This window comes from Nonomuraea bangladeshensis (assembly GCF_039529455.1).
Taxonomy (GTDB): Bacteria; Actinomycetota; Actinomycetes; order Streptosporangiales; family Streptosporangiaceae; genus Nonomuraea; species Nonomuraea bangladeshensis.
On sequence record NZ_BAAAMV010000013.1, the window covers coordinates 54,991 to 112,661 of the forward strand.

The window sequence follows — 57,671 nt, forward strand, 5'->3', positions numbered from 1 at the left end:
CGTCGCCGCCGTCGCGGAGCCGGACGGGTCCATCGCCGGCTTCACCGAGCTGGTCGTGCCGGGAGACGGCAGGGGCGACGCCCAGCACTACGGCACCGGCGTGCTGCCCGAGCATCGCGGGCACGGGCTTGCCCGCTGGATGAAGGCCGAGGCCATCCGGCAGGCACGCGAGCGCTACCCGGACCTTGAGGGCCTGCTGGCCGACACGGCCGACAGCAACCGCCACATGCGCGCCGTCAACGACGCGCTCGGCTACCTGCCGCCCCACAGGATGCTGACGCTGCAGCTCGACCTTTAGCGGCCCCGTGAACACGTCCGTGGTCACGGGGATGCCTCAGTCCTTGGTACGGGTGGGGCGGAGCAGGGCCTCGGCCAGGGCCAGCATGGTGTCCTCCAGCGCGCCCAGTCGCCTGGTGAGGTCGGTCGCGGCCGGCTCGACGATGCCGGTGACCGTACGGGCCAGCTCGTCGCGGTCGGGGCGTGAGCCCACCAGCTCGGTCAGCGCCTCGGCGGCGGCCGTCAGGCGGTCGGCCTGCTCGCCGGCCTGAGCGCCGAGCAGCTCCGGCAGCCCCAGGGACGCGGGCAGCCCGTCGACCCGGCGGCCGACCGCGTCGATGCGGCCGTCGATGGCGTCGAGGTGCCGGCCGGTCTGCCCGGCGCTGGCGGCCAGCCCGGTGAGGTGGGCGTCGAACCCGTCGAAGCGGCCGCCCAGGTGCTCCTCGGCCTCTCCCAGCCGCTCGTCGAGCGCGTCGAGCTGGGTGTCGAGCTTGTTGAAGCGGCCCTCGCTGCGGTTGGCGGTCTCGCCGATGCGCTGGTCGGCGGCGGCCACCCGGTCGTCGAGCGCCGTGAAGCGGGCGTCGAGTCGGGTGCCGAGCGCGTCGAAGCGGTCGTCGTGGCGGCTCAGGTGGCCGTCCACCGTGCCGAGGCGCTGGTCGAGCGCGCCGAGCTGGCCGTCCATGCGGGTGAGCCGCGTGTCGACACCGCCCATGCGGCCGTCGAGGCTGCCCATGCGGCCGTCGAGGCCGTCGAGGCGGGTGTCGATGTCGGCCAGGCACTCGTCGGTCGACTCCAGCCGCCCGTCGAACCCGGTGAGCCGGGTGTCCAGACCGGCCAGCCGGCCCTCGACCCGGCCGAGCCGGGCGTCCACGCCGGCGAGGCGGTCGGTCAGGCGCTGCTCGCTCTCGCCGAGCTGCACGGCCAGGTGCTGGTCGGTCTCGTCGAGGCGGGTCGTGAGGCGCTGCTCGATCGCGGCGAGGTGGCCGTCGAGGCGTTCGTCGGTCTCCCGCAGGCGGACGGTCACCCGCGCGTCGGTCTCCTCCAGGCGTGCGGTCAGCCGCCTGCCGGTCTCCTCGACGCCGGCGGCGGTCTCGTCGAGCTTGGCGCTGAGCCGCTGGTCGGTCTCGTCGAGCCGGGCGGACAGACTGCGGTCGGTCTCCTCCAGGCGGGCGGTGAGGGCGCGGTCGGTCTCCTCCAGACGTGTGGAGAGGGCGCGGTCGGTCTCGTCCAGGCGGGCGGTGAGGTTGCGGTCGGTGTCGCCGAGGCGGGCGGACAGGTTGCGGTCGGTCTCCTCCAGGCGGGCCGTCAGCCGCTGGTCCGTCTCCTTGAGGCGGGTGGTGAGTCGCTGGTCGGTGGCGTCGAGGCGGGCGGTGAGCTGCTTGCCGGTCTCCTCCAGGCGGGCCGCGCCGTCGTCGAGGCGCGCGGTGAGGCGCTGCTCGACGGCCTCGACCTGGACGGAGAGCCGCTCGGCCGTGCCGGCCAGCCGGTCGTTGACGCCCTCGGACAGCTCGCCGACGACCGCCTCGACCTGCTCGGTGCGGGAGCTCAGCTCGGCCACCGACCTGTCGAGCCTGGTGAAGCGGCCCGCCGCGGCCTCCATGCCGGCGTGAAGATTGGCCAGCATGCCGGCGAAGTCGGACATCCCCTTGGTGATGCCGTCGGTGGTCTCCAGCACGGACTGCAGGCGCTTGAGCGCCTCGTCGACGTTCTCGCCCACGGTGCCGAGATCGGCCCAGAGGCTCGGCAGCTCGGACACCGGGGCGACGCGGGCGTCCACGTGGCCCACCCGGTCGCCGACGGCGTCCACGTGGTCGCGTACGGCCTCGACGTGCTGTGCCAGCCCCTCCGCCCACATCGGCGGCTTGGCGGAGATGTCCTCCAGCCGCCCGTTGACCGACTCCAGAGCGCCGCTGAGGCCGCCCAGCTCGCGCTCGCGCACCTCCCGCAGCAGCCACTCCATGCCTTCGAGCCGCTGGCGGATCTCGTCGAGGACGGCCCCCTGCGTGCGCTGCTCGTAGACGTGGTCCTGTGACGCGCGGTTGAGCAGGTCTCGCATCCTCTCGGAGACGTTCGTGTAGCCCCCTGCCGTGAGAAGGGTCGTGTGGTTGGAATTGTCCACCGAAAGGCTCCTTCGCTCGCCGGCGGTCTGTTGCGCAGCGGTGGGATAGGTCCGGTTTGCACGTGAAATGGCGAGAACGCGACAACCGCATCAGGGGGAGAACTCCCGCCCGCCAACCTTAGCCCCTCGATCAAGGTCCGGAAGCGCCGAATGGAAAGATCGTGGTTGGCGAGAGATCGACCGTTATCCGTGGTCAGGCACTCGGGGAGGTGTCGCAGATAAAGGCATATGGGCGTTCCATAATGCGAGTCAGGATGATTACCGCTGACTTTTCCCCATTGAGTCGCAAGTCGGCTCGGAGCCGTTCGATGTCGAGAGCGGAGCCGCGCTTCTTGATGGTGACATTTCCGATTTGTCGCTCACGCAGCGCCGCCCGGAGTTTCTTCAGCGAGAACGTCATCACCTCGTCCACGGCATAACGCGCGGCCCACGGGGTGTCGATCGGCTCGTCGGCGGCGATGTAGGCGATCTGCTGGTCGAGCAGCCGCCCGCCGACCAGGCCGGCCACCTCGCGCACCAGGTGCGCCCTGATCGCGGCGCCGTCGGGCTCGTAGACGTAGCGGCCCAGCGCGCCGACCGGCGCCAGGCTCTCGGGGCCGGTGGCGGCCAGGGTGTGCCCGCCGGGCAGCAGGGTGGCGCGGCGCATCGAGCGGCTGCCGGGGCCGGTCCAGATGGCCGCCTCCTTGACCTCCCCCTTGTACGAGACCCACTCGGCCTCGGCGGACTCGGGGATGTAGGAGTAGGGGATGCCCGGGGCGACCTTGACGCAGGCACGGTCCGCCCGCGCCACCAGGTCGAGCACCGTCGGCCACGGCGGAGAGTACGCCAGAGGGTCGAACGTGCGGCCCCGCCCCGTCCGCCTGGCCGGGTCGGCGAAGAGCGCGTCGTAGTCCTCGGGCCGCACCGCCCCCGCGTTGCCCACGACCACGCTCACCCGGTCGGCGACGCCGAGCGCCTCGGCGTTCGCCCTGGCCACGGCGACGGTCAGCGGGTCGATGTCCACGGCGGTCACGGTGCAGCCCGCCCGCGCCAGGGCGAGGAGGTCGCCGCCGACGCCGCAGCAGACGTCGATCACGCGCGCTCCTGCGAGGCGGCGGGCGCGGTGCTCGGCCACCTCCTTGCGGGTGGACTGCTCCAGGCCGTGCGGGGTGAAGAACATCACCTCGGCGTCCTCGCCGAACTTCGCCCGCGCCCGTTCGCGGAGCGCCGCCTGGGTGAGCGCGGCCGAGGTGAGCGCGGCGTCGTACGTGCGGCGCAGCCTGGTGGCGGCGGCGACGGGATCGGCCCCCGTGGCGGTCAGCTCCACGGCCTCGGCGAGCGCCTGCCGGCCGCGGGAGGTCAGGAGCTGTCGGAAGGCGTCGAGGTCCACGTTGCCCGACGTTATCGCGTCGCGGAACCCCTCGTGACGCCGCTCGTGACGGTCTCCGTAGTGGTCGCGGCGGCGTCCCCGGCGGCGCACGAGACGGCGGGGGTGTCGCCCAGGGACAGCAGGAGCTTGCGGAGCAGGGCGGCCAGGGCCTCCTGGTCGTCCGCGGAGAGCCCGGACAGCAGGCGGGCCTCGTTGGCCGCGTGCCGTTCGAGCACGTCGTCGGCCACCCGCCGGCCCTCTTCGGTCAGCCCGACGAACGTCATCCGCCGGTTGCCCGGGGCCGGCCACCGATCGACGAGCCCGCGGTCGAGCAGGTGGTCGATGCGGTTGGTGAGCGCGCCGGGGCTCACCATGGCGGCGGCCGAGAGGTCCTTCATGCACATCCGGACGTCCTCGGCGCGCCGGAGCGTGGCGAGCACGTCGAACTCCCACGCCTCCAGCCCGTGCTCGGCCAGGAACTCCCTGGCGGCGCGGTCCAGCAGCCGGGAGGCGCGCGTGACCCTGCCGACCACGCCCGTGGGGGACACGTCGACGCCGGGCCGCGCCCGCGCCCACTGGCCGATGATCTCGTCGACCGCGTCGATCGCCTCGTCCATGCGCTCGATCCTACGACATTGAAATGTTCGACGCCTGGCGCTATCTTCGGCGTGGAAGACTTCAATGTCGAACTTTTTGAGGTGAGAGTGATGCGGGTTCTGGTGATCGGCGCGACCGGTTACATCGGGGCGGCCGTCGTGGAGCGGCTGGTCGCGGGGGGCCACGAGGTGATCGCGTACGTACGCCCGTCGGCCGACGGCGCGAGGCGGGTGCCGGCGGCGTCGGGCGAGCGGTACGGCGACCTGTCGGACCCTGCCGCGCTGCAGGCGGCACTGGAGCCGGGTGTCGAGGTCGTCGTGCACGCCGGGCAGCTCACCGGCGACCGTGAGACCGACCTCGCCGTCGCGGGTGTCCCGGCCGCCGCGGGGGCGCGGATGGTGTACCTGAGCGGCGTGTGGGTGCTCGGCGCGGTCGACGGGGGCGACGAGGACAGCCCGGCCCGGCCGATTCCGCTCGTGGCGTACCGGGACGAGGTGGAGCGGGTGGTGCTCGGCGGCGGCGGCTCCGTCGTACGGCCGGGCGTGGTGCACGGCAGGGGCTCCGGCATCCCCGCGCTCCTTCGCGGCCTGGCCGCCGAGCGCGGCACCGGCGTGTACGTCTCGGCCGACGGCACGGCGCCCACCTGGACGTTCGTGCACGTGGACGACCTCGCCGAGCTCGTCGCGGCGGTCGTGGAGCGCGGCGGGGCGGCGGTCTACCACGGCGTGAGCGAGGAGGCCGTGCCGCTCACGGACGTGGCCGAGGCGGCGGCCCGCGCGGCCGGCGTCAAGGAGGCCGCCGAGCCCTGGCCGCTGGAGGAGGCCGCGAAGGCGCTCGGGGCCGGATTCGCCGAGGCCCTGGCCCTCGGCCAGCGGGTCGGCGCGCCGCGCACCCGCCGCGAGCTCGGCTGGACCCCGACCCGGCCGGGGATCGTCGCCGAGCTCACCGAGGGCTCGTACGCCTGATCGACACCCGTTGTTCCGATCGCTGTCAGCAGACGCGGACGCGTTCGTGTTGACTGTCAAGGCCCTCTTGCATATGTTTCCTGTTGGCACTCTCCCCTTGAGAGTGCCAACGTGCGACGAGGCAGGTCTGACACCCGCGACGGCAGGCCCAGCTGGTCGCCTCTTCTGATCATTCACATCTGAAGGGGAGGTCCGATCGTGACGACCGCCACCAAGGTTCCCGTTAAGCCGCTCGGCGACCGCATTGTGGTTCAGCCGCTTGAGGCCGAGCAGACCACGGCTTCCGGCCTGGTCATCCCTGACACCGCCAAGGAGAAGCCGCAGGAGGGCCGAGTCCTCGCGGTGGGTCCGGGCAACTGGGACGAGGACGGCGAGAAGCGGATTCCGCTCGACGTCTCCGAGGGCGACATCGTCCTCTACAGCAAGTACGGCGGCACCGAGGTCAAGTACAACGGCGAGGAGTACCTCGTGCTCTCCGCCCGCGACGTTCTCGCGATCATCGAGAAGTAGGCCGGATGCGTCGAGCCCCGGGCGCTTTAGGGCGGCCGGGGCTTTCGACGCCAGGAGAGGACTTTCAGCATGGCGAAGATCCTGGAGTTCGACGAGAACGCGCGGCGCGCCCTGGAGCGCGGCGTCAACGCCCTCGCGGACGCCGTGAAGGTTACCCTCGGCCCGCGGGGCCGCAACGTCGTCATCGACAAGAAGTTCGGTGCGCCGACGATCACGAACGACGGCGTGACCATCGCTCGTGAGATCGAGCTGGAGGAGCGCTACGAGAACCTCGGCGCCCAGCTCGCCAAGGAAGTGGCCACCAAGACCAACGACATCGCGGGTGACGGCACCACCACCGCGACCGTCCTGGCCCAGGCCATGGTCCGCGAGGGCCTGCGCAACGTCGCCGCCGGCGCCTCGCCGCTGTCGCTGAAGCGCGGCATCGACAAGGCCGCCAAGGCGGTCAGCGACAAGCTGCTCTCGGTGGCCCGCGAGGTCGGCGACAAGAACGAGATCGCCAACGTCGCCACCATCTCCGCCCAGGACGCCAAGATCGGCGAGCTGATCGCCGAGGCGTTCGACAAGGTGGGCAAGGACGGTGTCCTCACCGTCGAAGAGTCCAACGCCATGGGCATGGAGCTCGAGTTCACCGAGGGCATGCAGTTCGACAAGGGTTACCTGTCGGCCTACATGGTGACCGACCCCGAGCGCATGGAGGCCGTCCTGGAGGACGCCTACATCCTGCTCACCCAGGGCAAGGTCTCCTCCATCGCGGACTTCCTGCCGCTGCTGGAGAAGATCGCCCAGACCAAGAAGCCGCTGCTCGTGGTCGCCGAGGACGTCGAGGGCGAGGCCCTGGCCGTCCTGGTCACCAACAAGATCCGCGGCACGTTCACCTCCGTCGCCGTCAAGGCCCCCGGCTTCGGCGACCGCCGCAAGGCGATGCTGCAGGACATGGCCATCCTCACCGGCGGCCAGGTCGTCAGCGAGGAGGTCGGCCTCAAGCTGGAGCACGTCGGCCTGGAGGTGCTCGGCACCGCCCGCCGCGTCGTGGTGACCAAGGACACCACGACCATCGTCGACGGCGCCGGTGACGCGCAGGCCATCGAGGACCGCGTCAAGGAGATCAAGCTCGCCATCGAGCAGTCCGACTCCGACTGGGACCGCGAGAAGCTGCAGGAGCGCCTGGCCAAGCTCGCCGGCGGCGTGTGCGTGCTGCGCGTCGGCGCGGCCACCGAGGTCGAGCTCAAGGAGAAGAAGCACCGCCTTGAGGACGCGATCTCCGCCACCCGCGCGGCGATCGAGGAGGGCATCGTCTCCGGCGGTGGCTCCGCGCTCATCCACGTCGGCAAGGAGCTCGACGACCTCGGCCTGAGCGGCGACGAGGCCACGGGCGTCGGCATCGTCCGCCGTTCGCTGGTCGAGCCGGCCCGCTGGATCGCCGAGAACGCCGGCCTTGAGGGCTACGTCGTGACGCACAAGATCGCCGAGCTGTCGGCGGGTCACGGCCTCAACGCCGCCACCGGCGAATACGGCGACCTCATCGGCCAGGGCGTCATCGACCCGGTCAAGGTCACCCGCTCGGCCGTCCAGAACGCCGCCTCGATCGCGGGCATGCTGCTCACCACCGAGGCGCTCGTCGTGGACAAGCCCGAGGAGGAGGCTCCGGCCGCCGGCCAGGGCCACGGTCACGGCCACGGCCACTGATCGGCCTTCTTTCCGCTTCACCTGTCACGGCCCGCGTCCCGCTGCCGCCTTCGGGCGGAGGGGGAGGCGGGCCGCGGCGGTTTCCGGGGCTCCGGTGTCCCAGCGGCTTTCGCGTCTCGGGGGCTTCGCGTCTCCGGGACCCTCGCGTCTCCGGGACCCTCGCGTCTCGGGCTTTCGGGGCTCCGGAGCACTCGTTCGCGTCTCCGGGCCCTTGCGTCTCCGGGTCTTCGCGTCTCGGGCGCTTCGCGTCTCCGGGCCTCCGGCGAGGGCCTGGGCTCGGCGGGTGCGTACGCTGGGCGGCGGGAGGTGGCGGGATGCAGTACCGGCGGGCGGTGCAGCGGCTGCGGCGGCTCGCCGAGACGTGCGACCAGACGCGCCGGGTGGCGGCGGCGGAGCCGTTCCTGCGGGCGGCGTACGTCTTCGGAGGGCTGCTGGAGGGAGCCGACCCGGTGGACGCCCTTGAGGTGGTCCTCGTGCTGAACCTGCCGCCCGAGGAGGTGACCTGGGGCTCCCAGCCGCCCGGGACGGCCTGGCTCGTGGACTTCCTGGAGCTGGACAAGGGCGGGATCGTCTACTGGTGGCGCTCCCGGAGGGACCCGGTGTGGAACCACCACATCAGGGAGCCGGTGCGGTTCTGGTCCGTGGAGGAGGGGACGGACCAGGACGTGCTCGACGCCCTCCGCGACCGCCGCACCGCCCTGCTGCGGCGCGAGACCCCGGGCAGCGCCCAGGACGTACGGGCACGCACCGCCGAGGAGCGGGAGGCGGCGCTCGAACACCTGCGTGAGGTGCACCGCTCCTACTGGGACCGCAAGTGGCGCCGTGACCACCGCGGCATCGGCCGCTACCCCGAACACCATCTGTGGGAGGCCGTCGAGGGCTACCTGGAGCTCCTGGACCTCGGCGGCGAGGACGCCGACGGCGGCGACGAGTCTCGTTAGAGGCCGAGGGCGGAGTTACGTTCGGTTGGGGAAGTGTCGGAAAAGGTGGACTAATGGCGTAAACCGGCAGTGCGTGATAAGCGTCGGTCTCTGACAATTGTCGCGCATTTCGGCTTATCAGGTGAAACATTATGCCAGCCTAAAGGCTTAGTGTGATCAGTCGATTACTCCCCGTTATCGTCGCGTCAATGTGACCAATCCGTAGCCGTTCGCCATGACGACAGGCCGGATCAGTGAGGGCATCATGCCTATCGTGAGCGAGGGAAGCGTCGCCGACGCCAAAATTGGGGTAAGGCTCGCGTCGAGACTTCCGGCACGGACGGATGACTCCGACCTAAGGGAACTGACGAGCCTCGCCGTACAGGGGGATCGCAGCGCGATCGAATCCCTGCTCGGCGAGTTGCGTCCGATGGTGGTGCGCTATTGCCGCGCCAGGCTGGGCAGGGTTTCTGGGCAATATCACATTGCCGATGACGTGGCCCAGGAGGTCTGCATCGCGGTGTTGTCCGCGTTGCCGCGATACCGCGACATGGGGCGGCCGTTCGCCTCGTTCGTCTTCGGGATCGCCTCGCACAAGGTGGCCGACGCGCTGCGGAGCTCGGTGCGCTCCGCCGTGCCGACCCAGGACCTGCCGGACGGGCCGGACGAGGGCCCGGGGCCGGAGGAGACGGTGGTCCGCTACATCGAGGTCGAGCACGCCCGCCGGCTGCTCGCCCGGCTGCCCGAGAACCAGCGCGAGCTGCTGCTGCTGCGGGTGGTCTCCGGTCTGTCCGCCGAGGAGACCGGTAATGTACTCGGTATGTCACCAGGTGCCGTCCGCGTCGCCCAGCACCGGGCGCTGACCAGGCTGCGGCAGATGGCGGAGCTGGAGTCCGCTTGACGCCGGAGCACGAGACCGACGCGCTGTTCGATGTGCTCGGTCGTGGAGAGCTGCCCGGCCCCGGCTCGGGTCACGCCGGCGACCCCGCGGTGCGCCTGCTGGCCGCGCTGGTCGGTGACGTCCTCGACAGGGACGTTCCGGATCGGGACGGGCTGGGCGGGCTCTGTGCCCTGGGAGGACGGCCTCGGCTGTCCGAGGTCGGTGACGCGGGCCGGGGCCGCTCCTCAGAGTCTTCCGACGGTTCGCCTGATGATCTCGGTCAGCGACGCTCCTCCGTGTCGATGACGCCGTCGACGTAGCCCCTGGCGTATTCCCAGGTCACGTAGTCGGCGGGGTCGGGGTGGAAGGCCGGCTCATGCACCTGCGGCTGGCCTTTCTCGATCATCTGCCGGAGGTTGCCGCGCAGCAGCTCCCAGTCGAAGTAGTGCTGCTCACCGCATTCCGGGCAGTCGAGCACGAGACCCAGCACCCCCTGCGGTTCGAGCAGGGAGCGGAAGACCTCGACGTCGGCGAGGTCGGTGATGGCCTCGTCACGCTCGGCCGCGGTCAGTGGCTCCGCGTCGTCGAGCGCGCCCATCGCCGAGGAAGGGTCGTTCGGGTCGTCCGCGAACGGGTCGCGGGGGACGTCTTCCAGCACCTTCCCACCATATGACCGATGCGGCCCGCGCGGTGAGTATCTGACACCGGCGGTGAGTGTCCCGCACCGGTGACGGCCTTGATCCGGTCGTCCCACGGGCGGCGCGGAAAGGGCCCCCGCCCCTGGTCAGCTCAGCCAGCCGCGCCTGGTCGCCTCGACTCCCGCGTGGAAGCGCGTCTGGGTGCCCAGCTCGGACATGGCGTCGGCGAAGCGGGCGCGTACGGTGCGGACCGAGACGCCGAGCTGGCGGGCGATGGAGTCGTCGCACATGCCCTGGGCGGCCAGGCGCAGCACCTGCACCATCCCCTCGCCCTTGCGGCCCCAGGGGAGCGGCACCGCCCGTCCCCACAGCTCGTCGAACAGCGCGCGCAGCACGCCGACGACCACGGGGGTGCGGACCAGGTAGAAGTTGTAGGCGTGGTCGGGCAGGTTGCCGCCCCAGAACGGCGGCAGGCCCGCGACCTCCGCCCCGGCCGTCATGAACCAGCTCGGCACCCTGCGCAGGGTGCGCACCTGGCCGCCGGTCTCGATGAGCTCGGTGAGCTGGGCGCGGACGCCGGGCAGTGCGAGCGTGTCCACGGGAATGACCGCGTATACCGTGAGCAGTTTTCGTTTTTGCGCATCAATCCAGGGATCCGCAAATTTGCGAACAAAGTCAGTCATAGTGCGCTCATCGGGGATCGCCGTCACCAATTCCATCCCCGGCGACTGCACCGCGATGCCGACGACGCTTTCGTAGAGCACGTCCGCGCCGTTCGCGAGTTCGACCGTGAAGGATCCGCTCTGGTAGTCGCGGCCGGCGTCGTAATCGCGGATGAGGCCGCGGATCGAGCCGAAGGCGGAGTCGATCATCCGGCTCTCCTCGGCGAGCCGGTCGAGGCGCTGGGCGATCACCCGGCCGAGCGCGGCGGCGGGGTGCCGGGCGAAGTACTCCCCGGAGTGCTCGTCCACGACCCCGAGCTTGACCAGATCGTCGAGCTGGCGGCCGACCTTCTCCACGGGGTCGTCCATCGCCTGGGCGATGTCGGTGCGGGTGGCCCTGTGCAGGCGCAGGATCGCCGTGTAGAGCGCGCGCTGGGCCGCGTCCAGGCCCAGCGTCTCCAGCGGATCTGTCCGGGTGCGGGACTCGTTGCGCATGGTGGGCGGCTCCGTAGGGGGAACACGGCGTGCCGTGAGAATAACGCCGCTTGACGCCCTTGTCCGCTTCTTGCGACGACTGGCGGTTCCTCCGCGTCCACCGGGGCGCCCTCGTGCAGCTTCGTGCAACTGCACGTTTGGACATTGCGGCGCTGCCGGTGCGTAACGCAGGATTCACATAGCGTCGGCATCTCGTCAGAGTGCGGCAGCGCAGCCCATCAGGACGCGGAGGGGGGTTCGGTGGTGCGTGGCGCCGCGGCATTGGGTTGCCGGTGGCCGGGGGATGGGACGGATCACCGACCGTCCCATCCCCCGGCACTTTTTGTTGCGGTGGATGCCGGGAGTACGACGGGCCGTGGGGGTCATCGTCCTCCCGGCATTCGCATGTCCGGCGGGCGCGATGTGCGAGGTCGGCGGTGCGCGTTTGGCGGCAGGCCATAGACTGAGGCCCATCAACGGGAACGGCAGAGGGGGCCGCAGCATGTCCAAGTTCACCGAGACAGGACTGACCTTCGACGACGTGCTGCTGGTGCCAGCCTATTCAGACCTGCAGCCGGGCGAGGCCGACACGACCTCCCGCCTGTCGCGCGGCATCACGTTGTCCATCCCGCTCGTCTCGGCGGCCATGGACACCGTGACCGAGGCCCGCATGGCGGTCGCCATGGCCCGGCAGGGCGGCATCGGCATCCTGCACCGCAACCTCGCGGTCGAGGAGCAGGCGCAGCAGGTCGACCTGGTCAAACGGTCCGAGGCCGGCATGGTGACCAACCCCGTCACCTGCAGCCCCGACGACACGCTGGCCGACGTGGAGCGGCTCTGCGCGACCTACCGCATCTCGGGCGTGCCCGTGACGGATGTGTCGGGCGCGCTCGTGGGCATCGTCACCAACCGCGACATGCGCTTCGAGACCGACCAGTCGCGCCCGGTGCGCGAGGTCATGACGAAGATGCCGCTGGTCACCGCCCCGGTCGGGGTGTCGAGGGACGACGCGTTCGCCCTGCTGCGGCAGAACAAGATCGAGAAGCTGCCGCTGGTCGACCCGGACGGCCGGCTGCGCGGCCTGATCACGGTGAAGGACTTCACCAAGAGCGAGCAGTACCCGCTGTCCACCAAGGACGCCGACGGCCGGCTGCTCGTGGGCGCGGCCGTGGGCGTCGGCGGCGACGCCGAGCTGCGCGCCAAGGCGCTCATCGAGGCCGGGGTCGACGTCATCGTCGTGGACGTCGCCCACGGCCACTCCAGGGGCCTGGCCGACATGATCGCCAAGGTCAAGGCCAACAGCAAGGTCCAGGTCATCGGCGGCAACATCGCCACCAGGGCGGGCGCCCAGATGCTGGTCGACGCGGGCGCCGACGCGGTCAAGGTCGGGGTCGGCCCCGGCTCGATCTGCACCACCCGGGTGGTGGCCGGGGTGGGCGCGCCGCAGGTCACGGCCATCTACGAGGCGTCCAAGGCCGCCGCGCCCGCGGGCGTGCCGGTCATCGGCGACGGCGGACTCCAATACTCCGGCGACATCGTCAAGGCCATCGCGGCCGGCGCCGACACGGTCATGCTGGGCTCGCTGCTGGCCGGCTGCGAGGAGTCGCCGGGCGAGCTGATCTTCATCAACGGCAAGCAGTTCAAGTCGTACCGGGGCATGGGGTCGCTGGGCGCGGTGCGTAACCGCGAGCGCGGCGGCACCTCCTTCAGCAAGGACCGCTACGCCCAGGGCGACATCAGCGGCGAGGACAAGTTCATCCCCGAGGGCATCGAGGGCCAGGTGCCCTACCGCGGCCCGGTGGCGGCCGTCGCGCACCAGCTGGTCGGCGGGCTGCGCCAGGGCATGTGGTACGCGGGATGCCGCACGATCGAGCAGATGCACACCGACTGTGAGCTCATGCCGATCACCGCGGCGGGCCTCAAGGAGAGCCACCCCCACGACATCCAGATGACCGTGGAAGCTCCGAACTATCACAGAAGGTAAGTTCATGACTCAGCAGGTGGAGATCGGCCGGGGGAAGACCGGGCGGCGGGCGTACGCGCTGGACGAGATCGGTCTGGTGCCCTCGCGGCGGACCCGCGACCCGGAGGAGGTCTCGATCGCCTGGCAGATCGACGCCTACCGGTTCGAGCTGCCCGTTGTCGTCGCGCCCATGGACAGCGTCGTGTCGCCGGCCACCGCCATCGAGATCGGGCGGCTCGGCGGCCTGGCCCCGCTCGACCTCGAAGGGCTCTGGACGCGCTACGAGGACCCGCAGCCGCTGCTGGAGGAGTGCGCGGCGCTCGACGCCGAGGCGGCCACCAGGCGGCTGCAGGAGATCTACGCGGCGCCGATCAAGGAGGAGCTGATCGGCCGGCGCATCGAGGAGATCCGCGCCTCCGGGGTCACCACGGCGGTCCGGCTGTCGCCGCAGCGCACGGTCCAATACCACAAGGCCGTGATCGACGCGGGCGTCGACATCTTCGTCATCCGCGGCACCACCGTCTCGGCCGAGCACGTCTCGGGGCGCGCCGAGCCGCTCAACCTCAAGCAGTTCATCTACGAGCTGGACGTCCCGGTCATCGTGGGCGGCTGCGCCACCTACACCGCGGCCCTGCACCTCATGCGCACGGGCGCGGCCGGGGTGCTGGTCGGCTTCGGCGGCGGCGCCTCGCACACCACCCGCAACGTGCTGGGCGTGGCGGTGCCGATGGCCACGGCGATCTCCGACGTGGCGGCGGCGCGGCGCGACTACATGGACGAGTCGGGCGGCCGCTACGTCCACGTCATCGCCGACGGCGGCATGGGCACCTCCGGCGACATCGCCAAGGCCATCGCCTGCGGAGCCGACGCCGTCATGGTGGGCTCGCCGCTGGCCCGCGCGGCCGAGGCGCCCGGCCGGGGCTTCCACTGGGGCTCCGAGGCGCACCACCCCGACCTGCCCAGGGGGCGGCGGGTGGAGTTCGGCACCGTGGGGACGCTGGAGCAGATCCTGCACGGGCCCTCCAGCGTGGCCGACGGCTCGATGAACCTGATGGGCGCGCTCAAGCGCACGATGGCCTCCACGGGCTACTCCGACATCAAGGAGTTCCAGCGGGTCGAGGTCGTCGTCTCGCCGGTCCAGCGCTGACCGCCTCACGACCGCGACGGCCCGCCTCCCGCTCACCGGGAGGCGGGCCGTTTTTCATGCGTATGCTAACCTAGTGCTCCTAGGGAAGAAGCTAGAGGCATTAGGAGGACGGGTGGCGCGAGCGGGGCTGACGGCCGAGCGCATCACGCGGGCGGCGGCGGACCTGGCCGACGAGGTCGGCTTCGACAACCTCACGGTGTCGGCGCTGGCCCGGCACTTCGGCGTCAAGGACGCGAGCCTCTACTCGCACGTCAAGAACCTGCGCGACCTGCGCACCAGGGTGGCGGTGCTCGCCGCCGGCGAGATGGTGGACCTCATCGCGGCGGCCGTGGCCGGGCGGTCGGGCAAGGACGCCCTGGCCGCGTTCGCGGGCGCCTACCGCTCGTACGCCCTGCGCCACCCCGGCCGCTACGCCGCCACGCAGAGCAAGGTGGACCTCGCGCAGGTCGCCGACCTGGCGCCGTTCCTGCGCACCGGCGAGCTGACGTACGGGATGCTGCGCGCCTACGACCTGGCCGAGCCCGACCTCACCGACGCGGTGCGGCTGCTGCGCAGCACCTTCCACGGCTACACCAGCCTGGAGGCCGTGGGCGGCTTCCAGCACTCCCGGGACGTGGACGCGTCCTGGGACCAGGCGATCGAGGCCCTGCACGTGCTGCTGACGCACTGGCCCAGGGCGAACGAGGAGGAACGATGAAGACCGGCACGCTGCGCGTCCCCGGCGCCGAGCTGTTCCACGAGGTACGCGGCACGGGCCCGATGCTGCTGCTGGTGCCGGGCGGGGGCGGCGACGCGGGCACCTTCGACGGCATCGCCGACGTGCTCGCCCGCGACTTCACCGTGGTCGCCGCCGACCCGCGCGGCTACTCCCGCAGCCGGCTCGACAGCCCCGAGCCCGTGGACCAGCGGGTGGAGACGCAGAGCGAGGACTGCGCCCGGCTCATCGACCACCTGGGCGGCGGCAGCGCGTACGTCTTCGGCGGCAGCGACGGCGCGATCGTCGTGCTCGACCTGCTCGCCCGCCATCCCGGACGGGTGCGGCGGGCCGTGGTCCATGAGCCGCCGTGCGTGGCGGTGCTGCCGGACGCCGCCGAGCAGCTGGGGTTCTTCGGCAAGGTGTACGAGATCTACCGGGCCGAGGGGCTGGCCGCGGCGGGGGCGTACATGAGCGAGGGCATCGGCGGCACGCTCAGGCCGCTGCCGGACCCGGCGACGCTGTCGCCCCGGGCCGCCGAGCGGGTGGTGAGGACGGTGGCGAACATGCCGCGGTTCATGGAGCACGAGCTGCGGCAGTTCACCGCGTACGAGCCCGACCTGGAGGCGCTGGCGGCCGTCGCCGACCGGCTGGTCCTGGCGGCGGGGCGGGAGACGCGGGGGCATCTGCCGTACCGGCCGGCGGCGGAGCTGGCCCGGCGGCTCGGGCGCGAGCTGACCGAGTTCCCCGGCGGGCACGGCGGCTACACCGAGGCGCCCGAGGAGTTCGCCGAGCTGCTGGCACGGACGCTGCGGGGCTGAGCCGCCTGCCGTAGCATGCGCGGGATGGCCGATCTTCAGCACACCCACGAGGTGGCGTTCGACGGCGACGTCGTCACCAAGCGCTACCGCGCCGGCGGTCCGGGCTCGGCCGAGCGGGAGTGGCGGGCGCTCACCCTGCTGGCCGAGCACGCGCCGGGGCTCGCGCCTGAGCCGATCGCGTTCGAGGCGGGCGTGGTGCGGATGAGCCGCCTCGACGGGGAGCCGCTGCGCGGGCTGCCCGTGACCGACGAGCACCTGACGGCCCTGGTGGGGGCGCTGACCATGCTGCACGTCGCCGTTCCCCTGCCGGTGCTGCTTGACGTGCCCGTGCGGCCGTGGCAGCGCGAGGCGGTCCGCGACTGGCTGCGCGGGCAGGGAGCGCGGTGGCGCGCCCGCGACCCGCTCGCCGACCGGGCCGTGCGCGAAGGGCTGCGCTGGCTGGACGGGTGGCGGCCGGACGGGAGCGGGGTGCGGCCGGTGTTCGGGGGCGGTGACGGCAACCTGGCCAGCTTCCTGTGGGACGGCGGCCGGGTGCGGGTCGTCGACTTCGAGGACTCGGGGCGGAGCGATCTGGCGTACGAGCTGGCGGAGCTGGCCGAGCACGTGTCCATGTGGGTGGACGGTTGAGGCTCAGCCCGCCAGTACGCCCAGCAGGTGGCTGACCTCGCGGGTCACCGCGTCGCGGCCCGCCTTGACGTATTTGCGTGGATCGACCACCCGCTCGTCGTGGCCGAGGTAGTCGCGGATCGCGCCGGTGAACGCCTTGTTCAGGTGGGTGGCGATGTTGACCTTCTTCATGCCGTGCCGTACGGCGGCCCGCAGGGTGTCGTCCGGCACGCCCGACGAGCCGTGCAGCACCAGCGGCACCGGCACCGCCGCGCGCAGCTCGGCGATGAGGCCGAGGTCCAGCTCGGCGGACTTCGTGGTCATGGCGTGGGAGGTGCCGACGGCCACGGCGAGCGCGTCCACGCCGGTCCTCGCGACGTAGTCGACGGCCTCGTGCGGCTTGGTGCGCGCGCCGGGAGCGTGCACGCCGTCCTTGCCGCCGACCTCGCCCAGCTCGGCCTCGACCCACACGCCGCGTTCGTGGCACCAGGCCGCCACCTCGGCCGTGGTGCGGACGTTGTCCTCGTCGGGCAGGGCGGAGGCGTCGTACATGACCGAGCCGAGGCCCAGCTCCACCGCCTCCTCCACGAGCGCGCGGTCGGTGGCGTGGTCGAGGTGCACGGCGACCGGCACCGCGGCGCGCCGGGCCACCGCGAGCGCGCCCAGCGCGATCGGCTCCAGCGCCCCGTGGTAGCGGACGCAGTTCTCGCTGATCTGCAGCACGACCGGCAGGCCCAGGGACTCGGCCCCGGCGACGATGGCGGTGGCGTGCTCAAGCTGGATCACGTTGAAGGCACCCACCCCCGCGGGGGACTGACGGACGATGTCGCCGATGGCGGAGAGGGGCATGGTCGCTCCTTACGTGATGACGATCTGGGGAAGAATCGCGGCGTAGACGTCGCGGTCGAAGTCGCCGGCCACGGGGGCGGCCACCGCGGCCGCGCCGAGCGCCGCCGCCCGCCGCAGCCGGTCCGGCCACGGGGTCGCCTCGGCCAGGCCCAGTGCCAGCCCGGCGACCAGGGAGTCGCCCGCGCCGGTGGGGTTGCCGCGCACGGTGTAGGGCATCCGGGCCCGGAACGTTCCCTCGCCGGTGACGGCGAGCAGCCCGCCCGCGCCCAGCGACACCACGACCGACTCCGCCCCCCGCTCGCGCAGCGCCCGCGCGCCCTCCTCGGGGGCGCCGGGCACGGCCCTCGCCAGCTCCTCGGCGTTGGGCTTGACGATCGCGGGCCGGCCCTCGGGCGCGTGGCGCAGCGGGTCGCCGTCGGCGTCCACGATGACCGGCGCGGCGGTGAGGCCGCTGAGCGTGGCGTAGAAGTCCGCGGGTATGCCGCGCGGCAGGCTGCCCGAGAGCACCACCACCTCGGCGTCGGCGGCCAGCGCCGCGTAGTGCCGGGTGAAGGCCGCCAGCTCCTCGCCCGTGACCTCGGGGCCCGGCTCGTTGAACAGCGTCGTCGCCGGCCGCTCGCCGGTCTCGGAGACCGCGAGCGTGGTGCGGGAGTCGCCCGCGACGGCGAAGACCGCGCTCGGCAGCTCCGCCGCCCGCAGGTCGTGCTCGATCGCCTGCCCGGTCGGCCCGCCGGCCAGGCCGGTGACCAGCACCTCCCGGCCGAGCGCGGCCAGCACCCGTGCCACGTTGACGCCCTTGCCGCCCGCGCGCCTGTGCACCTCTCCGACCCGGTTGACGCCGTCCCATTCGACGGCGGGCACCTGGTAGGTCACGTCGAGCGCCATGTTGAGCGTCACCGTGAGGATCATCAGGGCTCCGTCGTCCAGACGCCGTCCTTCATGACCGCGTCCACCTCCAGGTCGGGGGAGAGCACGACCAGGTCGGCGGCCTTGCCGACGGCGATCGAGCCGATGCTCCCCGCCAGGCCGAGCACCCGCGCGGGCGTCAGCGAGGTCACCTGGACGGCGTCGGGCAGCGACAGGCCGAGCTCGCGCACGGCCCGGCGGAAGGCGACGTCCATGGTGAGGGTGGAGCCCGCGATGGAGCCGCCCTCGGCGAGCCTCGCCACGCCGTCGTCGACGCGTACGCGCATCGAGCCGAGCCGGTAGTCGCCGTCGCCGAGCCCGGCGGCCGACATGGCGTCGGTGACGAGCACCGTGCGGCCGGGCCCGGCCACCTCGTACGCCAGCCGCAGCATGGCCGGATGCACGTGCACGCCGTCGTTGATCAGCTCGACCGTCACCCGCTCGTCGTCGAGCAGGGCTGCGATGGGGCCGGGCGCGCGGTGCCCGAGCTGCGGCATCGCGTTGTAGAGATGGGTGGCGAGGCTCGCGCCCGCCTCGATGCCGGCGATGGTGAGGTCGTAGTCGGCCTCGGTGTGGCCGATCGCGGCGATCACGCCCTCGGCCACGGCCAGCCGGATCGTGTCGAGCGCCCGGGGCAGCTCGGGCGCGATGGTGAGCATGCGCACATGCCCGCGCCCGGCCTTGACCAGCTCGGCGAACTCCTGCGGCGACGGCTCGCGCAATGCCGCAGGGTCGTGCGCGCCGCACCGGCCGCGCGCGATGTAGGGGCCCTCGAAGTGGATGCCGGCCAGCAGCCCTTCCTCGCAGAGCTCGGCCAGCGCCGCCGCGGCCCGCGCCAGCACCTCGGGGGCGTCGCTGACCAGGCTCGCCATCGTGGTGGTGGTGCCGTGACGCCGGTGCAGCGCCACGGCGGTGCGCGCCTGGTCGAGGTCGCCGGTGGGGAAGGAGCCGCCGGCGCCCCCGTGGTTGTGCACGTCCACGAAGCCGGGCACGACGTGCCGGCCGCCCAGGGCGAGGCCGGGGCCGGGAGCGCTGCCCTGGCCGACGTGCGTGATCCGGCCGTCTTCGATGGTCAGCCACCCCTCGTGCACACCTTCGGTGGTCACGATCCGGGCGTCGGCGAGAGTAAGGCTCATGGAGAAAGGATCACAGATCGCGTGAGGTGCATGGGCTCGTCGGGGTTGAGCCCGGCGGCGAAGGCCCGGGCGACCGCCACGCGCTGGGCGCGGATCAGCTCGGCCATCGGGTCGAGTCCGCTCTCGACGAACGTCGCGCCGGTCCGTTCGACCTGCGCGCGCAGGCCCTCGGGGGCCTCGCCGAGCATCCAGGTGACGCGGCCGGGCGCGCCGATGCTGATCGGGCCGTGCCGGTATTCCATCGCCGGGTACGCCTCCGTCCACGACCGGGACGCCTCGCGCATCTTGAGCGCCGCCTCCTGCGCCAGCCCGACGGTCCAGCCCGCGCCGAGGAAGCTGAACTGCTCGGCCTCCACCAGCTCGGCGGGCAGGGGAGCGGCCACGGCCTCCTCGGCGTCGGCGACGGCCTGGGTCAGGTCCTCGCCGAGGCTCGCGCGCAGCAGCGCGAGCTGCGTGGTGGCGAACCTGGTCTGCACGACCGACCGCTCGTCGGCGTAGTCGAGCACGACGACGTCGCCGGCCGCCTCCATGATCGGCGTCTTGGGGTCGGCGGTGATGGCCGTGGTCCGCGTGCTGATGCGGCCCAGCAGGTCGAGCACCTCGGTCGTGGTGCCGGAGCGGGTCAGCGCGAGCACCCGGTCGTAGGCGCGGCCCACGGGGAACTCGGAGGCCGCGAAGGCGTCGGTCTCGCCCTGCCCGGCCTGCTCGCGGAGCGTGGCGTAGGCCATCGCGATGAACCACGAGGTGCCGCAGCCGACCACGGCGACCCGCTCGCCCTCACGCGGCAGCGCGTCCGCGGGGACGTTCGCGACGGCGCGCCGCCAGCACTCCGGCTGTGACGCGATCTCGGCTTCGGTGTGGGTGGTCACCCGGCCTCCCCAGGATTGATTGTTTCTGCACCTTTTATAGCAGGAAAGTGCACATTTGGGCAGTGGTGGCTCCACCCCTCCCGGTGTGCCACGCTTGCTGCGGACCACATCCGCTAGGAGGCCCCCGTGTCCCGCTACGACCGCTGGAACGCCATCCTCGAACTGCTCGCCCAGGAGGGGCGGCTGACGGTGGAGGAGGCGGCCCAGGCGCTCGAGGTGTCCACCGCGACCATCCGGCGGGACTTCGACCAGCTCGCGCAGCAGCAGATGCTCATGCGCACGCGCGGCGGCGCGGTCGCCCAGAGCGTCAGCTACGACCTCCCGCTGCGCTACAAGACCGCCCGGCACGCCGACGAGAAGAACCGCATCGCCACCGCCGCCGCCGAGCTGGTCCCGCCCGGCGCGGTGGTCGGGCTCAACGGCGGCACCACGACCTCCGAGCTGGCCCGCACCCTGGCGATCCGGCCCGCGCTGGAGAGCGGTTTCACCGTCGTCACCAACGCGCTCAACATCGCCGCCGAGCTGACCGTACGCCAGCACGTCAAGATCGTGGTGACCGGCGGGGTCGCCAGGCCGCAGTCGTACGAGCTGATCGGCCCGCTCGCCTCCGGCGTCCTGGAGCAGGTGACCCTGGACATCGCCTTCCTCGGCGTGGACGGCCTGGACGTCGAGCTGGGCGCCTCCGCGCACCACGAGGGCGAGGCCAGCGTCAACAACCTGCTGATCAGCCGGGCCGCGCAGGTCGTCGTGGTGGCCGACTCCTCCAAGATCGGAAAGCGGGCGTTCTCCCGCATCTGCCCCATCACCAGGATCGACACGCTGGTCACCGACGACCGGCTCTCCGACGAGCTGGCGGGCGCGCTCAGCGACGCCGGGGTGAAGGTCGTACGCGCCTGAGGCTTATCTGTGGGTATGTAGGGGCTCAGGACGCTATCAGGGAGTGTTATGGCCTCGGGGATGGGTGCGGCCAGGCTCGGTCCAGCCGAGCGCGCCGCGGCGCTGGAGCGGATGGCCGAGCGGGAGCTCGACGTGGTCGTGGTCGGCGGCGGAGTGGTGGGGGCGGGGGTCGCGCTCGACGCGGTGACCCGCGGCCTGGACACGGGCCTGATGGAGGCGCGGGACTTCGCCTCCGGCACCTCGTCCCGTTCCTCCAAGCTCATCCACGGCGGGCTGCGCTATCTCGAACAGCTCAACTTCGAGCTGGTGCGCGAGGCGTTGCAGGAGCGCTCGCTGCTGCTCCAGCGCATCGCGCCGCACCTGGTCAGGCCGGTGCCGTTCCTGTTCCCCCTGACGCACCACCTGTGGGAGCGGCCGTACGTGGGGGCGGGGGTGGCCCTGTACGACACGCTCGGCTTCGCCTCGGGCCTGACCCGGGGCGTGCCCGGCCACCGGCACCTGTCGCGCTCGCGCGCGCTCCGGCTGGCCCCGGCGCTGAAGAAGTCCGCCTTCACCGGCGCGGTCCAGTACTGGGACGCCCAGGTGGACGACGCCCGCTTCGTGATGATGACGCTGCGCACGGCGGCCATGTACGGCGCGCACGTCGCCCCGCGCACCCAGGTCGTCGGCTTCCTGCGCGAGGGCGAGCGGGTCACCGGCGTGCGCGTCCGCGACCTTGAGTCCGGCGCCGAGCAGGAGATCCGGGCCCAGCAGGTGGTCAACGCGACCGGAGTGTGGACCGACGACATCCAGGAGCTGGTCGGCGGGCGCGGCCAGATCCACGTCCGGGCGTCCAAGGGCATCCACCTGGTCGTGCCGCGCGACCGCATCCATTCGCTGACCGGGATCATCCTGCGGACCGAGAAGTCGGTGCTGTTCGTCATCCCGTGGGGCCGCCACTGGATCGTCGGCACCACCGACACCAGCTGGACGCTCGACAAGTCGCACCCGGCCGCCTCCCGCGCCGACATCGACTACCTGCTCGACCACGTCAACGCGGTGCTGTCGACGCCGCTGACCCGCGACGACGTGGAGGGCGTCTACGCCGGGCTGCGCCCGCTGCTGTGGGGCGAGTCGGACGAGACGTCCAAGCTGTCGCGCGAGCACGTCGTCGCGCATCCGGTGCCGGGGCTGGTGATGATCGCCGGCGGCAAGTACACCACCTACCGGGTGATGGCCCGCGACGCCGTGGACGCCGTCGCGCACGGCCTGGACCAGCGGGTGCCGCCGTCGTGCACCGACCGCGTCCCGCTGGTGGGCGCCGAGGGCTACCAGGCGCTGTGGAACTCCCGGCACCGCCTCGCCCACTCCTCCGGCCTGCACGTGGCGCGGATCGAGCACCTGCTCCAGCGCTACGGCTCGCTCATCGACGAGGTGCTGGAGCTGATCGAGCGGGACCCGTCGCTGGGCAGGCCGCTGACCAAGGCCGACGACTACCTGCGGGCCGAGATCGTGTACGCCGCCACCCACGAGGGCGCCCGGCATCTCAACGACGTGCTGACCCGGCGCACCCGCATCTCGATCGAGACCTTCCACCGCGGCGCTGCGGTCGCGCAGGAGGCCGCCGAGCTGCTGGCCGGCCCCCTCGGCTGGACCGACGAGCAGGTCAAGCGGGAGGTCGAGTACTTCACCAAGCGCGTCGAGGCCGAACGCCGCTCCCAGGAGCAGGACTCCGACCAGGAGGCGGACGCGATCCGGCTGGGCGCCCCGGAGATCGTCCCCGTCGTCGTCCCGGAGCGGGCGTGAGCGGCGGCGAGCCGTCACGGCGGCTCTCCGACCCCCGCGAGCTGCTGGAGGGCTATCTCGACCACTACCGCGCCGAGGTCCTGCGGCTGCTGGAGGGTTTCCCCGACCCCGAGGTGAGCCGGGTGCCGTCCGGCTGGACGCCGGTGGCGATGCTCAAGCACCTGGCGTCCATGGAGCGGCGCTGGTTCGTGTGGGACCACGCGGGCGAGCCGGTGGACGATCCCGACGACGACCGCGACGAGGCCGGCGACCTCGCGACCGACGAGTCCTTCGCCGAGGTCAGGGCGTTCTACCTGGCGCAGTGCGAGCGTTCACGCCAGGTGGTCGCCGCGGGGCGGCTGTCGGACCGGGCCTCGCGGATCGGCCGCTTCCGCGAGGAGGAGCCGCCGACGCTGGGGTGGATCATGTTCCACGTGCTGGAGGAGTACATGCGGCACGCCGGGCACCTCGACATCGCCCGCGAGCTGGCCGAGGCGGAGGAGCGGGCGGCCCCGGGGGCCGCCCGCTAGCGAGAATCAGTACTTCGTGGCGTCGTGCACGTCGAGCAGCGGCTCCTTGACGCCGTCGCCCGAGTCGTCGGTCCAGTTGAAGTTGCCGGTCGAGATCAGCGTGCTGCGCACGGCGAGGGCGCCGGCCCGGGTGGTGGGCTTGCGGGTGCCCGCGGTGAGGACGCCGGCCGCGCCGGCCACGTGCGGGCTGGCCATCGAGGTGCCGCTGATCGTGTTGTAGCCGCCGTTGCGCCAGGTCGAGTAGATGCAGGTGCCGGGCGCGGTGATCTCGACGGTGGAGCCGTAGTTCGAGTAGAACGCCGAGGTGTCGTCCTGGTCGGTCTCGCTGCGGCACGACAGCGTGCTGCCGCCGGCACCGCCGGCCAGGCCGTCGTTGTCGGTCAGCGCCGAGACGGTGACCACGTCGGCGTGGTTGGCCGGGAAGAAGCTGGAGGTGTTGGCGTGGCTGTTGCCGGCCGCCACGACGACCACGACGCCGGCGTTGGTGGCGTTCGTGATCGCGCTGCTGATCGCGCTGCTCGAACAGCCGCTGCAGCCGAGGCTCAGGTTGATGACCTCGATGGTGGCGGCGCGGGCCACCACCCAGTCGAGACCGGCGGCGATGGCGGACAGGGTGCCGGAGCCGGCGGAGTTGAGCACCTTCACGGCGTGGATGCGGGCGCCGGGGGCGACGCCGACCGCGCCGATGTTGTTGTCGATGGCGCCGATGGTGCCGGCCACGTGGGAGCCGTGGCCGTTGTCGTCGGTGCCGGAGTTGTTGACGCAGACGCCGGTCTGGCAGTTGGTACGGGCCACCACGTTGAGGTCGGGGTGGGTGTAGTCCACGCCGGTGTCGACGACCGCGACGTCGGTGTTGATGCGGACGTCGTCCACGCCGTCGATGTCGAGGTTGGGGTTGCTCGGGCCGAAGATCCGCCGGATGCCGGTGGGCACGGTCTGGGCGAAGGTGTGGACCTCGGCGTCGGGCTCGACGCTCAGCACGTTGGGGTTCTTCTTGAGCCGTTCGGCCGCCTCGGCGGTGAGCTGGGCGGTGTAGCCCTTGAAGGCGTGCTCGTACACGCCGACGAGCCGGCCGCCGTACTGGGCGGTCTGGGCGGCGGCGAGGCTCTGCGGGGCCTCCCGGGTGATCGGCCTGAGCTGGACGATGTACGTGCCCTCGTCGGCGGCCGCGCCGGTCGTGACGGCGGCCGACGCGCCGAGCGGCGTCAGGGGTAACGCCAGCGCGCCGACGAGCAATGCGAGCAGGGGGGTGAGTGATCGCATGGCAGCGTGAGCCCTTTCTCGATGAAGATCGGACAGGTTGCTGTCAGCAAAAGTTTCACGACTTGTCGGGTAAGTCCATACAAAAGACGCCGGTTAGCTACTAACCGGCATCTTTTGCTTGCTTAACGGAGCGGGATCCACGCTTGTGAGTCGAGCGTCGCCGCGTCGTTGACCTGCAGCCCTTCCTGCGACAGGGTCCAGACCGAGGACCCGATGACGATCGAGCGTTGGATACCGGGCTGGTATGGCTGGTCGCTGCCCTCTTGCCGCTGCGCCGGATGCCTGATCATGCCGAGCTTCGTCACCCCGGAGTCGTCGATCCGCAGCACCAGCGCGCCCGACCCGTCCTGCTGGAACAGGGGGATCACCGACAGGCCCGTCTTCGGCCAGTACAGGAACGCGTGCGGGTCCCACTCGGCCTCCGAGCCGGACTCCTTCTGGAAGAACCGCGACAGCCGGCGCGGCGCGGCCGGGTCGCTGACGTCGAACAGCGAGATCTGCGTGCCCAGCGTGCGGCCCTTGTCACTGGCCTCCTGGCCGATCCCGATCAGCCGCCCCTCGGCGCCCGGATGCAGGTACGCCGAATAGCCGGTGATCTTCAGCTCACCTGTCACCCTCGGCCGCGCCGGGTCGCGCAGGTCCAGCGTGTAGAGCGGGTCCACCTGGCGGAAGGTGACGCAGTAGCCGACCGGGCCGATGAAGCGCACCGAGTAGATGCGCTCGCCCTTGCCGAGGCCGCCGACCTCGCCGGTCTTGGCCAGCGTGCGGGCGTCGAGCACGTGGACGGTGCTGGAGCTCTCGCGGCCGTCGGCGGAGACGATCGTGGTGGCGGCGCGCAGGTGGCCGTCGTACTCCGACAGCGAGTACTGGTTCAGCAGGCGGCCGGCGACCTTGCCCGAGGCCGCGTACGCGGGCCGGCCGGGCGAGGCGACGTCGAAGCGGTGGATCTCGGTCTCCTCCGGCGGCGCCGTAGGCGTGGGTACCGGTTCCGTGGGCGTCGGCTCCACGGCCGGGGCCTCGCCGGTGGCCGGGGTCTCCTCGGCGGGCAGCTGGGGCAGCGGCGCCCACCAGCGCGGGTTGCTGGCGACGTACAGGCTGGTGCCGGTGCCGTAGACGATGTCGCCGTCGGCGGCCAGCGCGATCGGGTCGGTGCCGGCGGCGGTGAGGCCCTGCGCCAGGTCGAGGGTGTGGATCGTCAGCAGTGACGTCCCGGTGTAGTCCGTCGGGTGGCTGATCCGCTCGCACGGGACCTTGCCGTCGGTGACCTTGCCCGCGGCGTCGGTGATCTGCAGCTTCGGCAGCCAGGCGTCGAGCGGGGCGCGGCGGACCGTCTCCTGGTTGCGCTTGAGCTGCTCGGCCTCCGTCGCGTTCTCGGCCTGCGGGAACTCGATCTGCGGCTGGCTGCGGGTGACGATGCGGACGGTCGAGCCGACCATGCGGGCGTCGACGTACGTGCCCGACGGCTTGACCGTGCCGATGACCTTCGGCCGGCCGCCGGCCAGGTCCACGAGGACGTACCGGGTGTCGCCCATCGGCATCATACGGGTGCTCTTGACCATGATGTCGCCGTAGCCGCGGAACAGCACCAGCGCCCGGTCCCCGGCCATCAGCAGGTCGGCGGGGGCGTAGTAGTGCTGGTCGCCCTCGGTCAGCCTGAGCGAGCCCGTCACCTTGCGGGTGGCGGTGTCGATGATCCGCAGGGTGCCGTTCGTGACGGTTACGACCCGGTCGCCGTCGGTCTTGACCAGGTCGGGCTCGTCCACGCCGGCCTCATGCACGTTCGTGGTGGAGTGCTCGGGCGTGCTCTGCTTCGCCGTGGCCGCGGTGTCCGAGCGCTCCATCATCATGGGCATCACGCCGCCGAGCCCCCAGGGGGACACGTTCGCGGCCGCGTGCTCGCGCAGGCCCGACAGCAGGTCGTCGCAGCCGCTGTAGGACACCAGGCGGATCGCGCCCAGCGACGACGGCTTCTGACGGCCGGGCGGCTCCTCCGCGGACTTCCCCGCCGAAGAGGTGCAGGACGCCACCGCCGCCAGCGCGGCGACGGTCGCGACCGTACGGATCAACGTTCTCATGCCCCTATCACGGCTCGCGGGGGCGAGCGGTTCAGGAGCGGTGCTGCGGATTGACGGTGAACGCCGGGCTGAAGTCGAGGTCGTCGGGCACGTCGACCAGCTTGCGCACCAGCTTGCCGGTGAAGTCGATCACCTGGATCTCGTCGACGTCGTTGTTGTCCTGCTCCCAGCAGTAGAGGTGGCTCTCGTCGTAGAAGCCGAGCACCTTGTCGCAGTCGGAGCCGAACTTGCGCACCCGCTCGCCGGACGCGGTGTCCCAGATGCAGTGGTCGCCGTCGCCGCCGTTGGGGCAGTTGGTGACGAACGTCTTGCCGGAGGGCGAGAAGATGTCCTGGGTGCCGGCCGACAGCGTGCCGATGCCGGGCAGCGAGCGGGTCGCCTTGCCCTGGGCGTCGAAGAAGCGCAGGCCGCGGTTCTTCTCGTCGCCGTAGACGTTGATCGCGCCCTCGTCCTCGGCGTCGAAGCCGAAGGCGGTGTCGCGGACGGCGGTGTCGCTCACGTTGACCACGTCGGCCTTCTTGGCGGCCACGTCCACGAGGACGAAGCCGAGATAGACCCACTTGTCCGCGCCGGTCTTGCGCTCGATGTTGAGCAGGATCTTGGTGCTGTCCTTCGACCAGGCCCGGATGCTGCTGATCAGCGGGGACTTGACGGTCTTGATCGTCGAGCGGTCGCCGGTCGTGCGGTCGGTGATGACGATGAAGTCGTGGTTGTCGGAGCTGTAGTCGCGGCCCCGGGTGGCGAGGTAGCGGCCGTCGGGGGAGACCCTGGACTCCCAGTTGCCGGCGTACTTGGTGAACGACGTGCTCTGCAGCGAGTCGCGCGCGTAGTCGATCCAGTCCTCCTTCTTCTTGTCGTAGACCTCGTAGGAGGTCAGGAGGACGGCGTCGGAGGGGGTCTCGTAGAGGTGGATGGCGCCGCCGGGCAGCGTCTTGCGCTGGCCCTCGCGCGGGACGCCGGTTTCCTGGGGCGTGGACGGCGGCGTGCTCTCCCGGGGGTTCGTGCTCGCGGCGGGGGAGTCGGACGAGGCGACCTTGGCGCCGCCGCTGTTCGTCTTGTCCAGGGTGACGATCACGATGACGCCCGCGAGCAGCAGTAACGCCACGCCGGCGGTGATGCCGGCGATCAGCGGGCCGCGGCTCTTGCGGCGCGGGGGCTGCTGGCCGTACCTGCTGGGGTAGGTCGGCTGGCCGTACGGCGGGGCCGGCTGGTGCGGCGGCTGCCACGGCTGGGACCCGGGCGGCGGGACGTGCCCCCCGTGGCCGACCGGCTGCGGCCCCGACTGCGGGTACGGCACCGGCCCCGACGCCGGACCACCCGGGTGCGGACCGGAGGGCGGGCCGGCCAGCGGGCCGGACAGCGGACCGGACAGCGGGCCGGAGTGCGGACCCGAGTGCGGGCCCGGCATCGGGCCGCTGGGCTGGGGCCCCGAGGCCGGGCCGCCCGGCTGGGGCCCGGAGGGCCGGCCGGGCGGCGGGTAGGCGGCCGAAGGGCTGTGCGGGGCCGGCGGACCGGCCGGGCTCTGCGGCGCGGCCTCGGCGGCGGCCTGGGCGAGGATGCCCGAGCCGCCCGCCGGATGCTGGAGCAGGCGCATGATCACCTGCTCGGCGGTGGGCCGCTGGGCGGGATCCTTGTTGAGGCAGTCGGTGACCACGTCGAGCAGCTGGCCCTCCAGCACGCCGAGGTCGGGCTGCTGGTTGAGCACGCGGTTGATCACCGCGGGCATGGTGTCGCTGCCGAACGGCGCCCGCCCCGACGCCGCGTAGACCATGGCGCTGCCCCAGGCGAACATGTCGGCCGCCGGCCCCACGGTGTGGCCCATGATCTGCTCGGGCGGCATGTACGACGGCGTGCCCACGACCATGCTGCTGATCGTCGAGGTGGCGTCGAGCGCGCGGGCGATGCCGAAGTCGATGACCCGCGGCCCGTCGGCGCCGATGATCACGTTGGCCGGCTTGAAGTCGCGGTGCACGATGCCGGCCTGGTGGATGGCGGCCAGCGCGGTGGCCGTGCCGATGGCCAGCCGGTGCAGCACCGACCCGGTGCGCGGCCCCTCCTCCTGCACGACGCGGTGCAGGGAGGGGCCCTCGATGTACTCGCTGACGATGTAGGGGCGGTCCTGCTCCACGCCGGTGCCGAGGACGGCGGCCGTGCAGAACGGCGCCACCTGCTGGGCGACCTGCACCTCGCGCAGGAACCGTTCGACGCTGACGGCGTCGCCCGCCTGGTCGGGGCGCAGCCATTTGACGGCCACGTGTGTGCCCGACGGGTCCTTGGCGAGGTAGACGACGCCTTGACCGCCCTCGCCGAGCCGGCCGAGGAGATCCAGGCCCGCCAGCCGCTGCGGATCTCCTGGGCGGAGCGGAGCGAAGGATGCCATGTGGTGATTCTTGCGCTACCACGCGGATCCGCAAAAACTACCGGTGAGTAGGCAAGCGGAATATCCTTCTGCCATGCGTGCCACCGCCCCCGGCAGGACCCAGCACATCATCTCGCCCTTCACCGGCGAGACCATCGCCGAGCTCGCCCTCAGCGACGTCGAGGACGTCCAGGTGGCCTACCGGCGGGCGCGCTCCGCCCAGGCCGCGTGGGCCGCCCGGCCCGCCGCCGCGCGGGCGGAGCCGTTCCTGCGCCTGCACGACGCGATACTCGACCGCCGCGACGAGATCCTCGACCTCGTCCAGGACGAGACCGGCAAGGCCCGCAAGCACGCCATGGAGGAGGTGCTCGACGTCGCGGGCTGCAGCCTCTACTACGCCCGCCGCGCCCCCCGCCTGCTCGCCCCGGCCCGCCGCCAGGGCATCTTCCCGCTCGCCACCCGGGTCACCGAGCTGCGCCAGCCCAAGGGCGTGGTCGCGGTGATCTCCCCGTGGAACTACCCGCTGTCGCTCGGCGTCACCGACATCGTCCCCGCGCTGCTGGCCGGGAACGCCGTCGTCCACAAACCGGACACGCAGACCGCCCGGTCCACGCTGTGGACCATCGACCTGCTCGTCGAGCTGGGCATGCCGCGCGAGATCTGGCAGGTCGTGCTGGGCGAGCCGGCCGACATCGGCGACGCGCTGCTGGACGACGCCGACTACGTGGCGTTCACCGGCTCCACGCGCGGCGGCAGGAAGATCGCCGAGGAGGCGGCCAAGCGGCTCATCGGCTGCTCGCTGGAGCTCGGCGGCAAGAACCCGATGCTGGTGCTCGACGACGCCGACCTGGACGTGGCCGTGCAGGGCGCGCTGCGGGCCTGCTTCACCAGCGCGGGCCAGCTCTGCCTGTCGACCGAGCGCCTGTACGTGCACGAGTCCGTCTTCGAGGAGTTCGCCCGCCGCTTCGTCAAGCAGGTCGGCAACCTCAAGCTGGGCGCGGGCCACGACTGGTCGGTCCAGATGGGCTCCCTGTCCTCGCGGCGGCAGCTCGACGCGGTGGCCGCGCACGTGGACGACGCCCTCGCCAAGGGCGCGCGGCTGCTGACCGGCGGCCGGGCCCGCCCCGACCTCGGCCCGCTGTTCTACGAGCCCACCGTGCTCACCGGCGTCAGCGAGGACATGGAGCTGTGCAGGAACGAGACGTTCGGCCCGGTCGTGGCGCTCTACCCGTTCGGGACCGACGACGAGGCGGTTGAGCTCGCCAACGACACGGTCTACGGGCTCAACGCCTCCGTCTGGACCTCCGACGTGGCGCGCGGGCGCAGGCTGGCCGCCCGGATCAAGGCCGGCACGGTCAACATCAACGAGGGGTACGGCTCCGCGTACGCCTCCTACGACGCCCCCATGGGCGGCATGAAGTCCTCCGGACTCGGCCGCCGCCACGGCACGGAGGGCCTGCTGCGCTACACCGAGTCCAAGACCGTGGCCGCGCAGGCGGGCTGGCTCGGCTTCGAGCCGCCGTTCGACCTGACGGCCGAGGCGTGGGCAGGGGTCCTCGCCGGCACGCTCAAGGCCATGCGCAGGCTCGGCGTCCGATGAGCTTCGACGTCCTCGTCATCGGCTCGGGGTTCGGCGGCAGCGTCGCGGCGCTGCGCCTGGCCGAGAAGGGCTACCGGGTCGGCGTGCTGGAGGCGGGCCGCCGTTTCGACGCGACCACCCTGCCCGTCACCTCCTGGCGGATCCGCGACTTCCTCTGGGCCCCGTGGCTGGGGCTCAAGGGCATCCAGCGCATCCACCTGCTGCGCGGCGAGCGGGGCAGCAAGGTCATGGTGCTGGCGGGCGCCGGGGTCGGCGGCGGCTCCCTGGTGTACGCCAACACGCTGTACGAGCCGCTCGCCCCGTTCTTCGACGACCCGCAGTGGGCGGGCATCACCGACTGGCGGTCCGAGCTCGCCCCCCACTACGACCAGGCCAAGCGCATGCTGGGCGTGGTGCCCAACCCCACCTTCACGCCCGCCGACGAGATCATGACCAGGGTCGCCGCGAAGATGGGCGTGGCCGGCACCTTCCGCCTCGCCCCGGTCGGCGTCTACTTCGGCCCGGACGGCGTGGACCCCTACTTCGGCGGGGCCGGACCGGAGCGGCGCGGCTGCGTCGAGTGCGGCGCGTGCATGACCGGCTGCCGCTTCGGCGCCAAGAACATGCTGACCGAGAACTACCTCCACCTCGCCGAGCGGGCCGGGGCCAGGATCCACCCGGAGTGCACGGTCACCTCGGTGCGGCCCCTGCCGTCCGGCGGCTACCAGGTGTCCGCGCACCGGACGGGCTCGCCGCTGCGCCGCCGTACGTTCACGGCCCGGCAGGTGGTCTTCGCGGCGGGCACGTACGGCACCCAGCGCCTGCTCCACAAGCTGCGCGACGAGGGCGTGCTGCCGCGCCTGTCGTCCAGGCTGGGGGCGCTGACCCGGACCAACTCCGAGGCGCTGCTCGGCGTCGAGCGACTGGGGAGCGGCGGCGAGAAGCTCAACGGCGGCGTGGCCATCACCTCCTCCATCCACCCCGACGCCGAGACCCACATCGAGCCCGTACGCTACGGCGACGGCTCCAACGCCATGGGCCTGCTGCGCACCCTGCTCGTGGACGGCGGCCAGAACCGCCTGCGCGCCTTCGCCCGCGAGGCGGCCAGGCGTCCGCTGCGCACGCTACGCCTGTTCGACCTGCGCCGCTGGTCGGAGCGGACCGTCATCGCCCTGGTCATGCAGGCCAAGGACAACTCGATCACCGTGCGGAGGAGCCGGTTCGGGCTGCGCTCCTCGCTGGGGCACGGCGAGCCCAACCCCACCTGGATCCCCGCGGGCCACGAGGCCGTGCGGCACGCCGCCGCCGAGATCGACGGCATGCCCGGCGGGACGTGGCTCGACCTGTTCGACATCCCGACCACGGCCCACTTCCTCGGCGGCTGCGCGATCGGCGACTCGCCGGGCACCGGCGTCATCGACCCCTACCACCGCGTGTACGGCCACGAGGGGCTGCACGTCGTGGACGGCTCGGCCGTCTCGGCCAACCTGGGCGTCAACCCGTCGCTCACCATCACCGCCCAGGCCGAGCGCGCCCTGTCGTTCTGGCCCAACGCGGGGGAGCCCGATCCGCGTCCGCCGCTCGGCGCGGCGTACGCGCGGCTCGCCCCGGTCCGCCCCCGCCACCCGGCGGTCCCTGCGGGCGCCCCCGCCGCACTCCCGGAATAGGCCCGAATAGGCCCCTGGCGAACGCGCGGGCTCCGGCGGGCCGGAGGATGGCAGGGTGAGAGGGTGACCTGGACCACGGCCGCGCTCGCGCTCCTCGGGCCCGAGCCGCCGACCCCGCTGATCGAGTTCCCGGTCGCCGCGCCGGGCGTCCGGCTCCTGCTGAAGGACGAGTCGCGGCAGCCGACGGGCAGCCTCCGGCACCGCCACGCGCGGGCCCTGTTCCGGCGGGCGATCGCCGAGGGCCTGATCACCGAGGGCGCGACCGTGGTGGAGGCCACCGGCGGCAACGCCGCCGTCGCGCAGGCGTGGTTCGCGCGGCGGCTCGGCCTGCCGTACGTCGTGGTGATGCCGGGCGAGCGCACCGAGGCCCGCGCGCGGCCGGTCGAGGCGCTGGGCGGCGAGTGCCGCTTCGTGACCCCGCCGCTCGCCATCTACGACGCCGCCCGCGCGCTCGGCGGCCACTTCCTCGACCAGTTCGGCCGCGCGACGCCGCACGACCTCGCCGGCGAGCTGTTCGGCCAGGTCAGGCCCGACTGGGTGGTGACGGGCGCGGGCACCGGCGCGACCTCGGCCGGTCTCGGCGCGTGGGCCCGCGAGCACGGCCTGCCCTGCCGCGTCGCGGTCGCCGACCCCGACAACTCCGCCTACTTCCCCGGCTGGACCCTCGACGCCGCCGACTACGCCACGGGCATGCCGTCGCGGATCGAGGGCATCGGCCGCCCCCGCGTCGAGCCCGGCTTCCGTTTCGACCTCGTCGACCTCGTCGTCCCCGTGCCCGACGCGGCGAGCGTCGCGGCGGCCCGCCGCCTGCGCGAGGTCACCGGCCTGCCGGTCGGCCCGTCCTCGGGCACCGCCCTCTGGGCGGCGCTGGAGCTGGTCGAACGCCTGCGCGCCCGGGGCGAGGGCGGCACGGTCGTGTCGCTGATCGGCGACGCCGCCGAGCGCCACCTGGCCACCTGCCACGACGACGCCTGGGCGGCGGCGAAGGGCCTCGACGTGGACCGGCACCTGGGCACGCTCCGCGAGCGCGTTCACGGGCCCGTCAGCTCAGAGGGTGGCTGACCCAGACGTTCGGCTCCACGTAGACCGCGTGGTCGTGCTCGACGCGACAGTGCACGGGGGTCAGCGCGCCCGGCACCTCGACCTCGCCCGACCGGTCGAAGGGCAGGCCGGTCCACGCCCGCCACTCGGCCAGGGTGCCCGCCACCACCATCGACCGCGGGGCCACCTTGACGATCTTCCCGCCCGCCCGTACGTGCACCCGCAGCCACGGGTCGTACGGCAGGCCGTCCTCGCGGACGCGCCAGGCGTACTCGGCCATGGGCGTGCCGGGCTCCAGGTGCTTGCGGTTGGGGCGGACGGGGGCGACCAGTTCGGCGAAGCCGAGGAGGGCGGCGCGCTCGCGCATCGCCCGGAGCATGACGCCCGACAGCCCCTCGCCCTGCCGGTCCTTGCGGACGCTGATCTCCAGCGCGGAGACGCCGTTCGCGCGCCGCCCCCGCGCGCGGGCCAGCCAGCCGCGCCTGATCACGCCGTCCCAGCCGTCGTCGGGCAGCTCGGCGGTCTCCGACCGGTACGGCATCATGCAGGCCCGCGCCACCATCCGCCCCGGCTCGGCGTCGTCGTCGGCCACCAGCACGTAGTCGGCGTACGTGGTGTCGGCGAGGGGATAGAACAGGTCGGCGATCGGGTCGTTGAGCGCGAACTCCGGCCAGGTGTGGTCCATCTTCCACAGCGTCGCGGCGAACTCCGGCCGCTCGGCGAGAGTGGTGATCGTCAGGGCCATGCCGATCATTGTCACATCACCCTTCACCGGCAAGCACCCGCTTTTTCACCACTTAATGGGACTTATCGCCGTGCGCTACCGTCGGCCCATGACAGAACTCACCCCCAGGCTGCGCGCGGTCGCCGACCTCATCGTGGCCGAGGCGCGCGAGGCCGGCGGCAGGCACGAGTACGACGGCCACGTCCAGGACCTGTCGCCCGAGGGCGTGCGCGCCGGACTGGCGCGGCTCGGCGAGGGCGCCGCGCCCGGCGACCCGCACGACGCCGAGCACCTCCAGGTGTTCGAGGAGAGCCTGCGCTTCCAGTTCGGGGAGCTGGAGCTGCACCGGAAGAACCCGATGCCGCACCTGTCCAACCTCGAACTGGCCTGCTACGACCGCGACTACGGCCCCGCCGAGGACCGCGCCAGGGCCAAGGCCGCCCACCTCGCGCGCTGGCCCGAGGCCGTCGAGGGCGCGATCGCCTCGCTCGACCAGGTCAGCGCCCCCGTCGCGCGCTCGCTCATGGGCGCGGTCAAGGGCCTCGCGGCCGGCGTCACCGACGAGGCCGCGCTGGCCGCGCACGGCCGGCTCGTCGCCCACCTCGAACGCGCCGCCGCGGAAGGCGACCCCGACGCCGCGCTCGGCGCCGACGCCCTGAGCAGGCTCATGGGCACCGCCGAGGGCCTGCCCGTGGACCTCGGGCGGCTGGCCGAGCGTGCCGACGCCGAGCGCGACCGGCTCATGTCGCTGCTCGCCGAGTCCTGCGCCAAGCTCGGCCGCGCCGAGCCGCCGCTGGAGGTCGCGAGGGAGCTGGTCAAGGAGCACCCCGGCGCGGACGAGGTCATCGAGGCGGCCAGGGTCGGCACCGCCAAGGCCATCGCGTTCACCAGGGAGAAGGACCTGGTGCCGTACCACGACGGCGAGTGCCTGGTCGGCCCCGCGCCCGAGTCGCGGAGCTGGGCCATGGCGATGATGGCGTGGAACGCGCCCGCCGAGCCCGAGGGCCCGTCCTGGTACCACATCACGCCGCCGGACCCGTCCTGGCCGCGGCAGGAGCAGGAGGAGTGGCTGGAGGTCTTCAGCCACACGACGCTGCCGGCGATCAACGTCCACGAGGTCGCGCCGGGGCACTTCTCGCACGCCCGCGCCATGCGCCACGCCCCGTCCGAGGTGCGCAGGCTGCTCATGTCGAGCGCCTTCGTGGAGGGCTGGGCGCACTACGCCGAGGAGCTGTGCGTCGAGGAGGGTTTCGAGCCCGACGACCCGCGCTTCGAGATCGGCGTCTGGCTGGAGGCGCTGCTCCGCGTCACCCGGCTCGCCTGCGCGATCGGCGTGCACACCGGGCAGTTCACGGTCGAGGAGGGCGCGCGGCGCTTCGAGTCCGACACGCACCTGCTCGGCCCCGCGGCGCTGTCGGAGGCCAGGCGGGCCACGTTCGACCCCACGTACGGCCGCTACACCTGGGGCAAGCTGCTCATCCTCGACCTGCGCGAGCAGGCCCGCAAGGAGTGGGGCACGGGCTTCACCGTGCAGCGCTTCCACCGGGAGCTGCTGGCGCTCGGCGCGCCGCCGCTGGGGCTGATCGGCGCGATCCTGTAGGTCCGGGCGGGCCCGCCCTCACGACGGGCCCGCCTTTACGGTGGCCCGCCGGGTTTGCGGCGGGCCCGCCGTCACCAGTGGCGCTCGTGGCCCAGGACCCGCACCACGTCGCCCTCGCGCCGCACCAGCAGGCGTACGCAGTCGCCCGGCAGGACGTCCTTGTAGGTGCCCGGGTCCACCGCGACCGCCTTGGCCCGCGCCGAACGCCCGTCGTGCAGCGCGAGATAGCGCGTCCCGTCGTCGTGCCACCGCTTGACGACGTGCCCGGCCACCTCGCGGCGGCGGGGGCCGCCGGCGGCGTATCCGGCGGGCTCGACGTCATCCCCCTGCCAGCCGCTGCCGGTGAAGATCCACTCTCGCTGCGGCGACGGCCGGGCCGCGAGCTCCCTGCCGCGCGCGGTGAGCAGGAACCCCCGCCCGCCGAGCAGCAGGCTCCCGCCCGCCACGAACGACACCATCGTCGCGATCCCGCCCAGCCACGACACCCCGGCCTCGGCGACGGTGACGTACCAGGGGACGGCCAGCGCGACGGCCAGCCCGACCGGCACGATCAGGCTGGGCCAGCGCCGCCGGGCCAGCCCCAGGTCGATCGCCCGCCGCCGGACCAGCGGCGCGAACTCGCCCTCCAGGTCGGCCCCGTCCGGCATGAGGGCGACGAGCGGCGCCTCGGCCGCGCCGGCGTGGTCGAGGCCCGCCAGCCGCGCCCGCACCCGCTCCAGCGCCCACCGCTGGTACGCCGGCAACGCCTCTTCCATAGGAAAGGGCACGAGGGCGAGCCGGTCGCCCTCGATCCGGGCCGGCCCGAGCTCGGCCAGCTCGCACAGCGTCGCGTGGAACACCTCCTGCGCCCGCATCCCGCGCAGCAGCTCGCCCACCGCCCGCGGATCCGGCTCCCCGGCGGGCGCGGGGAAGGCGGCGGGCCGCTCCCTGCCGGCCACCACGACGGCCGCGGCCAGCGCGGCCACCCAGAGTGCCCAGGCGGTCGCCGGCCAGACAAGATCCATTGTTCTGTGTTAGCACGAGAGCCTCCGGCAGGCCAGGCGTAATATCCGGGACCGATAGACTGGAGTCACCGCACTTCGCCTTTGGGGGGTTCTCTCGGTGTCAGAATTCGACACGGTGCTGGTGGTCGACTTCGGCGCACAGTACGCGCAGCTCATCGCCCGGCGGGTGCGCGAGTGCCACGTCTACTCGGAGATCGTCCCGTCGACGATGTCCGTCGAGGAGATGATGGCGAAGAACCCCAAGGCCATCATCCTGTCCGGCGGGCCCTCCTCGGTCTACGCCGAGGGCGCGCCGCCGGTGCCGCACGGCCTGTTCTCGACCGGGGTGCCCACGTTCGGCATCTGCTACGGCTTCCAGGCCATGGCCCAGGCGCTCGGCGGCACGGTCGCCCGCACCGGCGTGGCCGAATACGGCGGCACCTCGCTCAAGGTGCTCGACGAGGGCGTCATCTTCGCCGGGCTGCCGGCCAGCCAGCAGGTCTGGATGTCCCACGGCGACAGCGTCGCGGCGGCGCCCGAGGGCTTCACGGTGACCGCCTCCACCGGCGAGACGCCGGTCGCCGCCTTCGAGCACCCCGGCCGCGGCCTCTACGGCGTGCAGTTCCACCCTGAGGTGCTGCACTCCGAGCACGGCCAGGCGGTGCTCAGGCACTTCCTGGAGGCGGCCGGCTGCCGGCCGAGCTGGACCATGCTCAACATCGTCGAGGAGTCCGTCGAGGCGGTGCGCCGCCAGGTCGGCGACGGCCGGGCGATCTGCGCGCTGTCCGGCGGGGTCGACTCCGCGGTGGCCGCCGCGCTCGTCCAGCGGGCCATCGGCGACCGGCTGACCTGCGTCTTCGTCGACCATGGGCTGCTGCGCAAGGGCGAGGCCGAGCAGGTCGAGCGCGACTTCGTGGCCGCCACCGGCGTCAAGCTGCGGGTCGTCGACGCCGCCGAGCGCTTCCTCAAGGCGCTGTCGGGCGTCACCGACCCCGAGGAGAAGCGCAAGATCATCGGCCGCGAGTTCATCCGCGTCTTCGAGGACGAGCAGCGCGCCATCATGGCCGACGGCCCGGTCGACTTCCTGGTGCAGGGCACCCTCTACCCCGACGTCGTGGAGTCGGGCGGCGGCACCGGCACCGCCAACATCAAGTCGCACCACAACGTCGGCGGCCTGCCGGAGGACCTGCAGTTCACGCTGGTGGAGCCGCTGCGCACGCTGTTCAAGGACGAGGTCCGCCGCGTGGGCGAGGAGCTGGGCCTGCCGGCCGCGATGGTCTGGCGGCAGCCGTTCCCCGGCCCCGGTCTCGGCATCCGCATCGTCGGCGAGGTCACCCGCGAGCGGCTGGAGATCCTGCGCGAGGCCGACGCGATCGCCCGCGAGGAGCTGTCGCGGGCCGGCCTCGACCGGCAGATCTGGCAGTGCCCGGTGGTGCTGCTGGCCGACGTGCGCTCGGTGGGCGTGCAGGGCGACGGCCGCACCTACGGCCACCCGGTGGTGCTGCGCCCGGTCACCTCCGAGGACGCGATGACCGCCGACTGGTCACGGGTCCCCTACGACGTGCTGTCGCGCATCTCCACCCGCATCACCAACGAAGTACGCGACATCAACCGGGTGGTCCTCGACGTGACCAGCAAGCCCCCGGGCACCATCGAGTGGGAGTGAGCGCATCTGTCTGGCGCGCGCACGCATAATCGTGACGACGGGGGGAAGTGAATCTGGCTCTGCGCCAACTCGCGACCAGGTTGGTGACGGGACGCCCGAGGCGCCGGCCGGCGCGGGGGCACCGGCGCGGGCGGGAAGGATGACACGCCTGTATGCCCCAAGCTGACGAGCACAGCGACGCGGCGCCGCTGGTCCTGCTGGTCGAGGACGACCCGCAGGACGCGCTGATCGTCCGCGAGCTGCTGGAGGACAGCGGCCTGGCCGTACGCCTGGAGTGGGCGCGCTCGGTGAAGCAGGCGCGGCAGGCGCTGGCGCGGCTGCGCCCCCAGTGCGTGCTGCTCGATCTCGACCTGCCCGACGCCTACGAGTTCTCGGCGCTGTCGGCCGTGCTGGAGGAGGCCGGCGACGCGGCCGTCGTGGTGCTGACGGGCCTCGCCGAGGAGCAGGCGGGCCTCGCCGCGGTGACCGCGGGCGCGCAGGACTACCTCGTCAAGGGCCGGGTGGAGGCCGAGTGGCTGGGCCGGGCGCTGCGTTACGCCATGCAGCGCAAGCAGGCAGAGCAGGCCGCCGTGGCGCTGCACGCCGAGCGCGTACGCGCCAAGGAGAACGCCCGCCTCGAACGCGGCCTGCTGCCGACCCCGCTGCTGGAGACCATGCCGATCCAGGTGGCCTCCCGCTACCAGGCGAGCCGCGGCTCCCTCACCCTCGGCGGCGACTTCTTCGACGTCGTCGAGTCCGACGACAAGGTCGTGCACGCGGTGATCGGCGACGTGTGCGGTCACGGCCCCGACGAGGCGGCGCTCGGCGTCTGCCTGCGCATCGCCTGGCGGGCGCTGGTGCTGAGCGGCCTGGAGGGCGGCGCGCTGCTGCGGCAGCTCCAGCGCATCCTCGACGCCGAGCGGTCCAGCCCCGAGATCTTCGTGACGATGTCCACGCTCGTGCTGGAGCCGGACCAGCGCACGATCCGCGTCTGGCGGGCCGGTCACCCCGGCATGCTCGTCCACACCCCCGAGGGCATCTCCCTGGCCGAGCCGGCGCAGGGCCCCGCGCTCGGCCTGCCCGTCGAGAGCGACTGGGAGCAGCACGTCATGGAGCTGCCGCCGGGCGGCGGGCTGACGCTGTTCACCGACGGCCTGTTCGAGCGCCGCCTGCCCGGCGAGCGGGCCCGCTGGCTGGGCGAGGAGGGCCTGCTGGAGCTGGCCAGGCGGCGGGCGCACCTCGACGGTCAGTCCTTCATCGACGCGCTGGTCGAGGACGTCGAGACCGCCGCCCCCGAGACGGCCGCCGACGACCTCGCCGTGGTCCACCTCCGCTGGAAAGACGAGCTGTGAACGCTTCCCCCGTGCGCGGCTGGCGCCGCCTGACGGTCCACGCCTGGTTCGTCGCCGTGCTGGCGATCGCGGCGGTGCTGGTGATCGTCTGCGCCGTGGTCGCCACCCTCATGCTGGACCGCACCGCCCGCCTGTCCGACCAGCTCATCTTCCGGCTCTCCCCGGCCAGGATCGAGGCCGCCCAGCTGGAGAACGCCCTGCTCAACCAGGAGACGGGCGTCCGCGGCTATCTGCTCACCGGGCGGCGTGACTTCCTGGACCCGTACACCGAGGGCGTGCGGGCCGAGCAGAGCAGCGTCGCGAGCATCGCGGCGCTGCTCCAGGAGCATCCGGAGCTCGTCGCCGAGGTCGAGACGGTCCGCGCCGAGGCCGCGTCGTGGCGGCGGGCGTACGCCGAGCCCGCCATCGCCGCCAAGCGGGCCGACGCCGCCGTCCCGGAGGCGGGCAACGAGAGCGGCAAACAGACCTTCGACGCCATCCGGTCCCGCCTCGACCGGCTCTCCACGGAGCTGACCGAGGCCCGTGCCGCCGAGCAGGCCGACCTGCGGGCGGCGCAGCGCATCCGCGACTGGGCCTTCCTCGCCATGGTCGTGCTGTTCCTGCTGGCCGGCCTCGCGATGGCGATCCTGCTGCGCCGGGCGGTCGGCCGGCCCCTGGACGAGCTGCGGGTGGCCTCCCGGCACATCGCGACCGGCGACTTCGACCACCCGATCCCCGAGCGGGGCCCGGCCGACATCCGCGAGCTGTCCCGGGACGTGGACCTGATGCGCAAGAAGATGGTGCACGCGCTGCAGGAGTCGCACGAGCACCAGGGCCAGTTGCGCGCCCAGGCCGCCGACCTCGACGCGCAGGCCGTGGAGCTGCGCCGCTCCAACGCCGAGCTGGAGCAGTTCGCCTACGTCGCCTCGCACGACCTCCAGGAGCCGCTGCGCAAGATCGCCACGTTCTGCCAGCTCCTGCAGAAACGCTACGGCTCGGTGCTGGACGAGCGCGGCGCTCAATACATCCACTTCGCCGTGGACGGCGCGACCCGCATGCAGGTGCTCATCAACGACCTGCTCAGCTTCTCCCGCGTCGGCCGCATGTACGACGACCGCAAGCCGGTCGAGCTGGAGGAGGTGCTCGACAAGGCGCTCGACGACCTCGGCGCGGCCGTCGAGGAGTCCGGGGCCCGCGTCGAGCGCCCCGCCGAGCTGCCCACCGTCATGGGCGACCGGACGATGCTCGGCCTGCTCTGGCAGAACCTCCTCGGCAACGCGATCAAGTTCCGCCGCGCGGGGGAGACCCCGGAGATCCGCATCACCTGTGAGCCCGGCGACGAGGGCGAGTGGGCGTTCGCGGTCGAGGACAACGGCATCGGCGTCGAGGCGGAGTTCGCCGAGAAGATCTTCGTCATCTTCCAGCGCCTGCACAACCGCGAGACCTACGGCGGCACGGGCATCGGCCTGGCGATGTGCCGGAAGATCGTCGAGAATCACGGGGGCCGCATCTGGCTCGACACCGGCTACACCGGAGGCACCCGCATCCGCTTCACCCTGCCCACCTCTGGGCCCGAGGCCGCCACCCACCAAGAAAGCGACTCATGACCACTGCGCAGGCCATCGAAGTGCTCCTCGTCGAGGACGATCCAGGCGACGAGCTGATCACCCGCGAGGCGTTCGAGGACAACAAGATCCAGAACAACCTCCACGTCGTCAGGGACGGCCTGGAGGCGCTCGACTTCGTCTACCGGCGCGGCCCGTACGCCGACGCCCCCCGCCCCGACCTCATCCTGCTCGACCTCAACCTGCCGAAGTACGACGGCCGCCAGGTCCTGGAGAAGATCAAGGGCGACCCCGAGCTGCGCGCGATCCCCGTCGTCGTCCTCACGACCTCCTCGGCCGAGGAGGACATCCTGCGCAGCTACGACCTGTTCGCCAACGCGTACGTCACCAAACCCGTCGACCTGGAGCGCTTCCTGGCCGTCATCCGCCAGATCGACGAGTTCTTCGTCACGGTGGTGCGGCTGCCCGGCCGCCTCCAGGCGCCGGGCAGCATGCCCGGAGCCTAGGCCGCCGGCCGGTAGGACGACGGGCCGTTCCAGGAGCACTCCCGGGTCTCGTCGAGCAGCAGGTCCACCACGTCCGACAGCCGGCCCTCCCGCTGGTAAGCCCGCCGCTGCCGGGCGGCCGAGCTGCCCCGCGCCACCGCCTCGCGGGCCAGGGTGGACACCAGCTCCCAGTCCTCCGTCTCCTCCAGCTCCGGCCGCAGCCCGTCCACCAGGTTCATGAACACCTCGGCGGCGGGCCGCGGCACGCCCTCGACCGGGTCCACGAGGTCGCCCTCCAGCCCGGACCTGGTCGCCTGCCAGGTGGCCGCGCGCACCGGCTCCAGCTGCATCTCGCGGTACGGGTCCCGCCGCACCGCCGCCAGCTCCCGGATGACCAGCGCCCGGAACAGCCCGGCGATGAGCGCGATGTCGTCCACCCGCGGGCAGGAGTCGCAGATCCGCAGCTCCACCGTCGGCACGTGCGCGGACGGCCGCACGTCGAAGTAGATCATCCCGGGGTCGGTGATCGTGCCGGCCTGGATGAGGTCCTGGACCATCCGCTCGTAGTCGGCGGCGGAGTCGAACTTGGCCATCGGCCCCGACGTGGGCCAGCGCTGCCACACGAGCGTGCGGTAGCTGGCGTACCCGGTGTCCTCGCCGAACCAGAACGGCGAGCTGCACGACAGCGCCAGCAGCGGCGGCAGCCACGGCGTCACGCTGTGCGCCACCGCCGTCGCGAGGTCCTTGTCCTCGATCTCGACGTGCACCTGCGTGCCGCAGATGAGCTGCTCGCGGGTGAGCAGCTGGTAGTCGTCCAGCATGCGCTCGTAGCGCGGATCGTCCGACACCTTCATGCGCGACTTGTCGGCAAGCGGCACCGTGCCGGCCGCGACGATGCCCAGCCCCAGCTCGTGCGCGGCCTGCACGAGCTGGCCGCGCAGCTCGCAGAGGTCGGCGGCGAGGTCCTCAAGACGGGCGAACGGCGCGCTGTTGGCCTCGATCGTGGAACGCTGCAACTCCTCGGTGAAACGTCCCTTGGGCAGGGCGTCGAGCAGCGGCCCCGAGCGGGTCGACAGGTGCCTGGTCCGCAGGTCCACGATGTGGAACTCCTCCTCGACGCCCACCGTGAAGGATCCCGTCCGACCTGCCATGATCTCTCCCGCCTCTATGCCCAGTTCAAGGAGCCGTCTTCTTTCCAGAAATGAGCCTTTTGCACCTGTCGACGGCATCCGGGAAGCGGGCCAGGCGCCACAGGCTGCCGAGGAGCAGCGGCGTCAGCAGCGCCCCGATGAGGATCGGGGCGGCCATGTAGCGGAAGTCCTGCGCCGAGATGTTGGCCAGCACCGCCAGCTGCTGCCCGGCGACCACGGCCGCGACGCCCAGCACGTACCGGTTCCGCCCGGCCAGCGCCCCCGCCGCCACCGCCAGGTACGACAGGTACGCCCACGACGCCCCCCGCCACAGCGCCCAGTCGTACTCGGGGGCCAGCGACCCCGTCAGCCAGGGATCGGCCACCTGGTACAGCTCGTACGACAGCGGGCGCAGCGAGAACACCCACCGCCCGGGAAAGTCCGTCACCTTGCCGGGCCCGACGTAGGTGTCGGCGGTCGGCCGCAGCGACAGCCGGTACGTCGTCCCGCCCGTCAGCAGCGGATCGCCCATCGGCCGCCAGGCGATCGCGCCCCGGCACAGCCGGGTCTCCACCATCAGCCCGGGATCCTCGACCAGCAGCCGCCGCCACAGGGCGAGCAGCTCGGCGGCGTGCGCGTCGGCCTGCTGCCAGCTGAAGTCCTCCCGCCAGATCAGCGTGTTGACCGTGGAGCAGGTGCCGCCCCACCACCAGCGGTCCAGCGGCGCCACCGACTCCAGCAGCGCCCGGTCCCGCTCGCCGAACAGCTTCGGCCGGTCACGGAAGGCCACCGCGACGTCGCCGAAGGCCGTGTGGTAGACGTACGTCGAGGACGGGGCGACGATCCCGAACCGGGGGAACACCGCGTTCGTCAGCACCAGCGGCAGCGCCGCCGCGACCGCGCCGGCCAGCAGCAGCCGCACCCGGCCGGCCCGTACGACGAGGGCCAGCACCGCCACGGCCACGCCCACCACGAGGAAGCCGTTCGCCCGGAACAGCCCGAGCGCCAGCGTCAGCGCCGCCAGCCCGGCGAGCCCCGGCCCGCTCACCCGCCGCGCCGCCGCGAAGCGCGCGCACACGCCCGCGATCGCCACCGCGCAGATCGTGAACGGCACGTCCTTCCACAACGTGACCGTGAACGCCCCCACGGGCGGCGCGAGCGGCATCAGCATCGCCACCACGGTGGTGAGCAGGCGCGGCGCCCCCAACGCCTTCAGCGACTGCGCCAGGAACGTCAGCGCCACCGCCATGGCCGTCGTCTGCCCGAACGTGACCGCGCCCAGGTCACCGGTCCTCGTGAAGCTCAGCCACATCAGCGCGTCGTAGAGCACCGAATGATCGCTCACCCAGGGCCCGGCGATCGTGTGGCTGAGGTAGAGCACCGAGTCACGGCTGAACAGACCCGGGTAGTAGGCCGCCCACCAGGACGCGAGCCCCGCCTGGGCGACGATGAAGGTGGCGAGCGCCGGCCAGGGGCGCCGGGGCCGGGTCAGGCCCGCCGGGGCGCCGTCGCTCCCCATGATTCTCGCCATCGGAACCGGGAGTCGGGCGTCGTCAGGGGTAGCTCACTCCGGGCTCCAGCGCCTTGCCGCCGCCGCGGGCCAGCGTCGGGACCGTCACGAGATGGTAGCCCTGCTTCTTCAGCTCCTTGAGAATGCCGGGCATGGCCTTGACGGTGGCCGGGACCGTGTCGTGCATGAGGATCACGCCGTCGCGCTTGGCCAGCTTGAGCACGGTCGCGGTGATCTTGCGGGCGTCGCGCAGCGACCAGTCGAGCGTGGTGCCGGTCCACATGATCTGCGACATCCCGGCCTCGTCGGCGATCCGCAGCACGCGGTCGTCGGTGTGCCCGTACGGCGGGCGGAACATCGTCGGCCGGTATCCCGTGGCCTGCTGGATGGCGTCCCGCCCGACCCGGATCTCCTGGCTGATCTCCTCGTCCAGCAACGCCCTGAGCGACTGGTGCGAGTAGGTGTGGTCACCGATCGCGTGCCCCTCGGCCAGCGTCTGCCTGGCGATCTTCGGCAGCTCTTCGACCCGCTTGCCGACCAGGAAGAACGTCGCCTTGGCGTTCGCCTTGCGCAGCGTCTTGAGCAGCGCGGGGGTCTGCGCGCCGGGACCGTCGTCGAAGGTCAGCGCCAGGCACTTCACGCGGGCGCAGTCCACCCGCGCCTCGGCGGACGACTCGACGGCGACGGAGGCGGCGGCCGGGGCGGACGACAGGGTCAGGGCGGCGGCGAGGAGGGCATGAGTCACCACGACCGCAAGCCTAGAGCCAACCGGACCCACCCGCGCCCCCGCCCTTCACGGACCGGCTGGATCAGCGCTGGAGCCGGGCCCGCAGGAACAGGCTCACCCCGCGCAACGACCCGACCGGCAGATACCGCTCGGCCCGGATCACCGCCGACAACCCCGCGTTGAGCAACGCCGGCACCTTGCTCAGATCGCTTCCCACCGACCGCCGCCGATGCCACTTGACCACGGGACGCAGCAGCACGTTCCAGCTCCAGACACGGTCCACCCGCAGCCCGGCCTTCTCGACCACGGTCGTCAACGACTCCCGCCGGTAGCGGCGTACGTGCCCCACCGCGTCGTCGTGCGACGACCACAGCGCCATGTCGCACGGCACCGCGATCAGCACGTGCCCGCCGGGCGCCAGCACCCTCGCGATCTCCTCGGTGACCAGGTGGTCCTCGCGGATGTGCTCCAGCACGTCGAACGCGGTCACCAGATCGACGCTGCCCGACCCGAACGGCAGCGCCCGCGCGTCCGCCCGGACCGCCGGGACCCCGCGTTGCCGCGCCATCTCCAGAGCCGACTCGTCGGTGTCGGTGGCGGTCGCGTCCCAGCCCGCCTCGGCGAGCACCCGGGTGTTGCCTCCGCCCGCCGCGCCGATGTCCAGCGCCACTCCGGGCCGGCCCAGCTCGCGCAGCTCCCTGCGCAGGATCGCGCGGCGCTCGCGGTACCACCAGTGGGCGTCCTCCAGCGCGATGAGCCGGCGGATCTCCTCGGTCTCCATGTTCTCAGTTCCTCGTGAGGGGTGATGTGGCGGCGCGGATCACCATGAGCAGGCAGTACGCGGCGACGACCACGCCCACCTCGGCCATCCGCCCGGCCTGTGGCGGCAGCGTGTGCAGGAGGGCCACGGTGAGCGCGAGATTCACGGCGAAGAACAGCGCCGTGCGGAAACTGAGCACGGCGCCGGCGGTGCCAGCCAGGACAAGCGCGCACGTGGCCGCCGTAGCGGGTTCCTGGAAATCCCGCATCGGCCAATAAACCATTGCATAGAGAACGGCGGAGAACAACACGTGCACCGAGCCGGCGAACACCCCGCCCGGCGGCCACCCTCCTCGCGACCGCCCTCCCTGGGAGTGTCCTGCTCGCGACCACCCTCCCTGGAGGCGTCCTCCCTGGAGGCGTCCTGCTCGCGACCGCTCTTCTCGCGACCGCGCTCTCCGCGGACTTGCCGGCAGCGCGTCCGGATGGCACGGCACCAGCTCGGGCCGGACCACCGGAACGCGCGCCCGCCCCGCCGCCATCGCCCACGCCACCCGGGCCAGGCCCCGCAGATCGTCGACCGCCGTACGAACCAGCTGGACCCGCGAGTCCAGATCCTCCACCCAGTCCACCGGCACCTCGTGCACGCGCAGCCCGTTGTGCTCGGCGAGCAGCAGCAACTCGGTGTCGAAGAACCAGCCGTCGTCCTCGACCTTGTCCATCAGCGGCCGCACCACGCGGGCCCTCGCCGCCTTGAACCCGCACTGCGCGTCGCTGAACCCCGCCCGGAACCCGTGCCTGAGCAGCGCGTTGTACCCGCGCGAGATCACCTCCCGGCGTACCGAGCGGCGGATGCGCGCGCCACGGCCCAGCCGGGTGCCGATCGCGATCTCGGAATGCCCGCTGGCCACCGCCGCGACCAGCGGGAACAGCGCACCGAGGTCCGTGGACAGATCCACGTCCATGTACGCCACGATGTCGGCCTGGCTCTCCCGCCAGGCCGCCCGCAGCGCCGCGCCCCGGCCGCGCACGTCGATCCTGCGCGCGTGGACGCGGTCGTACTCGCCGGCCAGCGCCGTCGCGACCGGCCAGGTGGCGTCGGTGCTGCCGTTGTCCACGATCGTGATCCGCCACGGGAGCGGGAACCCTCCGTCGAGGAAGGCCACCAGCGTACGGACGCAGCCAGGAAGGGCGCGTTCCTCGTTGAGCACGGGGATGACGATGTCGACGCTCGCCGGACGGGCCGCCGCGTCCAGGACGCGGAAGGTCGGCTGCATGGCGGCACGCGTGTCCATCGAGCTCCCCGATCCTTCGCCTAGGGTGGCCGTCGTTCAGGGAAATGCTGCTGGGGCCCCTCGCGGGGCGGGCGCATTTTCTGCGCGCATGCCCCGAAGGGGAGCATCCTTTTACCCGGCGGGAAGCTCGTACACGGAGAACGCCCTGTTACGGAAGCGCAGAACGGCATAGCCGTCGAGCCGTGGATTGACCCTGGTGAAAAGCCACCGGACCCCGTACTCGCCGGCGAGCCGCTGGACGTTCTCCCGCGTCGGCGCCGCGAACACCGCGTCGTTGGCCGCGAGCCGCGCCGCATCCGCGAAGGGCACGCTCAGGTACGACCCGCCGTATTCCCTGGCCCGAGACAACGTGCTCTCGGCATACGCCCACCCCTCCACGAGCACCCGCCGCTCACTGAACCCCGTCACCCAGTAATGCCTGCTGTCGCACCCCGGCGCGACGACCGGACGACAGTGCAGATCGGTCGCGACGACGTCATCGACCCGCGAGTGCTCCCGCAACCACCGTGCCGCCTCCCGCCCACCACGCGGCACCACCCGCTCCCGCCGCCCCTCATCAGGCACCACATGCCGAACGACCTCGACCGCCGACGCCGGCACCCCGTACCCAGCCATCACCCCCACCACCACCAACACCGGGCCGGGTACAACAGGCCTCCTCCGTCCCACGGTGGTGGCCCCCAGCACCGTGACCACAACCAGCACCACAAAAGCCGCCACCACCAAGTAGGGCCCCACCACCCACATCAACCCACCTAGATCCGCCTCGATCCGCACGGACCCGCGCAACAGCTCCTGCCCTCCGGCGACCACCACCGCCACCCCCGCGCCCAGGGCCACCGCCGCGCCCACCACCCGAGCAACCAACCTCCCCTCACCCGCCCAAGCCCGCCCAGCCACCACCACCCCACAAACCGCCGCAACCGACAGATAAGGCCGAACACTCTCCAGGAAGTACAACTGCGACCCCGCCGGATGCCCCAGCACCAGAACCGCCCCGACCCCCGCACCCCCCATCCCCACCAGCAGCAGAACATCCGGCTCCACCATCCGCCGCCACCCCAGCCCAGTCACTCCACCCCACACACACGCAAAACAGAACAACTGCACCGCCGCCAGCCCCCCAAAAACCCACACCGCCCCCGCCCCCGCCCCTGCCGGAAGCACCGCCGACTCGCCCTGAGCAACCCCGGTCACAACCCCCCACAACACCCGCATAGTCGCGAAAGGCGCGACCTCCATCCCCTGAGTCCCCCTCCCGAACACCACCGCCTGCGCCACCACCAGCCCCCCGAGCGCGAGCCCCGCCACCCCCAGCCACCGCCCCGGCACCCGCCGCTCCACCACCCACCGAACCCCCGCCACCAGCACCGCCCCGGCCAGCAACACCGGCAGAAACGTCGCCTTGGCCCCCGCCAGCACCGCCACCAGCAGCACCAGCACCACCCAACCCCGCCCCCGCACCCCACTCACCAGCAACAACACCACAGGCGCGAAAAGCAGCGCCCCGAACGTCTGCGTAGGACTGGCCCAGGCCGTGAACATCGACCGCGTCGTGAACACCACACCGTCCTGCAACACGGGCCCGAACAGGAAGTACGTGACCCCGACCGCCGCCACCCCGGCCGCCCAGCTCCCACCCACCCGCCGCCCCACCGCCGCCACCAGCACCACCAGGGCGGCCATCATCGGCAACGTGGAGAGCCGATAGACCAACCTGACGGGCTCAATCCCGGTCACCCAGCTCGTCGCCGCCATCTCGGCGTACACGAACCAGTGATAGGGAAGCGCCTCACCCAGCACCGACGGAAACGTGGGCGGCACCTGCCGCTTGACCTCCCCAAGCAGCGCCAGGTGATAGGGCATATCCACGTACGCCTTCCCAACCGGCACCCGATACAGGAACAACGCACTCCACACCACCAAATACCCAACCACCCCACCCAACGCCCACCCACACCACGCCGGCACCCCCTCCCGCCCGCCCCACCGAGACACCCACTCCCGCCCCCACCACCCGGACTCCCGCTCCCGTCCGCACCACTCCCGCTCGCACCACCCGGACTCCCGCTCCCGTCCGCATGACTCACGCTCGCGCTCCCGCCTGCACCACCCGGGGACCCGCTCCTGCCCGTACCACTTGCGCCCGCATCGCCCGGACATCCGCCCCCGTCCGCACCACCCCCGCGCCCGCACTCGCCCTACGTGCCTCCAGAACCGCCGCAATCCGGGCACCACCACGAAAGCCCCGACCACCAGCACGGACGGAACCAGCACCAACCTCGGCATCCCAACCGCCCGAGCCGGCAGGTAGGCCAGCACCTCGACCGCATACCCGACCGCCAACCCGGCCGCCAGCTCCTCCAACCCCGCCCACGCACGGTGACCGGTCAATGCCCGCCACAACAGCACCCCCGGCAGCGCGACCCCACCGCCGAGGTACCCCCCGAACACGACCAGGTCCCGCACGGAGACCCCGCAGCACAAAAACACCACGACCACACCGACACCCACCGCCAGCGCAGGCAACCACCCGACGAATCGCCGCACCAGAGGACCTCGCACCAAACCCCCCACCACTCTCCGCCCCCCGCACGCCCCCGCGCTTGCACCGCTCCGGCATCACTGAACCGGCATCACTGGACCGACACCGCCACGCTGGCACCACCGCCCGCCGGCCAGCCCAAGAGTCGCCGCCCGCCAGCCAGCTCAAGCACCACCGCCCGCTGGACAACCTGGAGGCCGGTCCATGGGCAGCCGACTGCGGGGCATCTGCACCGGACACCCCGCCAACCGCCGGACACCGTCAACCGCCGAACACCCGCCGACCGCCGAACACCCGCCGGACATTCCTCCGGACCGTGGGGCACTCCCGCCGGACGGCGGGCACTCCGCCGGACCATGAGGTACCGCGCCGGTCACCGTCTACCGGACGCCGCCAGTGGGCACGACCCTGAGCACCTCAGCTGAGCACCGCCTGCCTGTCATGTCGCCCCGCGACATCCCGAGCGGCCCAACCCCGCATCCGCCCACCCGGCACCTCTCACGGAGGGACGTAAAGCACGTCTCAAGAGCACGTCGCCAAGGACATTGCCTTAGGACCTCGCCCAACGACGTCACCGAAGGACGTCGCCAAAGCGCTGCCCAGGGGACGTCGCCTCAAAAGACGTCATCAGAAGCACGTCGCCCAACGACGTCACCGCAACACGCCGCCGAGGGACGGCGCCGAAGGACGTCGCCAAAGGGACGTCACCCAGCAACATCACCCAGCAACATCACCCAGCAACATCACCCAGCAACATCACCCAACCGCATCACCCAGCAACATCACCGAACGACGCTCACCAACCGCGTGAACTCGACCGGCAAATCAACCCCATCCCAAACCCGACCAAAGCTGAGCGCACTCCCCACCGGCACCATCCGATCAACCCCCCGCCCGCCCAACCCCCTCGCCAGCTCCTCCAACTCCTCCCGCCCGAACCCGAAGTGCGTCATCGTCTGATCCCGCCGCTCCACCACCGCGCCCAGCTCCGCCAGCCCCCCGAGCCGGCAGTGCACGAACGTCCCGGCCCCCAACCACCGCCGCGGAACCGCCGCCTCCTCCACCAGGGTCACGTTCGCCAGCGCGTTCCCCCGGAACTCCACACTCTCGGCCACCCCGTCGGCGGCCAGCCCGTACGTGGCCACCCGCTTCTCCACGGCCATCCCCGGCTCCACGCCCCACCCGCGCCTATCGAGCACCCGTGCCACGTGATCGATGAAGTCGGCCCGAGCCGCGTCGCAGTCCTGCTCCGCCCCCACCCAGAACACCGTCCGCGGCGACGAGCAGGCGGCCTGGTCGAACCAGTAGGTGTCGTTGACGAACCCTTCGGCCACGTTCACCCGAACCGCCCGTTCCGCGCACAACCAGGCCGCCGCCCGTACCACCGCGAACGACGACCGATCGGGAAAATCAAGTTCCCGGGCATGCGGCGTGAGCGGATGCCGCCGCACGTCCAGCACCGTACGGTCGCCGCCCCACACCACCCGCAGATCGCAGGCCGCGGACAAGGCCGCTGTAACCTCCTCATCCAACCGGTCATAGGTGACGATGCGCTGCGTCTCGCCCACGATGGGATCAGCCTCAGTCGACGCCTCGTGCAACGCCTCAAGGATCACCCCGACAACCGCCCCGGCCCGTGGCGACAGCCGTACGACGTTGCGGTTGCCCATGAGCGCGGACAGTGCCCAGGAGTAGACGAAGACGGTGTCGACGTTCGCCGGCGGGATGTGGAAGACCAGCCCGCGCGGCACCCGTACGTGCTCGCCGTTAAGCGAGTCCAGGGTGCGCGTCAGTTCGCTGGGCCGCAGGAAGAATCCGAGCGACCCGAGCTCGGGATGCCGCCGCGCCGACGCGGACCGCAACAACCGCTTCCCGAACGCCGCCAAAAACCCCCGAACCCGCTCATCCCCGACCGCGAGCCCACCACCCCGCAACCCACCAAGTAGCACCTCAACGGGCACAACGTCCTGAGGACCCCCAGCCTCGCCGCCGAGGGACGCGCCCTCCCAAAGGCCCACGTCCCTGGCGACAGACACAGCCCCCTCACGGGCCCCGGCCTCCGCTCGCGACCGCCCATCCACCAGGGGTACGACGCCCGCGCTGGGAAACAACACCTGCACCTGGCGGGAGTGTCCCCGACCGCCCTGCCCCGAGCCCCCGCTCCCGCTCGACATCACCGCAGCCATCCCTGCCACCCCAGCCACTCCCACCGCCGTCCCAGCCGTCTCATGCGCCAGAGCTCGTTCCGGATGTCCCGACTGCCGCCACCGAGGCACCCGCACTCACCCCGGAAGTCCCGGTCGTCCCCACCGAGACGTCCGCCCTTGCCCCAGTCGTTCTGGCCGTTGTCACTGCGGCGCCTGCTCTTGTCCCGGATGTCCCGGTCGTCGTCCCCGAGGCACCCGTCCTTGCCCCAGCTTGCCTGGCCGCTGTCGCCGAGGCGCCCGCTCCTGCCTCGGCCGTCCTGACCGTCGTCCCCGAGGCGCCCGTCCTTGCCCCGGGTCGCCGGCCTCTCTCCGGTGGGCGGCGTTCCGCTCGCCATCAGCCCTGTCCGAAGGTGTCGCTGCAGCCGCGTGCCTCGGCCTGTGGCAGTCGGCCCAGCACCTCGAACCGTTTTCCCGGCCAGGCCCCGTCATCGACGCCGCGCACCACGCCCAGATCCTCGGTGAGCAGCACGTGGCCCGGATAGGACGTGGGCAGCGTGCTGACCACCTCGACCAGCCCCGGCACTCCGGGTGGCGCCTCCTCCCAAGTCTCCGGGTCCCTGATCACGACATCGGCGAAGTCCGGGCAGTAGAGGCCGTCCCCGTCGGGCCCTTCAAGGAAAATCGTCCCGATCTGTTCGACCATCCCGTAGAAGTTGTGCACCCGGACGAGCCCGCACTCCGCCCCCAGTCGCCGCCGGAACTCCGCGTTGTCCACCGCCTGCTCAGCCAGCCGCTTCCAGCCACCCGAGTGGATCAGCACCCCCTGCGACAGATCCAGGCCCAGATCCAGCAGGTAGAGCCACACCATGAAGGTGAACCCGAACACCAGGAAACGCCCGCCACCGTGCCGCGCCAGGAACGCCTTGGCCGCCTCGGCATCCACCCGCCCCTGCTCGTCCAGCACGAACGTGTGGTCCCGGCCGAAGTTCATCATCCCGAGCACGCCCGCGCCGCGGGCGCTGAGCGTCGCGTCGCGTACGACCGACCTGCTGTCGACCACCAGCATGGGCAGCCGCCGCTCGCCCAGCACCTCCCTGAGCGTCGCCGCGAGCATCCGTGTCTGCGCCGCCGCCGCCTCCCGGTCGAGGTAGACCCGGCTCGGCCGCTGCCCGGTGGTGCCGCTGGAGGTCAGCACCCGGAACACCCGCTCCGGCGGAACGCTGCGCAGCTCGTGCGTCTTGAACAGCCGCACCGGCAGCCAGGGCAGATCCACCAGCCGTTCGTACGGCGGCCGCGCCCCGATCGCGTCAAGAATGCGTTGGTACGGCGGGCACGCCGCCCGATGCCGTTCGGTCAGCTCGGCCAGCTCCCTGACGAGCCGAGCTTCCCGCTCCTCCTCGCGCAACGTGAAAACGCTCACCCCGAGCTCCTCGCTTTCACCGGGCCCCACCGCCTGACGGCCGGCCGCGCCGCATGGCTTCCGGGCGTGTTCATGTGCGTCCTTCCAGGGAGCGGTAGTCGACCTTTCCCGTGGCGAGCAGGGGCAGGCGGTCGATGGGACGTACGTCGAAGCCGCTCCAGTGGAGCCGGAGCTCGGCCCCCAGCCGCCGGGCAAGCCCCGCGCAGCCGGCCGCGTCCAGCCCTTCGGCCCAGACCGTCACCCGGTCGTCGCCGCTGGTGGCGGCGGCCGGGCCTGCGTTGCGCAGCAGGCGTTCAACGTCGTCGAGGTTGACCCGTACGCCGAAGATCTTGGCGATGCGCTTGAGCCGCCCGGTGAGGTGGAGGAAGCCCTCCGCGTCCAGCCGCCCGAGGTCGCCGGTGCGCAGGACGCCGCCGAGGTCGTCCCCGCGGGCCAGGTCGGCGGCGGTCTCCGCGTAGCCCATCATGACGTTGGGCCCGTGGTAGACGACCTCGCCGTCGCCGTCGATCTCCAGCCGCCCGCCGGGCACGGCCCGCCCCACCGAACCGAGCTTGTCGGCCAGCCGGTCCGGAGGCAGGACGGCGATGCGGGCCGTGGCCTCCGTCTGCCCGTACATCACGAAGAACCGGTCCGCCTTCGCCGCGAACTCGGTGACGACCTCCGGAGCGAGCCGCCCGCCGGCCTGCGTGAGCGTGGCGATGGACGGATGCTCGGCACGGTCGTAGCGCAGGCGGCGGAGCATCTCGTACTGATAGGGGACGGCGGCCAGGGACGTGCAGTGGTGCGCGTCCAGATGGGCCCAGAACGATCGCTCCAGCAGCCCCGCCTCCGTGAGCATCACGGTCGCGCCCGCCGCCAGATGACTGTTGAGCACCGAGAGCCCGTAGCTGTAGTGCAGCGGCAGGCTCGTGGGCGCGACCTCGTCCGGGGTGATCGACAGGGCGGCGGCGATGCCGGCGGCGTTGGCGAGGACGGCCTGGCGGGACAGGCGTACGAGCTTGGGATTGCCGGTGGAACCCGAGGTGGCGAGGAGGACGGCGAGGTCGGGATGTGGCTCGGGCGTGTCGCGGCGGGCCGGTGACGAGCCGTCGGCCGCGTGCGTGAACCCGAGCAGCGCCGCGGGCCGGAACCGCGCCGCCAGCTCCGCGAGCGTGCCCGGCGACAGGTCGGGATCCAGCAGCGCCACCGGCCGCCCGGAACGGAACGCGGCCAGGTAGCGGAGCACCGAGGCGAGGTTGTTGCGCATCCCGCAGAACAGCGGGCCGGGCCGCAGCCGTGCCAGGATCTCGACTGTCCGCACGATCCGCCGTTCCAGCTCACCGGCTCCGAGCACCACCCCCTCCCCGGCGATGATCACCCGCGCCTCAGGATGCGGAAAAACCCCTCCCTCGGCAACTCCCGGGACATCTCCCATCTCCGAAATCCTCGCCCCTGTACGCGACTCCGACTCCGACTCCGACTCTGGCTTTGGCCCGAGCTTCGTTGATGGGGCGGCTGCTGTCCCGGTGGCGATCAACCCCGTCGTCGGCGTGCCGACCGCCTTCGCCGGCACCGGCTGGGCCGGGGGGACGGCTGCCGCTCTCGGAGCACCTGGCCCTGTCGGAGGAACGGCTGCCGGCTTCTGAGCACCCGGCCCTGCCGAGGGAACAGCCGCCGGCTTGGGAGCACCTGGCCCTGCTGAGGGAGTGGCTGCTGGTTTGGGAGCACCTGGCCCTGCTGAGGGAGTGGCTGCTGGTTTGGGAGCACCCGGCCCTGCTGAGGGAGTGGCCACCGGCTTCGGAGCACCCAGCCCTGCCGAGGGAACGGCTGCTGCTTTCGGGGTGCCCGGTCTTGCCGACGGTCGGGATGCCGTCTTCGAGGTGATCTGGCCTGCTGGAGAGGTCGTTGGCGCCTTCGACGCCGCTGACCCCGCGGAAGGGCCCAGATGCGACGGTGTCGGCGGCTGGGGCGGCTTCCCTTCTGCTGGTTGGAGCGGCTGCTCGTCGTTGGACCCGCCGTCCCGCTGGCCGTTGAGCTGGTCGTTTCCTGTCATGGCACCAGACCGCCGTCCACGCCGAGGACCTGGCCGGTGATGAAGTCGGCGTCGGGGGAGAGCAGGAACGCCACAGCGCTCGCGACGTCATCAGGACGGCCGAGGCGGCCGAGCGGCGTGGCGGCGATCGTGGCGGTACGGGCGTCGGGCTCGAGCGTGGACAGCATGTCGGTCTGGATGTAACCAGGGGCCACGGCGTTGACCCTGATCCCGGAGCGACCCAGCTCCTTGGCGGCGGCGAGGGTGAGGCCGATGAGCGCCGCCTTGGAGGCAGAGTAGACGGCCTGCCCCGGGCCGCCCGCGCGGCCCATGACCGAGGAGACGAGGACGACCGATGGAGAGGTCCCGCGTCGCAGGAGCCTCAGCGCCGCCTGCAGCGTGTGGGTCGCGCCGATCGCGTTGATCTCGAAGAGGCGGCCGACCGTCTCGGTGCGGACCATGCCGAGGAGACCGGCGGCGTGGATGCCGGCGTTGACGACGAGCGCGTCCAGGCGGCCATGGCGCTGGTGGATCCGCCGCATCATCGCCGAGATGAGGGTGGGATCGGCGACGTCGCCGTGGACGGCGTCCGTCAGGCCGCCGGTCTGCGCCGCCACCTCGGCGGCGGCCTTCTCTGCGCATTCCTCGTCGCGGCCGTGGAGCACGACGCGGTCGCCGTGGGCGGCCAGCCGGGCTGCTGTCGCGCGGCCGATCCCGGTCGTCGAGCCGGTGATGAGGACGACGCGGGGGGAGGCGGTGGCCAGGCTCATGGTCCGATCCGCGTAGCGGCCGGAGGAGGGTTCGGCTGTTGTGCGGCGGGTGCCCAGGCCGGTCCACGCGGTTGCGTAGTCCATGGCGGTGCCGGTGGTGTGCGGGCTGGGGGCGGCCGTCGCTCCTGCGGGGCTGTTGCGGCTTTGCTCTGGTCGCGGGACGGCCGCTGCTTCGCCTTCAGCAGAAGGCGCCGCAGGGGTAGGACCGCCAGGAGACGGCGCTTCGACGGCGTACGCGCTGGGGGCACCGGCGGAAGCCGGCGCGGTGGTGGGCTCGCCCAGGAACGCCGCTTCGGTCGTGAACTCGTACGGGGAAGTGACGTTGCCTGCTGGGCCGCCTGTGAGCTCCGCTCCGGTGCAGGGTCCGCTGGGAGACGCCGGTGTGATGACGTGACCACCGGAAGGGGTCGGCTCGGCGGTGGGGTCCTGTGGAGAGGTTGCCTCAGCGGTGGCGGAGCCCTGCGGAGAGGTTGCCTGGGCGGTGGAGCCGTGTGCGGAGGCTGCGTCGGTGGTGTGGGCGTGTGGAGAGGACGCCTCGGTGGGAGGGGCGCTCTGGGAATGGGCTGCCGGAGCGTCGGCGGCGGCGTTGCCGCCATGCGGTGTCGCCGTGGTGTCGCCGATGCCCCTGGACGGTGGCGTGAGGTTGCGGCGCCTGGCCGCCTCCCGGCCGAGCGCTGGGTCCGGCGCGGAGTCTGATGTTGTGCTCGGCCCTGGGCTCGGTGGCGCTGAGTCCGATGTTGCGTTCGGCCTTGAGCCCGGTCCTGAGTCCGGCGTTGCGCCCGGTCCTGAGTGCGATGTTGCATCCGGCCTCGAGACCGGCCCAGGGTCCGATGTTGCGCCCAGTCCTGAGTGCGATGCTGCGCCCGGCGCCCCGCCCAGTCCTGAGCCTGATGCTGAGTCCGGTGCTGGATCTGGTGCTGCGGCCGGTACTGCGCCTGGCACTGGCTCCGGCGCTGCGTCCGGTGCTGTGCCCGGTCCTGGGTCCGGTGTCATCGCGCCCTCCCGTGTGCGGTAGACGCTGCCTGGTCCGTTGTCATGCCGCCCCCAATGGCTCGGACGATGGCTGGCCCGGTCTATGACACCCCCGGTGGACCGGAGGTGAGTCGTTGTGCGTCGCGAAGTGCGTCGCGGCGTCCCCCGACGCCTGCGTGTGCCTTCGGCGCGTCTGCATGAACCCCGATGCGATGCCCGGAGGTGCGCTCAGACGGCGGCGGTGCCGATGCCGTGCTTTTCGAGGAGCCCGGCCGCCGCGGCGAACGAGCTCATGTCGATCATCTCGTCGGTGTCGATCATGATGGAGAACTCGTCCTCCATCGCGGCGACCAGCGCCATGTGAGCCAGCGAGTCCCACTGCTGGATGGCGCGGTATTCGAGGTCGTCGACGGGTGCGTCGGCGGGAAGGTTGAGAGATCTGCGGAAGACGGCCCGCAACCGGTCGAGATGGCTCATGATCACTCGCTAACTCTCTGTTCTCAGGCCACGACCGAGTGTAGCGGCACTTTCGGGTCCGGAGAAACCAAGGCCCCGCCGGGAGTAATGGAACCGTATAACGGCGAGTGAGGCATGTTCGGGGCTGGGAATGTCGCATGGGGCGCGCCAACCGCTACGGGGGAATGATGGACGAATCCAATCACTGGTACGGGCACTCGCGCATACTCGGCAGATACTGTGAGATGCCGGACGAAACGCCGAAACGCATCCAGGGTTTCCTTCAGCATGGATGGAACTATCTGCACGGATTCCCGCCGAACGACCACTGGTGCAGCCCGGGTTATCCGCG

Annotated in this window: 48 protein-coding genes (2 of these 48 only partly in view); 23 read left to right on the top strand and 25 right to left on the bottom strand. The window is 72.1% G+C overall.

Annotated elements, in window-relative coordinates; translation table 11 throughout:
- A protein-coding gene (locus ABD292_RS39405) for a GNAT family N-acetyltransferase (RefSeq protein WP_344216723.1) crosses the window boundary here: on the top strand, window positions 1-298 show its 3' portion. Its footprint begins 578 nt before the window's first position; the window shows 298 of its 876 coding nt (coding positions 579-876); the start codon falls outside the window, past its left edge; it ends in the stop codon at window positions 296-298.
- Window positions 299-334: 36 nt separating this feature from the next.
- Here the strand turns inward: ABD292_RS39405 and ABD292_RS39410 are convergent, their stop codons facing one another.
- The 3 genes from ABD292_RS39410 to ABD292_RS39420 all read right to left on the bottom strand — a co-directional run bounded on the left by ABD292_RS39410 (window position 335) and on the right by ABD292_RS39420 (window position 4,360).
- Window positions 335-2,395, bottom strand: coding sequence for an apolipoprotein A1/A4/E domain-containing protein (locus ABD292_RS39410; RefSeq protein ID WP_344216725.1), 2,061 nt, complete (start codon window positions 2,393-2,395; stop codon window positions 335-337).
- Between the two features lie 193 nt (window positions 2,396-2,588).
- Window positions 2,589-3,764, bottom strand: a complete 1,176-nt coding sequence (locus tag ABD292_RS39415) for a THUMP-like domain-containing protein (RefSeq protein WP_344216727.1) — start codon at window positions 3,762-3,764, stop codon at window positions 2,589-2,591.
- An 11-nt stretch (window positions 3,765-3,775) separates the two neighbouring features.
- Window positions 3,776-4,360 (bottom strand): MarR family winged helix-turn-helix transcriptional regulator, encoded by a 585-nt coding sequence (locus tag ABD292_RS39420; RefSeq protein ID WP_344216729.1) that lies wholly within the window; start codon window positions 4,358-4,360, stop codon window positions 3,776-3,778.
- Between the two features lie 90 nt (window positions 4,361-4,450).
- Between ABD292_RS39420 and ABD292_RS39425 the strand changes: the two genes are divergently transcribed.
- The 5 genes from ABD292_RS39425 (at window position 4,451) to ABD292_RS39445 (ending at window position 9,325) form a co-directional block, all read left to right on the top strand.
- The gene (locus ABD292_RS39425) at window positions 4,451-5,305 is read left to right on the top strand and encodes an NAD-dependent epimerase/dehydratase family protein (protein WP_344216731.1); all 855 of its coding nucleotides are present in this window, start codon (window positions 4,451-4,453) and stop codon (window positions 5,303-5,305) included.
- Between the two features lie 198 nt (window positions 5,306-5,503).
- Complete coding sequence (groES, locus tag ABD292_RS39430) at window positions 5,504-5,815, top strand: co-chaperone GroES (RefSeq protein ID WP_020542252.1); 312 nt, start codon at window positions 5,504-5,506, stop codon at window positions 5,813-5,815.
- Window positions 5,816-5,884: 69 nt separating this feature from the next.
- A complete protein-coding gene (gene groL, locus ABD292_RS39435) occupies window positions 5,885-7,504 on the top strand; it encodes a chaperonin GroEL (RefSeq protein ID WP_344216733.1) in 1,620 nt (539 codons plus the stop codon).
- A gap of 314 nt (window positions 7,505-7,818) precedes the next feature.
- Entirely contained in the window at window positions 7,819-8,445 is a 627-nt protein-coding gene (locus ABD292_RS39440; RefSeq protein ID WP_344216735.1) for a DUF7711 family protein, read from the top strand.
- 244 nt (window positions 8,446-8,689) lie between these two features.
- Entirely contained in the window at window positions 8,690-9,325 is a 636-nt protein-coding gene (locus tag ABD292_RS39445; protein WP_329592664.1) for a sigma-70 family RNA polymerase sigma factor, read from the top strand.
- Window positions 9,326-9,584: 259 nt separating this feature from the next.
- Here the strand turns inward: ABD292_RS39445 and ABD292_RS39450 are convergent, their stop codons facing one another.
- Window positions 9,585-9,962: a DUF5319 domain-containing protein gene (locus tag ABD292_RS39450; protein ID WP_329585425.1), complete on the bottom strand. Its 378-nt coding sequence runs from the start codon at window positions 9,960-9,962 to the stop codon at window positions 9,585-9,587.
- A gap of 126 nt (window positions 9,963-10,088) precedes the next feature.
- The gene (locus tag ABD292_RS39455) at window positions 10,089-11,099 is read right to left on the bottom strand and encodes a helix-turn-helix transcriptional regulator (protein ID WP_344216738.1); all 1,011 of its coding nucleotides are present in this window, start codon (window positions 11,097-11,099) and stop codon (window positions 10,089-10,091) included.
- A 481-nt stretch (window positions 11,100-11,580) separates the two neighbouring features.
- On the opposite strand from ABD292_RS39455, the gene guaB reads away from it, so the two are divergent.
- The 5 genes from guaB to ABD292_RS39480 all read left to right on the top strand — a co-directional run bounded on the left by guaB (window position 11,581) and on the right by ABD292_RS39480 (window position 16,330).
- Complete coding sequence (gene guaB / locus ABD292_RS39460) at window positions 11,581-13,062, top strand: IMP dehydrogenase (RefSeq protein WP_344216740.1); 1,482 nt, start codon at window positions 11,581-11,583, stop codon at window positions 13,060-13,062.
- A gap of 4 nt (window positions 13,063-13,066) precedes the next feature.
- Complete coding sequence (locus tag ABD292_RS39465; RefSeq protein ID WP_344216742.1) at window positions 13,067-14,188, top strand: GuaB3 family IMP dehydrogenase-related protein; 1,122 nt, start codon at window positions 13,067-13,069, stop codon at window positions 14,186-14,188.
- 112 nt (window positions 14,189-14,300) lie between these two features.
- Window positions 14,301-14,885, top strand: coding sequence for a TetR/AcrR family transcriptional regulator (locus tag ABD292_RS39470; protein ID WP_344216744.1), 585 nt, complete (start codon window positions 14,301-14,303; stop codon window positions 14,883-14,885).
- A complete protein-coding gene (locus ABD292_RS39475) occupies window positions 14,882-15,703 on the top strand; it encodes an alpha/beta fold hydrolase (protein ID WP_344216746.1) in 822 nt (273 codons plus the stop codon). The genes ABD292_RS39470 and ABD292_RS39475 overlap by 4 nt, the downstream gene beginning before the upstream one ends.
- 24 nt (window positions 15,704-15,727) lie before the next feature.
- Window positions 15,728-16,330 (top strand): phosphotransferase family protein, encoded by a 603-nt coding sequence (locus tag ABD292_RS39480; RefSeq protein ID WP_344216748.1) that lies wholly within the window; start codon window positions 15,728-15,730, stop codon window positions 16,328-16,330.
- Window positions 16,331-16,333: 3 nt separating this feature from the next.
- On the opposite strand, the gene ABD292_RS39485 is transcribed toward ABD292_RS39480, so the two are convergent.
- From ABD292_RS39485 to ABD292_RS39500, 4 genes are read right to left on the bottom strand one after another with little or no spacing between them, the layout of a single operon-like run.
- On the bottom strand, window positions 16,334-17,158 hold the full coding sequence (locus tag ABD292_RS39485) for a class II fructose-bisphosphate aldolase (RefSeq protein ID WP_344216750.1): 825 nt from the start codon (window positions 17,156-17,158) through the stop codon (window positions 16,334-16,336).
- Between the two features lie 9 nt (window positions 17,159-17,167).
- Complete coding sequence (locus tag ABD292_RS39490; RefSeq protein ID WP_344216752.1) at window positions 17,168-18,067, bottom strand: 1-phosphofructokinase family hexose kinase; 900 nt, start codon at window positions 18,065-18,067, stop codon at window positions 17,168-17,170.
- Window positions 18,067-19,200 carry an N-acetylglucosamine-6-phosphate deacetylase gene (gene nagA / locus ABD292_RS39495; protein ID WP_344216754.1) on the bottom strand — a complete coding sequence of 378 codons (1,134 nt, stop codon included), beginning with the start codon at window positions 19,198-19,200 and terminating at the stop codon, window positions 18,067-18,069. The genes ABD292_RS39490 and nagA overlap by 1 nt, the downstream gene beginning before the upstream one ends.
- Window positions 19,197-20,069: an SIS domain-containing protein gene (locus tag ABD292_RS39500; RefSeq protein ID WP_344216756.1), complete on the bottom strand. Its 873-nt coding sequence runs from the start codon at window positions 20,067-20,069 to the stop codon at window positions 19,197-19,199. Before ABD292_RS39500 ends, nagA begins: the two co-directional genes overlap by 4 nt.
- Before the next feature lie 126 nt (window positions 20,070-20,195).
- On the opposite strand from ABD292_RS39500, the gene ABD292_RS39505 reads away from it, so the two are divergent.
- The 3 genes from ABD292_RS39505 to ABD292_RS39515 are packed head-to-tail and all read left to right on the top strand — an operon-like array spanning window position 20,196 to window position 23,260.
- The gene (locus ABD292_RS39505) at window positions 20,196-20,966 is read left to right on the top strand and encodes a DeoR/GlpR family DNA-binding transcription regulator (protein WP_344216758.1); all 771 of its coding nucleotides are present in this window, start codon (window positions 20,196-20,198) and stop codon (window positions 20,964-20,966) included.
- Between the two features lie 48 nt (window positions 20,967-21,014).
- Entirely contained in the window at window positions 21,015-22,751 is a 1,737-nt protein-coding gene (locus tag ABD292_RS39510; protein ID WP_344216760.1) for a glycerol-3-phosphate dehydrogenase/oxidase, read from the top strand.
- Complete coding sequence (locus ABD292_RS39515; protein WP_344216762.1) at window positions 22,748-23,260, top strand: mycothiol transferase; 513 nt, start codon at window positions 22,748-22,750, stop codon at window positions 23,258-23,260. The genes ABD292_RS39510 and ABD292_RS39515 overlap by 4 nt, the downstream gene beginning before the upstream one ends.
- Before the next feature lie 6 nt (window positions 23,261-23,266).
- Here the strand turns inward: ABD292_RS39515 and ABD292_RS39520 are convergent, their stop codons facing one another.
- The 3 genes from ABD292_RS39520 to ABD292_RS39530 form a co-directional block, all read right to left on the bottom strand.
- Complete coding sequence (locus ABD292_RS39520; RefSeq protein WP_344216764.1) at window positions 23,267-24,523, bottom strand: S8 family serine peptidase; 1,257 nt, start codon at window positions 24,521-24,523, stop codon at window positions 23,267-23,269.
- A gap of 122 nt (window positions 24,524-24,645) precedes the next feature.
- Entirely contained in the window at window positions 24,646-26,598 is a 1,953-nt protein-coding gene (locus ABD292_RS39525; protein ID WP_344216766.1) for a beta-propeller domain-containing protein, read from the bottom strand.
- A 31-nt stretch (window positions 26,599-26,629) separates the two neighbouring features.
- Complete coding sequence (locus ABD292_RS39530; RefSeq protein ID WP_344216768.1) at window positions 26,630-28,978, bottom strand: protein kinase domain-containing protein; 2,349 nt, start codon at window positions 28,976-28,978, stop codon at window positions 26,630-26,632.
- A 73-nt stretch (window positions 28,979-29,051) separates the two neighbouring features.
- Between ABD292_RS39530 and ABD292_RS39535 the strand changes: the two genes are divergently transcribed.
- The 3 genes from ABD292_RS39535 to ABD292_RS39545 all read left to right on the top strand — a co-directional run bounded on the left by ABD292_RS39535 (window position 29,052) and on the right by ABD292_RS39545 (window position 33,265).
- Window positions 29,052-30,557, top strand: coding sequence for a succinic semialdehyde dehydrogenase (locus tag ABD292_RS39535; RefSeq protein ID WP_344216770.1), 1,506 nt, complete (start codon window positions 29,052-29,054; stop codon window positions 30,555-30,557).
- On the top strand, window positions 30,554-32,203 hold the full coding sequence (locus tag ABD292_RS39540; RefSeq protein ID WP_344216772.1) for a GMC oxidoreductase: 1,650 nt from the start codon (window positions 30,554-30,556) through the stop codon (window positions 32,201-32,203). Before ABD292_RS39535 ends, ABD292_RS39540 begins: the two co-directional genes overlap by 4 nt.
- 63 nt (window positions 32,204-32,266) lie before the next feature.
- Window positions 32,267-33,265 (top strand): PLP-dependent cysteine synthase family protein, encoded by a 999-nt coding sequence (locus ABD292_RS39545; protein WP_344216774.1) that lies wholly within the window; start codon window positions 32,267-32,269, stop codon window positions 33,263-33,265.
- Here ABD292_RS39545 and ABD292_RS39550 read toward each other — a convergent pair.
- Entirely contained in the window at window positions 33,246-33,989 is a 744-nt protein-coding gene (locus ABD292_RS39550) for an N-acetyltransferase (protein WP_344216776.1), read from the bottom strand. The genes ABD292_RS39545 and ABD292_RS39550 overlap by 20 nt on opposite strands.
- Window positions 33,990-34,077: 88 nt before the next feature.
- Here ABD292_RS39550 and ABD292_RS39555 point away from each other — a divergent pair, with 88 nt between their 5' ends.
- On the top strand, window positions 34,078-35,568 hold the full coding sequence (locus tag ABD292_RS39555) for a DUF885 family protein (protein ID WP_344216778.1): 1,491 nt from the start codon (window positions 34,078-34,080) through the stop codon (window positions 35,566-35,568).
- Window positions 35,569-35,639: 71 nt separating this feature from the next.
- Here ABD292_RS39555 and ABD292_RS39560 read toward each other — a convergent pair whose 3' ends face one another.
- On the bottom strand, window positions 35,640-36,572 hold the full coding sequence (locus ABD292_RS39560) for a hypothetical protein (protein WP_344216780.1): 933 nt from the start codon (window positions 36,570-36,572) through the stop codon (window positions 35,640-35,642).
- A gap of 97 nt (window positions 36,573-36,669) precedes the next feature.
- Between ABD292_RS39560 and guaA the strand changes: the two genes are divergently transcribed.
- The 4 genes from guaA (at window position 36,670) to ABD292_RS39580 (ending at window position 41,598) form a co-directional block, all read left to right on the top strand.
- Window positions 36,670-38,217: a glutamine-hydrolyzing GMP synthase gene (gene guaA / locus ABD292_RS39565; protein WP_344216782.1), complete on the top strand. Its 1,548-nt coding sequence runs from the start codon at window positions 36,670-36,672 to the stop codon at window positions 38,215-38,217.
- A gap of 152 nt (window positions 38,218-38,369) precedes the next feature.
- Window positions 38,370-39,548: a PP2C family protein-serine/threonine phosphatase gene (locus ABD292_RS39570; protein WP_344216784.1), complete on the top strand. Its 1,179-nt coding sequence runs from the start codon at window positions 38,370-38,372 to the stop codon at window positions 39,546-39,548.
- Complete coding sequence (locus ABD292_RS39575) at window positions 39,545-41,134, top strand: sensor histidine kinase (protein ID WP_344216786.1); 1,590 nt, start codon at window positions 39,545-39,547, stop codon at window positions 41,132-41,134. Before ABD292_RS39570 ends, ABD292_RS39575 begins: the two co-directional genes overlap by 4 nt.
- Entirely contained in the window at window positions 41,131-41,598 is a 468-nt protein-coding gene (locus ABD292_RS39580) for a response regulator (protein ID WP_344216788.1), read from the top strand. Before ABD292_RS39575 ends, ABD292_RS39580 begins: the two co-directional genes overlap by 4 nt.
- On the opposite strand, the gene ABD292_RS39585 is transcribed toward ABD292_RS39580, so the two are convergent.
- The 11 genes from ABD292_RS39585 to ABD292_RS39635 form a co-directional block, all read right to left on the bottom strand.
- Window positions 41,595-42,728 (bottom strand): carboxylate-amine ligase, encoded by a 1,134-nt coding sequence (locus ABD292_RS39585; protein WP_344216790.1) that lies wholly within the window; start codon window positions 42,726-42,728, stop codon window positions 41,595-41,597. The genes ABD292_RS39580 and ABD292_RS39585 overlap by 4 nt on opposite strands.
- Window positions 42,729-42,753: 25 nt before the next feature.
- Entirely contained in the window at window positions 42,754-44,226 is a 1,473-nt protein-coding gene (locus ABD292_RS39590) for a hypothetical protein (protein WP_344216792.1), read from the bottom strand.
- A 34-nt stretch (window positions 44,227-44,260) separates the two neighbouring features.
- Complete coding sequence (locus ABD292_RS39595; protein WP_344216794.1) at window positions 44,261-44,965, bottom strand: polysaccharide deacetylase family protein; 705 nt, start codon at window positions 44,963-44,965, stop codon at window positions 44,261-44,263.
- A gap of 61 nt (window positions 44,966-45,026) precedes the next feature.
- Window positions 45,027-45,725: a class I SAM-dependent methyltransferase gene (locus ABD292_RS39600; RefSeq protein ID WP_344216796.1), complete on the bottom strand. Its 699-nt coding sequence runs from the start codon at window positions 45,723-45,725 to the stop codon at window positions 45,027-45,029.
- Window positions 45,726-45,729: 4 nt separating this feature from the next.
- The gene (locus ABD292_RS39605; RefSeq protein ID WP_344216798.1) at window positions 45,730-46,998 is read right to left on the bottom strand and encodes a glycosyltransferase; all 1,269 of its coding nucleotides are present in this window, start codon (window positions 46,996-46,998) and stop codon (window positions 45,730-45,732) included.
- 111 nt (window positions 46,999-47,109) lie between these two features.
- A complete protein-coding gene (locus tag ABD292_RS39610; RefSeq protein ID WP_344216800.1) occupies window positions 47,110-48,864 on the bottom strand; it encodes a hypothetical protein in 1,755 nt (584 codons plus the stop codon).
- 1,461 nt (window positions 48,865-50,325) lie between these two features.
- Entirely contained in the window at window positions 50,326-51,405 is a 1,080-nt protein-coding gene (locus ABD292_RS39615; RefSeq protein ID WP_344216802.1) for an acyl-CoA reductase, read from the bottom strand.
- A gap of 679 nt (window positions 51,406-52,084) precedes the next feature.
- Entirely contained in the window at window positions 52,085-53,110 is a 1,026-nt protein-coding gene (locus tag ABD292_RS39620) for a LuxE/PaaK family acyltransferase (protein ID WP_344216804.1), read from the bottom strand.
- Between the two features lie 70 nt (window positions 53,111-53,180).
- The gene (locus tag ABD292_RS39625) at window positions 53,181-54,467 is read right to left on the bottom strand and encodes an AMP-binding protein (protein ID WP_344216806.1); all 1,287 of its coding nucleotides are present in this window, start codon (window positions 54,465-54,467) and stop codon (window positions 53,181-53,183) included.
- Window positions 54,468-55,138: 671 nt separating this feature from the next.
- Window positions 55,139-55,975, bottom strand: coding sequence for an SDR family NAD(P)-dependent oxidoreductase (locus ABD292_RS39630; RefSeq protein ID WP_344216808.1), 837 nt, complete (start codon window positions 55,973-55,975; stop codon window positions 55,139-55,141).
- Window positions 55,976-57,091: 1,116 nt separating this feature from the next.
- A complete protein-coding gene (locus ABD292_RS39635) occupies window positions 57,092-57,340 on the bottom strand; it encodes an acyl carrier protein (protein ID WP_344216810.1) in 249 nt (82 codons plus the stop codon).
- A gap of 137 nt (window positions 57,341-57,477) precedes the next feature.
- Here ABD292_RS39635 and ABD292_RS39640 point away from each other — a divergent pair, with 137 nt between their 5' ends.
- Window positions 57,478-57,671, top strand: partial view of a hypothetical protein gene (locus tag ABD292_RS39640; RefSeq protein WP_344216812.1) — the beginning only. The gene runs 670 nt beyond the window's last position; only the first 194 of its 864 coding nucleotides appear in the window; its start codon is at window positions 57,478-57,480; its stop codon lies off the right edge, out of view.

Coding starts and splice junctions, on each gene's coding strand:
- ABD292_RS39635 (WP_344216810.1), bottom strand. CDS start 57,340: ATGAGCCATCTCGACCGGTTGCGGGCCGTCTTCCGCAGATCTCTCAAC.
- ABD292_RS39425 (WP_344216731.1), top strand. CDS start 4,451: ATGCGGGTTCTGGTGATCGGCGCGACCGGTTACATCGGGGCGGCCGTC.
- ABD292_RS39570 (WP_344216784.1), top strand. CDS start 38,370: ATGCCCCAAGCTGACGAGCACAGCGACGCGGCGCCGCTGGTCCTGCTG.
- ABD292_RS39445 (WP_329592664.1), top strand. CDS start 8,690: ATGCCTATCGTGAGCGAGGGAAGCGTCGCCGACGCCAAAATTGGGGTA.
- nagA (WP_344216754.1), bottom strand. CDS start 19,200: ATGAGCCTTACTCTCGCCGACGCCCGGATCGTGACCACCGAAGGTGTG.
- ABD292_RS39475 (WP_344216746.1), top strand. CDS start 14,882: ATGAAGACCGGCACGCTGCGCGTCCCCGGCGCCGAGCTGTTCCACGAG.
- ABD292_RS39535 (WP_344216770.1), top strand. CDS start 29,052: ATGCGTGCCACCGCCCCCGGCAGGACCCAGCACATCATCTCGCCCTTC.
- groL (WP_344216733.1), top strand. CDS start 5,885: ATGGCGAAGATCCTGGAGTTCGACGAGAACGCGCGGCGCGCCCTGGAG.
- ABD292_RS39530 (WP_344216768.1), bottom strand. CDS start 28,978: ATGGCATCCTTCGCTCCGCTCCGCCCAGGAGATCCGCAGCGGCTGGCG.
- ABD292_RS39630 (WP_344216808.1), bottom strand. CDS start 55,975: ATGGACTACGCAACCGCGTGGACCGGCCTGGGCACCCGCCGCACAACA.
- ABD292_RS39440 (WP_344216735.1), top strand. CDS start 7,819: ATGCAGTACCGGCGGGCGGTGCAGCGGCTGCGGCGGCTCGCCGAGACG.
- ABD292_RS39550 (WP_344216776.1), bottom strand. CDS start 33,989: ATGGCCCTGACGATCACCACTCTCGCCGAGCGGCCGGAGTTCGCCGCG.
- ABD292_RS39610 (WP_344216800.1), bottom strand. CDS start 48,864: ATGCCCTATCACCTGGCGCTGCTTGGGGAGGTCAAGCGGCAGGTGCCG.
- ABD292_RS39490 (WP_344216752.1), bottom strand. CDS start 18,067: ATGATCCTCACGGTGACGCTCAACATGGCGCTCGACGTGACCTACCAG.
- ABD292_RS39600 (WP_344216796.1), bottom strand. CDS start 45,725: ATGGAGACCGAGGAGATCCGCCGGCTCATCGCGCTGGAGGACGCCCAC.
- ABD292_RS39605 (WP_344216798.1), bottom strand. CDS start 46,998: ATGGACACGCGTGCCGCCATGCAGCCGACCTTCCGCGTCCTGGACGCG.
- ABD292_RS39555 (WP_344216778.1), top strand. CDS start 34,078: ATGACAGAACTCACCCCCAGGCTGCGCGCGGTCGCCGACCTCATCGTG.
- ABD292_RS39540 (WP_344216772.1), top strand. CDS start 30,554: ATGAGCTTCGACGTCCTCGTCATCGGCTCGGGGTTCGGCGGCAGCGTC.
- ABD292_RS39580 (WP_344216788.1), top strand. CDS start 41,131: ATGACCACTGCGCAGGCCATCGAAGTGCTCCTCGTCGAGGACGATCCA.
- ABD292_RS39480 (WP_344216748.1), top strand. CDS start 15,728: ATGGCCGATCTTCAGCACACCCACGAGGTGGCGTTCGACGGCGACGTC.
- guaB (WP_344216740.1), top strand. CDS start 11,581: ATGTCCAAGTTCACCGAGACAGGACTGACCTTCGACGACGTGCTGCTG.
- ABD292_RS39465 (WP_344216742.1), top strand. CDS start 13,067: ATGACTCAGCAGGTGGAGATCGGCCGGGGGAAGACCGGGCGGCGGGCG.
- ABD292_RS39485 (WP_344216750.1), bottom strand. CDS start 17,158: ATGCCCCTCTCCGCCATCGGCGACATCGTCCGTCAGTCCCCCGCGGGG.
- ABD292_RS39560 (WP_344216780.1), bottom strand. CDS start 36,572: ATGGATCTTGTCTGGCCGGCGACCGCCTGGGCACTCTGGGTGGCCGCG.
- ABD292_RS39455 (WP_344216738.1), bottom strand. CDS start 11,099: ATGCGCAACGAGTCCCGCACCCGGACAGATCCGCTGGAGACGCTGGGC.
- ABD292_RS39520 (WP_344216764.1), bottom strand. CDS start 24,523: ATGCGATCACTCACCCCCCTGCTCGCATTGCTCGTCGGCGCGCTGGCG.
- ABD292_RS39525 (WP_344216766.1), bottom strand. CDS start 26,598: ATGAGAACGTTGATCCGTACGGTCGCGACCGTCGCCGCGCTGGCGGCG.
- ABD292_RS39510 (WP_344216760.1), top strand. CDS start 21,015: ATGGCCTCGGGGATGGGTGCGGCCAGGCTCGGTCCAGCCGAGCGCGCC.
- ABD292_RS39585 (WP_344216790.1), bottom strand. CDS start 42,728: ATGGCAGGTCGGACGGGATCCTTCACGGTGGGCGTCGAGGAGGAGTTC.
- ABD292_RS39590 (WP_344216792.1), bottom strand. CDS start 44,226: ATGGGGAGCGACGGCGCCCCGGCGGGCCTGACCCGGCCCCGGCGCCCC.
- ABD292_RS39420 (WP_344216729.1), bottom strand. CDS start 4,360: ATGGACGAGGCGATCGACGCGGTCGACGAGATCATCGGCCAGTGGGCG.